The organism is Antarcticibacterium flavum, from assembly GCF_006159205.1.
In the GTDB taxonomy this organism is placed as follows: domain Bacteria; phylum Bacteroidota; class Bacteroidia; order Flavobacteriales; family Flavobacteriaceae; genus Gillisia; species Gillisia flava.
In genome coordinates this window covers 576,713-634,383 of the sequence record NZ_CP040812.1, presented here as the reverse complement: position 1 = coordinate 634,383, position 57,671 = coordinate 576,713, and the positions used below count along the sequence as shown (strand labels likewise).

36 protein-coding genes (2 of these 36 running past the window's edge) are annotated in these 57,671 nt (G+C 40.3%); 15 read left to right on the top strand and 21 right to left on the bottom strand.

The annotated features are described in order from the left end of the window. From FHG64_RS19385 to FHG64_RS19495, 3 genes are all read right to left on the bottom strand, one after another. Positions 1-319, bottom strand: the 5' portion of a protein-coding gene (locus FHG64_RS19385) for an MBL fold metallo-hydrolase (RefSeq protein ID WP_218937544.1). The gene continues 173 nt to the left of window position 1, outside the view; only the first 319 of its 492 coding nucleotides appear in the window; its start codon is at positions 317-319; its stop codon lies beyond the left edge, outside the window. 587 nt (positions 320-906) lie between these two features. Then, positions 907-2,100 carry an N-6 DNA methylase gene (locus tag FHG64_RS02770; protein ID WP_246054253.1) on the bottom strand — a complete coding sequence of 398 codons (1,194 nt, stop codon included), beginning with the start codon at positions 2,098-2,100 and terminating at the stop codon, positions 907-909. Continuing rightward, on the bottom strand, positions 2,097-2,486 hold the full coding sequence (locus FHG64_RS19495) for a type I restriction-modification system subunit M N-terminal domain-containing protein (protein ID WP_246054252.1): 390 nt from the start codon (positions 2,484-2,486) through the stop codon (positions 2,097-2,099). The genes FHG64_RS02770 and FHG64_RS19495 overlap by 4 nt, the downstream gene beginning before the upstream one ends. Positions 2,487-3,202: 716 nt before the next feature. Here FHG64_RS19495 and FHG64_RS02765 point away from each other — a divergent pair. The 7 genes from FHG64_RS02765 (at position 3,203) to FHG64_RS19095 (ending at position 19,009) form a co-directional block, all read left to right on the top strand. Beyond that, positions 3,203-3,907, top strand: coding sequence for a hypothetical protein (locus FHG64_RS02765; RefSeq protein WP_139064973.1), 705 nt, complete (start codon positions 3,203-3,205; stop codon positions 3,905-3,907). Beyond that, positions 3,862-4,392, top strand: coding sequence for a hypothetical protein (locus tag FHG64_RS02760; RefSeq protein WP_139064972.1), 531 nt, complete (start codon positions 3,862-3,864; stop codon positions 4,390-4,392). The genes FHG64_RS02765 and FHG64_RS02760 overlap by 46 nt, the downstream gene beginning before the upstream one ends. Positions 4,393-4,403: 11 nt before the next feature. Next, positions 4,404-7,850: a DUF6603 domain-containing protein gene (locus FHG64_RS02755; RefSeq protein WP_139064971.1), complete on the top strand. Its 3,447-nt coding sequence runs from the start codon at positions 4,404-4,406 to the stop codon at positions 7,848-7,850. Further along, on the top strand, positions 7,847-11,203 hold the full coding sequence (locus tag FHG64_RS02750) for a hypothetical protein (RefSeq protein ID WP_139064970.1): 3,357 nt from the start codon (positions 7,847-7,849) through the stop codon (positions 11,201-11,203). Before FHG64_RS02755 ends, FHG64_RS02750 begins: the two co-directional genes overlap by 4 nt. A 10-nt stretch (positions 11,204-11,213) precedes the next feature. Further along, positions 11,214-16,796: a hypothetical protein gene (locus tag FHG64_RS02745; RefSeq protein ID WP_139064969.1), complete on the top strand. Its 5,583-nt coding sequence runs from the start codon at positions 11,214-11,216 to the stop codon at positions 16,794-16,796. Continuing rightward, a complete protein-coding gene (locus tag FHG64_RS02740) occupies positions 16,789-18,663 on the top strand; it encodes a hypothetical protein (RefSeq protein WP_218937543.1) in 1,875 nt (624 codons plus the stop codon). Before FHG64_RS02745 ends, FHG64_RS02740 begins: the two co-directional genes overlap by 8 nt. Before the next feature lie 187 nt (positions 18,664-18,850). Then, positions 18,851-19,009, top strand: coding sequence for a hypothetical protein (locus tag FHG64_RS19095; RefSeq protein WP_168191288.1), 159 nt, complete (start codon positions 18,851-18,853; stop codon positions 19,007-19,009). A gap of 7 nt (positions 19,010-19,016) precedes the next feature. On the opposite strand, the gene FHG64_RS02735 is transcribed toward FHG64_RS19095, so the two are convergent. From FHG64_RS02735 to FHG64_RS02725, 3 genes are all read right to left on the bottom strand, one after another. Then, on the bottom strand, positions 19,017-20,102 hold the full coding sequence (locus FHG64_RS02735; protein ID WP_139064968.1) for a sensor histidine kinase: 1,086 nt from the start codon (positions 20,100-20,102) through the stop codon (positions 19,017-19,019). Positions 20,103-21,472: 1,370 nt separating this feature from the next. Next, positions 21,473-22,618 carry a hypothetical protein gene (locus FHG64_RS02730; protein ID WP_139064967.1) on the bottom strand — a complete coding sequence of 382 codons (1,146 nt, stop codon included), beginning with the start codon at positions 22,616-22,618 and terminating at the stop codon, positions 21,473-21,475. A gap of 1,362 nt (positions 22,619-23,980) precedes the next feature. Further along, positions 23,981-25,102 carry an acyltransferase family protein gene (locus FHG64_RS02725; protein ID WP_139064966.1) on the bottom strand — a complete coding sequence of 374 codons (1,122 nt, stop codon included), beginning with the start codon at positions 25,100-25,102 and terminating at the stop codon, positions 23,981-23,983. Between the two features lie 1,272 nt (positions 25,103-26,374). Here FHG64_RS02725 and FHG64_RS02720 point away from each other — a divergent pair. The 4 genes from FHG64_RS02720 (at position 26,375) to FHG64_RS02705 (ending at position 30,196) form a co-directional block, all read left to right on the top strand. Beyond that, positions 26,375-26,740, top strand: coding sequence for a nuclear transport factor 2 family protein (locus FHG64_RS02720; protein WP_139064965.1), 366 nt, complete (start codon positions 26,375-26,377; stop codon positions 26,738-26,740). A 149-nt stretch (positions 26,741-26,889) separates the two neighbouring features. After that, entirely contained in the window at positions 26,890-28,113 is a 1,224-nt protein-coding gene (locus tag FHG64_RS02715) for an IS4 family transposase (RefSeq protein ID WP_139064964.1), read from the top strand. 239 nt (positions 28,114-28,352) lie between these two features. Next, entirely contained in the window at positions 28,353-29,270 is a 918-nt protein-coding gene (locus tag FHG64_RS02710) for a VOC family protein (RefSeq protein ID WP_139064963.1), read from the top strand. A 395-nt stretch (positions 29,271-29,665) separates the two neighbouring features. Next, positions 29,666-30,196 (top strand): CHRD domain-containing protein, encoded by a 531-nt coding sequence (locus FHG64_RS02705; protein ID WP_218937542.1) that lies wholly within the window; start codon positions 29,666-29,668, stop codon positions 30,194-30,196. 557 nt (positions 30,197-30,753) lie between these two features. On the opposite strand, the gene FHG64_RS02700 is transcribed toward FHG64_RS02705, so the two are convergent. Continuing rightward, positions 30,754-32,004 carry a DUF418 domain-containing protein gene (locus tag FHG64_RS02700; protein ID WP_139064962.1) on the bottom strand — a complete coding sequence of 417 codons (1,251 nt, stop codon included), beginning with the start codon at positions 32,002-32,004 and terminating at the stop codon, positions 30,754-30,756. Positions 32,005-32,687: 683 nt separating this feature from the next. Between FHG64_RS02700 and FHG64_RS02695 the strand changes: the two genes are divergently transcribed. Further along, complete coding sequence (locus FHG64_RS02695; protein WP_139064961.1) at positions 32,688-33,842, top strand: porin; 1,155 nt, start codon at positions 32,688-32,690, stop codon at positions 33,840-33,842. Between the two features lie 279 nt (positions 33,843-34,121). Here the strand turns inward: FHG64_RS02695 and FHG64_RS02690 are convergent, their stop codons facing one another. Then, positions 34,122-35,069: a sensor histidine kinase gene (locus tag FHG64_RS02690; RefSeq protein ID WP_168191304.1), complete on the bottom strand. Its 948-nt coding sequence runs from the start codon at positions 35,067-35,069 to the stop codon at positions 34,122-34,124. A gap of 569 nt (positions 35,070-35,638) precedes the next feature. Here FHG64_RS02690 and FHG64_RS02685 point away from each other — a divergent pair. Next, the gene (locus tag FHG64_RS02685; RefSeq protein WP_139064959.1) at positions 35,639-35,977 is read left to right on the top strand and encodes a hypothetical protein; all 339 of its coding nucleotides are present in this window, start codon (positions 35,639-35,641) and stop codon (positions 35,975-35,977) included. Between the two features lie 682 nt (positions 35,978-36,659). Here FHG64_RS02685 and FHG64_RS02680 read toward each other — a convergent pair. From FHG64_RS02680 to FHG64_RS02660, 5 genes are all read right to left on the bottom strand, one after another. Further along, positions 36,660-37,643 carry a type II toxin-antitoxin system HipA family toxin gene (locus FHG64_RS02680; RefSeq protein WP_139064958.1) on the bottom strand — a complete coding sequence of 328 codons (984 nt, stop codon included), beginning with the start codon at positions 37,641-37,643 and terminating at the stop codon, positions 36,660-36,662. Between the two features lie 7 nt (positions 37,644-37,650). Then, positions 37,651-37,971, bottom strand: a complete 321-nt coding sequence (locus FHG64_RS02675; RefSeq protein WP_139064957.1) for a HipA N-terminal domain-containing protein — start codon at positions 37,969-37,971, stop codon at positions 37,651-37,653. Continuing rightward, the gene (locus FHG64_RS02670; RefSeq protein ID WP_139064956.1) at positions 37,968-38,186 is read right to left on the bottom strand and encodes a helix-turn-helix domain-containing protein; all 219 of its coding nucleotides are present in this window, start codon (positions 38,184-38,186) and stop codon (positions 37,968-37,970) included. The genes FHG64_RS02675 and FHG64_RS02670 overlap by 4 nt, the downstream gene beginning before the upstream one ends. Before the next feature lie 612 nt (positions 38,187-38,798). Next, a complete protein-coding gene (locus FHG64_RS02665) occupies positions 38,799-39,899 on the bottom strand; it encodes a sensor histidine kinase (RefSeq protein ID WP_139064955.1) in 1,101 nt (366 codons plus the stop codon). A gap of 122 nt (positions 39,900-40,021) precedes the next feature. Next, positions 40,022-41,329, bottom strand: a complete 1,308-nt coding sequence (locus tag FHG64_RS02660) for a paraquat-inducible protein A (protein WP_139064954.1) — start codon at positions 41,327-41,329, stop codon at positions 40,022-40,024. Between the two features lie 457 nt (positions 41,330-41,786). Between FHG64_RS02660 and FHG64_RS02655 the strand changes: the two genes are divergently transcribed. Continuing rightward, entirely contained in the window at positions 41,787-42,257 is a 471-nt protein-coding gene (locus tag FHG64_RS02655; protein WP_139064953.1) for a PH domain-containing protein, read from the top strand. Between the two features lie 60 nt (positions 42,258-42,317). On the opposite strand, the gene FHG64_RS02650 is transcribed toward FHG64_RS02655, so the two are convergent. Then, the gene (locus tag FHG64_RS02650) at positions 42,318-43,859 is read right to left on the bottom strand and encodes an IS1182 family transposase (RefSeq protein ID WP_218937521.1); all 1,542 of its coding nucleotides are present in this window, start codon (positions 43,857-43,859) and stop codon (positions 42,318-42,320) included. 186 nt (positions 43,860-44,045) lie between these two features. On the opposite strand from FHG64_RS02650, the gene FHG64_RS02645 reads away from it, so the two are divergent. Then, on the top strand, positions 44,046-45,671 hold the full coding sequence (locus tag FHG64_RS02645; RefSeq protein ID WP_139064952.1) for an RNA-directed DNA polymerase: 1,626 nt from the start codon (positions 44,046-44,048) through the stop codon (positions 45,669-45,671). Between the two features lie 820 nt (positions 45,672-46,491). On the opposite strand, the gene FHG64_RS02640 is transcribed toward FHG64_RS02645, so the two are convergent. The 7 genes from FHG64_RS02640 to FHG64_RS02610 form a co-directional block, all read right to left on the bottom strand. Beyond that, entirely contained in the window at positions 46,492-46,689 is a 198-nt protein-coding gene (locus FHG64_RS02640) for a hypothetical protein (protein ID WP_139064951.1), read from the bottom strand. A 37-nt stretch (positions 46,690-46,726) separates the two neighbouring features. Next, on the bottom strand, positions 46,727-51,391 hold the full coding sequence (locus FHG64_RS02635; RefSeq protein WP_139064950.1) for a DUF3320 domain-containing protein: 4,665 nt from the start codon (positions 51,389-51,391) through the stop codon (positions 46,727-46,729). Between the two features lie 132 nt (positions 51,392-51,523). Next, entirely contained in the window at positions 51,524-52,546 is a 1,023-nt protein-coding gene (locus FHG64_RS02630) for a hypothetical protein (protein ID WP_139064949.1), read from the bottom strand. A 143-nt stretch (positions 52,547-52,689) separates the two neighbouring features. Further along, positions 52,690-53,808, bottom strand: a complete 1,119-nt coding sequence (locus tag FHG64_RS02625) for a DUF4268 domain-containing protein (RefSeq protein WP_139064948.1) — start codon at positions 53,806-53,808, stop codon at positions 52,690-52,692. A gap of 156 nt (positions 53,809-53,964) precedes the next feature. Next, positions 53,965-55,437, bottom strand: a complete 1,473-nt coding sequence (locus tag FHG64_RS02620) for a hypothetical protein (protein WP_139064947.1) — start codon at positions 55,435-55,437, stop codon at positions 53,965-53,967. A 43-nt stretch (positions 55,438-55,480) separates the two neighbouring features. After that, a complete protein-coding gene (locus FHG64_RS02615) occupies positions 55,481-56,362 on the bottom strand; it encodes a TIR domain-containing protein (protein ID WP_246054250.1) in 882 nt (293 codons plus the stop codon). 170 nt (positions 56,363-56,532) lie between these two features. Then, positions 56,533-57,671: the end of an Eco57I restriction-modification methylase domain-containing protein gene (locus FHG64_RS02610; RefSeq protein ID WP_139064946.1), read on the bottom strand. Its footprint extends 1,996 nt past the window's final position; the window shows 1,139 of its 3,135 coding nt (coding positions 1,997-3,135); its start codon lies beyond the right edge, outside the window; the stop codon is at positions 56,533-56,535.

The following is a 57,671-nucleotide window of genomic DNA, read 5'->3' as shown; positions in this document are numbered from 1 at the left end:
TTCTATCTCTTTCTATGACACGCTCCATTACTTCCGCATTACTTAAATGTTTGGGCCTTCTTAAGACTTTTGGATTTAGAGCATCAAAATTGAGAATATCATCGATGTGGTCCAGATGTGGATGAGTTATTATAACATAATCCAATTGTTTTACCCCATATTTATCCCTTAGATGTAATAAAGGACTGAAGGCTTCTTTTCCTTTAGAATAATCACCTGTTCCTAAATCAATAACAATATGTCTATTATTAGGTGTTTTAATATAAGTCATATGTCCGTGTTGAACGTCCCAGAATACAACTTCGCAATGTTTTGCCATTATTTTAAATTTTATTGTTTATTTCTCGATGAAATCCTTTTTGCTATATATCCTAATTGTTTTTTATAAGAAAATATGAATAGTATTATTAGTACTATTATCAGTAATATGTAAGATAACATTTGCGAAATACCAATTCGAATAGATAGAATCTCGTATAGTTTAGCCAAAAGCAATAATGTCAGAAAAGAGATTATAGTCCTATACATATTGTTGATCTCGGAAAATAATTCAATTTTTTGATCTTTATCACTTGCAAGAATGAACTCCTGATAATCCGCCAATTTTATGAACTTTATATTTTGTAAAAATTCACTGATAATTAGAGAACCAAAACGACTAATGACCAATCCAATAAAGTAGTACAAAAAAGCACCAATGAAGAAGTCCTCTTGAACTAAATCGTAATTGGTGATTTCTCTTAAAAAAATGACAAATAATATACCTGGCAAAAGGTAATTGAATAGGTTATAAGAGGATATTTTTTCTACAATTTCTTTCATTAATTAGTACGGACTTTAAATTGCGTTCAGTGTATTTTATTCCTTTTCTTTAAAGATGTTATAATAAGGCCACTTTTTTTGTTTCTAAATTATTTTATTAAAATTAGCTTTAATCTTTTCCTTCAATTCTTCCCCTTTTTCAAACTGCTCAAGCAACTGTGCCTTTAGACCCTCCATCTTTTCCCCAAATGGAATTCCGTCATCTTCTTCGGCCTCGGTTCCAACATAAATACCCGGCGTTAATTTATAATCTTGCTTTTGTACGTCCTCCAAAGCCGTCGCTTTACAGAACCCTTCGACATCTTCGTAATTTCCTTCACGGTTTCTCCAGTTGTGGTAAGTTTCTGCAATCTTATTAATATCGTCATCGCTAAAAACCCGCAGTTTTCTGCTGGCCATTGTACCCATCTTTGAGGCATCCAGGAACAGGATCTCGTTGTTGCGTTCGCGGTGGGTGCCGTCATTTCCGTCGCGGTTCTTGCTCAGGATGAAAAGGCAGGCGGGGATCCCGGTGGTGAGGAACAGCTTATCGGGCAGGCGAACAATGGCATCTATCATAGAATTGTCTACCATATGCTGCCGCACGTTTTTCTCTCCCTTGTTGTTGGAGGTCATCGCGCCGTTTGCCATTACAATCCCGGCAGTTCCCGTGTCGCTTAAATGGTGCCAGAAAGTTTGCATCCACATATAATTGGCACTGCCATCTGTAGTGAATTCTTCCTTGGGACCAAATAACCGGGGATCACCATCTGGCAGATCTTCAGGATGCCAGTTGCTCACATTAAATGGCGGATTGGCAATGATATAGTCGGCTTTCAGGTTTGGGAACTTGTCATCAAGCAGGGAATTTCCCAGTTTAATATCAAAAGACAGGTCCCGCAGCATCAGGTTCATAAGACACAACCGTAAAGTTTGCGCGGTCATTTCCTGCCCATAGATCGCGATGTCTTTTTTGTTTCCACCGTGTTCTTTGATGAACTTCAAACTCTGCACAAACATACCGCCACTTCCACAAGCCGGGTCAAAGATGCGGCCTTTGAAAGGCTCCAATATTTCCACCAGCAGCCTTACAATACTTCCGGGCGTAAAGAACTGCCCCGCACCCGAACCTTCAGCCATTGCAAATCGGCCAATATAGTATTCATAGATACGGCCCAGGATATCGCTTTCGGGATTTTCCTTTTCAGAAAATTTAGGGTGGGAGAGGAGGTTGATGATTCCGCCGGTCTGTTTGGGTGATAATTCACTCCGCACAAAGATCCGCGGCAAAATATTCACCAGCTGGGGTTATAGCCCGTCAAAAGTTCCTGGATCACATCAAAGGCATCATCTACCTTCACCTTGATATCATCCTGCTCGGCATTATCCTTCAAATACTGCCAGGAAGCGGTTTCGGGAATTTTAAAAGTATTTCGGGAACGGTATTCATCCCGGTCCTCCAGGACGTAATTGATCTCCTCGGTATCTGTAGTGTAATAATCAGATTGAGGATCATTAAGCTGCTCCTTGAGTTCCTCTCGCACCACCTCATAGCGTTCGCTAAGGTGCTTTACGAAAACAAGGGGAAGGATGTAGTTTTTATAGTTATTCTCAGATACCGCGCCGCGTAACTCGTTCGCCGCATCCCAGAGTTCTTTTTCAAAATCAATGTCTGCTTTTGCCATTAAATGGGGGTAAAATGCTGTTTATGAAAAATCAGGTTCGTGTAGGGAAGAAACTGAGGGGGAAAGTTAGTTAATTTCATTAACATAAAGTAAGATTGATCCCATGTTTTCAAGGGTTTTTAAACACCTTCCCTCAAAGGTAAAAGATTTTTTATGAGGGCTGTTACGGGAAACCGTAAAGGGGAATGGTAAATGGCCTTTTAGTATTGTTATAATATCTAAAAAAAAAAGGAAGGAGATTAAAAAGGCTGCAACGCATACTTCTGAATTTATTACAGCAATTTGTATCCACTAAGTTGCCGGTTCAGCACTTCTGAAAATTTTTAAAATCAGTTTTTTAAAATTAATTGTTCACCTTTCAATTTTTTTGTTAACTTTATGATAATCAATTATTTCCCTACAGATTTTATGAAACAGATCAGGCGCTTGTCTGTAATAGGAGATGGGAGATAATGGTTATTTCTTCTTTTTCTTTTTAAAGAAGCAGGTGTTCAGGACTGGGTTACTTAGAACCAAGTAATATATTATTCTACCATCAAAAGATGGAATACCTGCTGGAAATCCACACCAATAGGTTTATAAAATAAAATGGCAGGGAACCGGTATAAATGACCGGAAGTGGTTCCTGTGAATGGAAGCGTGTTAAAAAAGAGCTGATTTTTCTTTTAGGTAAAAAAGTTCCGGACTGTAAAAATTTCAAAATTGAAGCACCCCTTATGGATTATCACTATACACAAGATAGGGCAGAGGACAGGGATTCTTTTACCCCTGCTTTTCGCTCGCGGCCCAATACGGAATTGATCGTAACCAAACAGGAAACACCCGGATCTTCTAAACGGGTACGGGTTATTCGTATAGACCAGCTTTTTGATTGTCTTGAGAATGATACTGACATTGCCAAACCTGCCGATACTATTTTTATGGTCTCTCACGGTGCAGCTCGGGGATGGCTGGGCCTACACCTGGCAGATGTTGACGATGACAATAAGGATGAGTCCTCAATACTATATGAAACGCTTGAAGCAGCACTCGCAAAAGGACTGGTCAAAATAGGCCCCAATACTGTAGGTCCCAATACGAAAGTGCATCTTGTTGCTTGCAATGTGGGAAGCGACAGGACGATTCCATATTTAGTAAAATTAAAAGAAGTCTTTGGCAATCAGGTTCCAGTGAGCGCTTCCAAACATCTTTACGTTTGTAGGACTATTAATTCTGCTGGACAAATTTTGTATTTAAAATACGATTTTGAGCTATTCGTCAAAGAACCTTTTAAGGGGGCAAACTCTTGGGCTGAGCTCATACAAGCCTTTATGAGCAAAAATTTTGATTTCATTTCCCTTGCTATTGTTTTACCTAGTGAGGAAATATGGAAACAATGGGTTCCAAACCCGATCCCCCTGAAAACGAGAATAGAACTATAAAACAGTGGGTGAACTTTGTTCCACCAATAAAGGATAGAAATGGCAGGGAAATCAATCGGCGTCATTTTTCTGTTGTTTTTAAATCAAAAAGGGACGGTATAGAATTTACTGTAGAAAATATAGATCATGATATGAATGACGATGCCAAAAACCTTCAGAGTGCCGAAAATTTTATTCGAAATAGTGAGAGAAACCTACCTGTACATTCTTTTCCCATTTTTAAAAGGTTAGGGTATTCCAGCCAGCAGGATATGATAGATGGATACACCTGGAAAATCACACCCAATTTTAAAAAGAAGGAAATCAAAGTAGCTTTGAGCAGGTTTGTTTATAATGTTCGGGTACCTGTTTGCGGTTTTGTCGATCCAACTAATAAAAATGCTAATGAACTGATATATAACTATTATCCTTTTGAAAATAATAGCCATGGAATCTTGCTTGAAAACCTCGACCATAACGATACAGATCTTTTTCAAACTGTTTAAATTTTTTGACCATGGCAGAAAGAGACACCTTCACGTTACTTGCAGAGGAATTCGCTTTGTTCTTTGAACCGCTAAAATTTGCGCTGGAAAGTTCCGAGGATTTTAGAGAATTTATGCGGGATCTGGGATGGGACCTGGATGTGATTCCAAATCCTATTAAAAATCTTGAGGGAAGGGTAATTGAACTGCTGGACCTTCTGGACAATATTCAGGTAGATGAGGAGAATTTAGACCAGCTGGTTGCCGCAATACAGTCTTTGGTTACAGACATTGAAAATCTTAAAAACCTAGGGGCCGGGGAGCTTCCCGGTACCGTGGATGCCACCACTTTCAAGAACGAATTTCCCTCCCAGATTATCCAGACACTTGCTGTAGATTATCTTATAGAACAACGTGGACAGATTGGGATGTTGTTAAAATCCATAGGTATTATACGTATGGAAGAAGTGGAGGAATCTGGTAAACGCCTGGCATATCTTAAAAAGGAAATTTTCCTGGAAGATATTGGAACTTTTTTCAATGACCCTGCCGCAATTTTTGCAAAAGCTTATAAATGGGGTACCGCAGAGTTTAGGGATGATTATTTCTTTAAAAACCTATACGAACTCCTGGAGAATTTTGGTTATAATGTACGGCAGGAACTGCTTCATCCCACCATGCAGGAATACCTTGCAAAGAATGCAATAAATCCCGGGGAAGTTAACCCGCTAGCACTAAAATGGTTTCTATGGGAGGATAAGATTCCACCCATAGTTACGAAGACGGGGTTTGCCTTGCAGACACTTCCTCAAACCGCGGGAGAAATGCCCGGATATTCAGTTATTCCATTTGCCAATTCTTCAATAGAAGAAGAAATAGAACTTACCGATTACATAAAACTTCTTCTGAATTTTGGTTTTGATGTCTCCCCAGGTCTTGCAGTTATGGTGCGACCATCTGGAGTAAAAATAGCAACCGGGATCTTACTCGATAATCCCGGGCTTCCACCCTCAGCCCTTCGTTTCTCTGCGGGCATCCAGTACCAAAACAGTGACGGCGAGCCCACCATACTGCTGGGTTCGCCACAGGGTAGTAAATTAGAGTTCCAAAGCACTTCGGTAAAAATAGGAGGCGCAGTAATTTCAAATGGGGAACATGAGATCTTTGTGGAAACGGACCTAAAAAATGGAAAGCTGGTTATTAAATTGGGAGGGGCAGACGGGTTTCTTCAAAATATATTGCCGGCAAGCGGTATTGAAAGTTCCTTTGACCTAACGCTGGCCTGGAGTTCTAAAAATGGGGTCTACTTTAAAGGAGGTGGTGGACTGGAAATTGAATTGCCCACCCATATTGATATTGGCCTATTAAACCTCAATGGATTGCAGATTGGGATAAACCCTTCTTCAGCAGGTATTCCAATTAATTTAAGTACCAGTATTACGGCAAATTTTGGACCTCTTGTAGCCGCTATTGAACAGATGGGCATCACGGCAAAATTCGACTTTGCCGAAAATAACCAGGGCAATCTTGGCCCTCTGGATTTTTTAATGGATTTCAAACCCCCTACAGGTGTGGGGCTCTCCATAGATGCAGGTGTGATAAAAGGAGGCGGTTTTTTGGACCTAAAGCCAGAAAAAGGAGAATACTTTGGTATAATGGAGCTCACCTTCAGCGAGATCGTTTCCCTTAAAGCCGTAGGCATTATAAATACCAAAATGCCGGATGGCTCTGATGGCTTTTCGATGCTAGTGATCATAACTGCAGGATTCGGTGCCGGCATTCAGCTCGGGTTCGGCTTTACACTTCTCGGCGTGGGCGGCCTTCTGGGTCTTAACCGAACTATGAAACTGGAGGCACTGGCCACAGGGGTACGCACCGGGGCAGTGAACGGAATTATGTTTCCCAACAACATCATCGAGAACGCCCCGCGAATCATTAGCGATCTGCAAACCTTTTTCCCCGTGCAGCAGGACCGGTTTCTCATTGGCCCCATGGCCAAACTCGCCTGGGGCACCCCGGCACTTATTACTATTTCCCTGGGGATCATTATTGAGATTCCGGGTAATATTGTCATCCTGGGAATTCTGAAGATCGTATTGCCTACAGAAGAAGCCTCGCTTATAAAACTGCAGGTCAACTTTATTGGTGCCATAGAATTTGATAAAGAGCGCCTCTGGTTCTTTGCCAGTATGTACGACTCCAGGGTTCTATTTTACACCCTGGAAGGCGAAATGGGATTACTGGTGGGCTGGGGCGCGAAGGCTAACTTTGTCTCCAGCGTGGGTGGGTTCCATCCTGCTTTTAATCCGCCGGCACTACCATTTCCAGGTCCCGTAAGAATTTCCCTTAGCATTTTAAACGAATCCTGGGGTAAAATACGGGTGATGGGATATTTCGCTGTAACCTCCAATACCGCCCAGTTTGGTGCTAAAGCTGAACTATACTTCAAACTCAGCGAATTCAAAATTGAAGGCCATATAGGTTTTGATGCCTTATTTCAGTTCTCACCATTTTATATGGTCATTCAGCTTTCGGCCTCCCTTTCAGTCAAGGTTTTTGGCGCGGGACTTTTCAGCGTACGTGTGAAGATGTCCCTAGAAGGTCCCGCTCCCTGGAATGCCCGGGGCACAGGATCGATTTCCCTGTTGTTGTTTGATATTGATGTAGATTTTGACTTTACCTGGGGGGAAGAGAAAGATACCACCTTACCACCAATTTCAATTATGCCTCTCCTTGTTGCTGAATTTGAGAAAAAGGAAAACTGGAAGGCGCTGGTTCCCAAGAACAATAATCTTTTGGTGAGCCTAAGAGAAATAGATACTGTAGCTGAACTGGTTCTGCACCCCGTTGGCAGGCTGCAGGTGAGCCAGCGTAAAATACCACTTAGCCTAACGCTTGAAAAAATGGGAAGTCAGAAGCCCGAAGATGCAAATTTCTTCAGCCTGGAAACCCAGGATAGTGAGCTGTCAAAAATTAAGACCCTGGAGGAAGATTTCGCTATCGCCCAGTTCAAGGATCTAAAAGATGCCGAAAAACTAAGCAGCCCTGCGTACCAGCCTATTGAGGGTGGAATGGAGCTTTCGGTAAGTGGAGAGCAGCTTAAAACCGGCAAAAGTGTAAAAAGACATATTAGGTATGAACTAATCACTGTAGATACTAATTATAAACGTGGAATTCCTGTTTTATTTAAAATTATAAAAAGCCTGTTTGGAGTTTTTCTTCGGGCGAATACCGTATCCCGCGCAGAAGTTTCTTTTCAAACAAAGAAGAACCTGCAGCCTTTTGATTCACAGATAAAGATCACCGATACTGGTTTCTCTGTGGCCAAAATATCGAACAATTCAATATTAGATGCAAAGGCACATTTTAGCAGCCAGGCACAGGCAAAGGAATATATGCAGGCACAGCTTCTGGTAAATCCGGAACTGGATGGGGAGCTTCATGTCCTGCCTAATAACGAAATTAATCCGGCAGCATGAGCGATACTATATCCACATACACATTTTTACCATGGCTAAGACAGGGGATTGCCAATAAAATAGGCACCGGCGGCAGCAGTGCCGGGCGTGCCACTATCCCGGTTTCTTTAAAATTAAAGGGCAAGGCATTACAGGGGGCAGACCTGGAGCACACCATCAACCGGCAAATCGCTCTTTACGGCCCCGGTGATATTATTGGGATTGATAAAAAAGCAATTGTCAAAAATGAGCCCCGCAATTGGATCACCAATTTTGAGCCTAATTACATGCCTTACATCGAATTCTACGATGAGGATTTTCCCTGGCGATATTCCCCTTTAGCGGTGGATAAAGACAGGTTACAGCCCTGGCTGGCTTTGGTTGTGCTAAAGGAAGATGAATTTGAGGAGCCAAAAAATATGCTGGACAGGCCGCTGGCGTATATAAAAGTACCCAATCCCCAGGTTTGTATGCAGCCGGCAGATCAACTCTGGGCCTGGGCCCATGTTCATGTTAATGAAGACATCCTGGAGGAAAATAAGATCGTAACCGGGGATCCATCAGACATAAAAAACGTACTTACTAAATTACAGGATCTATTGGATAACAATCCCGATATGGCTTATTCCCGTATTATGTGTCCACGCAAACTCGAACCCAATGTCTCTTATCACGCCTTTTTGATCCCCTCTTTCGAGACAGGAAGGCTGGCAGGGTTGGGATTGGATCCTTCCAAAAGTCCCGCTGCGAAAACAGACTTATGGAAGAATTATGATGATAAGCAGGATAATAACCTATTCCCCGTTTACCACCGCTGGTATTTTAAAACAGGCACGGTGGGGGATTTTGAATATCTCGTGCGTTTACTTGAGCCTAAACCGGTTGACAGCCGTGTGGGCCGCAGGCCTATGGATGTTCAAAATCCAGGTTCCAATGTGCGTGGGATCACTGACCCTGCACTTGGGGGTATTCTCCAGCTGGGTGGTGCTTTAAAGATTCCTTTTGATGCCCTGGGGGATACTGATAAGGAAGAAGTTATCAAATATGATAATTGGGATCAGGACCCTTATCCGCATCCTTTTCAGCAGGATCTCGCAGCTTTTATCAACCTGGCCGATGAATATTCAGTGAAGATATCCGCTAAGGCCAATGAAGATGCAAAAATTGGTCTTGAACCTAATTCTAATGATGAAGATAAAGATCCGCTAATTACCGCGCCCCTTTATGGCCGGTGGCATGCGCTGCAACAACGACTGCTTAAAGAAAGGGATGGCAGCGAAATGACCAATAAAAAGAATTGGGTGCACGAGCTCAACCTGGATCCCCGTTACAGAGTGCCGGCCGGTTTGGGAACCGGAGTTGTCCAGAAGAACCAGGAAAATTATATGGAGGCTGCCTGGAAACAAGTAGGGGATATCCTGGAAGCAAACCGGAAAATACGCCAGGCGCAACTGGCCAGGGAAGCCTCCTGGGTGTGGTATGATAAGCACCTGCGGCCCACATTGGAGACAAATTTGGAAAAAGCCTTTTTCATCACCCGCCCGGTGCAGGCACGGGCTATGGTAAAAACTGATAATGAGGGGCAGGGCAATCTTCAAACTGTTTACTATACCTTAAAAAAGAGTCGAATTCCCTTAGCCCTGAGTTCTGCGGCAATGCGGCGGGTGTTGCGTCCCGGCAGCCGGTTAATGAAAAATTTGCCGTTTGAAGGGAATGTGAAAATTTCCAATTTAATCGATCGTGTCAATAAAGCTGAGGTTTATCCTGCCCCGCCCAAAGTAGTACCTGAGGACCTTCCTACTATTGAGGATGTAAGGAAAGAAGGCGAAAATACTATCCCGGGCTGGGCTATTGACTGGATCAAAAAATATCCCAGGCTTAAAACGTGGCTCATCATCCTGGTGATCATTATGTTCCTTGTTATGATGTTTGCCCCCGGGGACGTTTTGCCCACTGCTTTTTATACTCTTTTATTCATATTCTCTGTCATTGCTTTAGTCCGTTACAATAAATGGAAAAAGCAAATGGACGCTACGGAAAAGGTGAAAGAGGAAAATATGAGCCCGGAATATGTAGGCGAAATGCCTAAAAGTGCTGATTTTGAGATTACTCCGGCTGATTCTACGGTTACTCCAAAATTTGGCGACACAGATAGTACCGAAGCACAAAAATTTAAAGCCGCCTTGCGGGATAATTTTGACGTCATAGAACAAAGCCGCATTTTAGGTGAGCAGCCTGAAAAGCCGAAAGTGGATCTTCATGAACTGGTACATGCTACGTTTGTAGCCATTAATCCCCTGCTTACCATTCCCCGTCTTGTGGACAGCATGGTTTTTCTTCCCCCGCGCATACGGGATAAAATGAAGGAGCAATTTGTTGAAGCTATGGCTTATCCGGAATTCGATGTTCCCATGTACAAACCTTTAAAAGATATTTCTGCCGAATTGTTTTTGCCGAACATTAATTTTATTGGGCAAAACAGCATTTCGCTGCTGGAGACAAATCAAAAATTTATAGAGGCATATATGGTAGGGCTTAACCACGAATTTGCCCGCGAGCTACTTTGGAGGGAATTTCCAACAGACCAGCGGGGAAGTTATTTCCGGCAATTCTGGGATGTATCTTCCCATTTGCCTGATAAAGGTTTTACTGAAGAAGATTGGAAAGAGAAAATGCGGGATATTCCACCATTGCACCGCTGGAGCAAATTTTCAGAACTGGGAGATCATGATCACCGGGAAGAAGGAGGTGATAAGGAAAATGAGGTGGTTCTGGTTGTTCGGGGTGAACTGCTGAAGAAATATCCCAATGCAGTGATCTATGCTCATAAAGCTGCCTGGGTAGACAATAACGGCAGCATAGATTCCCGGAAGGAACGGCAATTGGTGGAGCTTGAGGACGTTGAAAATCCGCTGAAAACAGAAATTAAAACTCCGCTCTATGAAGCAAAAGTAGATCCCGATATTACATTTTTTGGTTTTGATCTTACTGCAACAGAAGCCCAAGGTGGCACGGGTGACGAGGAGGGAGACGAGAACAGGCCCGGCTGGTTCTTTGTTATTAAGGAACGTCCCGGGGAGCCTAGATTTGGTCTGGATATAGAAGCTGCTGAAGAAGAGATAGATGCGTGGAACGGACTTTCCTGGGATCGCGTGGCCGCGGGCAGGAGTTTCCTGGAGATCAACAGCGCTATGGAGGAGATAAAAATAGGAGAAATTAGTCTGCCCTCAGAAGATGAAAAAAAGCAGCAAAATAAAGAAGATAAAAACATTAAGTGGAATAAAGACATGAATGCTGCCGAGCTGGCCTATGTACTTTACCAGGTGCCGGTAATGGTGGCCGTACATGCCTCTGAAATGCTGCCCAAACCTTAAAACTTAGGATATGCCGGAATTTAATGATATACAGAAGAAGCTCTCCCACGCGATTAAGGAGAAGGAAGCAGCGAAGCAGGACCTGATTTTAAGAAAGGAACAGTTGCTGGCCCTGGCGAGGGAAAAACTTAACCTTCAGCGGAAATACGATCTGCAGGATCGCGAAATGGTAGAGCGCAAACAAAGCCTGGATCGCCGGGAAAAGGTTTTAAAAAATTCTCTTAACGAGCGAAAAACAAATCTTAAAGAAAGATCACAACTTGTTGAGGGCCTGCTCCGTGATTTTCAACCGTTTTCAGATCCACGGGAGCAGATCTCAAAATTTAAGGATGATACTCCTTTCCTGTTAATGCCGGTACGAATTGAGACCAGATTTAAAGAGTTAAAGGACGGCCAGGAAAGTTATTACCAGCTGTGGCTGCGGGTTTATCCTGATGATTGTGCGATAGATTCCTTTGAGGAAAGGCTTTCCCTGGCAGAGGTTAAGAGTGCAAAACTATACTACCAGGGTCTTTGGCAAGCAGGCGGACGGGAGGCAATGGAGCGTGCTACATGGCGCAACCTGGTTGCAACCTACGGATCTGGCAGGGCCGGTTATATCCTGGAGAATTATGAACCGGATAATATTGCAAATAAGCCTACGGGTGCAGGAGGAGATGAACTGATATTAACTATTCCTGTGACTGAGAGCCCTTCGGAAAAGGAAACTATCATAACCTACTGGAAGGAAGCCTGGCTGGCGGGCAACAATAAAGAAGCACAGAAAGAAGCAAAATCAAATCTTATCTCCAATACCGGGGAACAAAGGGCAGCCGAAATTATAGAAAATCTAATTCCTTCAAACTTTAATGCTCCGGCTCCTGAAAATCCTTTAGATGTAAAGGTGGTTTTTATATTATTTCCAAAGGATGAAGACCTTGAATTAAAAGAGCAAAGCTGGTCACAGGCGGCACGTTCAAATGTCCTGCCAGATAGATTTGTGATAACAGCTTATACAGGCAGTGATCAAACTTCAGAAAATATTGCTTTTCAGCAAATAGGAAACCTTATACCTTCTCCTTTAGTAATGGGTCCCGATCCCTCCCTGGAAAAAGAAGAGCAACTCCAACAGGAAAACGGGGAATTGAAGGTGAATAAAGAGTTGAAATGGATGGTGGATTTTGATGAAGCCGTTAAGAAAGGTATGGGCTTTAGAATATCCATCTCAGAAGAGCAGGCTAAAAGTGGTTTTGACAGGATTGTAGTCCTGGGGTTAAAACTAAGCGCAGGGAAGGAAGAAACGACTAGTCAGTTAGAAAACCTTTTTAAAAACCATCAGCGCAGCAAGAAGGGATTTAGCATTCTGCCGCAGGGTACGCCTACAAATAATACGGAAACGGGCGATGCTGCCTATGCTTATTTCGAGGATCCCGATGTGAGCTTTGATCAGCGGAAGGCCGGGGAACAATTCACAAAAAACGATGACTGGAATGAGAAAAAGGATGGACAGTGGCTGGCGGAGTTGCTGGGGCTTGACCTGGAGTTTTTTATAAATACTTACCACGCGGGACTGCCGGATCAGGCTGAAGCAAAGGCGATGAATACCTGTCTTTTTCCCGCTACCCTGGGCTATATGATGGAGAGCCTGATGCAGGAAGTCTTTACTGATGATGACGTGGAACAAACCCGCTGGTTCTTTAACAATTTTGTTAGCGGCCGTGGGCCTGTACCTGCTATAAAAATAGGAAGGCAACCTTACGGAATCCTGCCTACCACCAATTTTTCCAAAATTAAATGGCTGGAACCGCGGAATTTCCCAAGGGTTGAGGGTATTCCCTGGATCAAAGGAAACGAAGTATTCCTTCCGAAGCTTTACAGGATCCTGGAACAAATAGATAATGACTGGTCATCGCTGTTCAAAAAAGCTGCTTATGTGGGAAAACGTGGCGATGCGCATCAGATCTTATTGGATATCGTCGGTCTAAGTCCCACCTCTGTGGAGTTCTACCAGCGCTATGCTGAAAGTAAGGAGGCTGTGATCAATCGCTTTAAGCTTTCCGGGGGGTTGGGAGTATTCATCGGGCTTATCGTTGCAGGAACCTATGAAAAAAGCGGAAAGGATTTGCTGAAAAAATTTGGTGTCGAGACAAAGGAAACGCCGGAGATCCTGGAAAAATTCTTTCTGAGAAGCCAAAATAAGCTTTTTCGTCATCTGGTGGATGAGGCGAAACTTTCGGAAACTGAACCTTTAAAACCTATAACAACCGAAAATGAAAATTACCTGCAGTGGCTTCGAAAGGCGGCCAACACATCTCATGATACCCTTAGAAAGCAGGAAGGTTTTACAGATAATAAAACCCCTTCAGCCTTATTATATTTAATGCTGAAACATTCTCTTGATCTCGGGTATATCAACACAAGCCTGATCTTAAGATTAAAGGCGAATCAAATTTCTGCTTCAGATTACAGGAACTCTAAAGCGGAGCCTAAATTTATCCATTTCCAGCAGCAGGGCAGTCCGGCCAGTGAAAGCAGATGGAAAGCCTTATATGAAGCCACACCCGAAATTACCGGGAATAACCAGCAGTTGCTGGGGGACTATATACCACAGGTGATAGAGACCGAGCTAAAATCCTCTTATCTTAAAAAGCAACTGGATGCCCTGGAAAAGCTGGAAAAGACACCCACCGCCAGGCTGGAGAGGTTATTGACCGAACATATTGACTTATGCACCTACAGGCTGGATGCCTGGAAAAATGCCTTTGCAAACTATGAACTGGCTGCGATGCGGTTTGGACGAGGGAATGATAATGGAGTTTCCGCCAAATCTGGTATATACCTTGGTGCCTATGGATGGCTGGAAGACGTGCGTCCAAAAAATAAAAAGCTGAACCCAAAAAAGTTGGAGGATGCAGAACTGGCTGAACATTTTAACCGGAATGATGAACCACCGCTGATGGCCGATGATCAAAACGGAGGCTTTATTCTTGCGCCATCTTTGAACCATGCTGTGACCGCTGCAATTTTACGAAACGCGTATATGAGTGATGACAACCCGCAGACTTACGAAATCAACCTGTCTTCAGAAAGGGTGCGCAAGGCTTTGTCACTGGTTGAAGGTATAAGGGCCGGCCAGAGCTTAACTGAATTGCTGGGTTATTACCTGGAGCGGGAGCTGCACGATCAAAAGGAGAAACTGGGGAATATTGATTATTATATCTATAAGCTTCGGAAGGCATTCCCCTTGAGGGCCGATAAAAATAAGGATACCGAAACCGAAGATTCCGATCCTATTGAGGCTATTGAAGCCAGGAATGTAGTGGATGGACTGGCACTTATTAATCAGGTAAAAACCAGTAATATAAAAAATTACCCCTTCGGTAAAGAAAACATCCTGCCGGCCAATGGAAACGAAGCACCATCAGAAGAAATTAAGATTGCCATTGATAAAGAAGTGGAGAACATCATCAACCTGAATGATGCCATTGCCGATGTTGCTATGGCAGAAAGTGTGCATCAGGTAGTATTGGGCAATTACGATCGCGCTGCTGCTACCATGGAAGCCTATAGCAAGGGGAATTTTCCTCCCCAGCCCGAGGTGGTGCAGACGCCGCGCAGTGGAGTGAACCTCACCCATAGATTAGGACTCCAGTTTGAAACCGGACTTTATCCTATAGATTCACTCCCTGGGGATCCCATCACGCCACGTGCCGATGCTGAACCGGCTTTAAATAAATGGTTGGCTAATGTTTTACCCATGGACAAGATAGGTGTAAAGGTGAGCTTTTACGACCCCAGCAGCAGCTCAATGAGAACCGACACCCTAACAGTGGAGGCCCTGAAGCTGCAGCCCCTCGACCTGCTTTTCCTGGTTAATCAAAGCGACGGGCAGGCGATGACAGCCCTGGATGATGTTATTGAAAACCATGTGCGGGATACCCTGACCCCACGTCCCGATGCAGAGATAAAAATTGAGTATACGAGCCGGTTAACTAGTAAGATCAACTTTTTTGAGCTGAATGCTCAAATTCAGCCGCTGCGCACCCTTATCCTGCAATCACGGCCGCTGGAGCCTATGGACATTGCACTGCCTAACGAAGCACACACTTCTAAAAATGATAGCATGTTTCTGGATGAAAATCGGGTGCTAAAGGCCAAAAGCCAGGTAGAAGGAAAAATGACAGAAATAGTGGATTTTAGCAGCAAGCTGGAATCCTTACTTTCTGATACAGAAGCTAACCGGGAACAGGTATTGGAGAAACTCGATATTCAGTCTAATAAATATTTAGAAATTCTAAGGATATTGGCAGCCTATGGTTTACCCCAAACGGGCACTGGGTTTATTCACGAACGGAAAAGGGTGCTTTACGCAGCTGTTATGGCCAAAGTAGACCAGCTGGTGCAACGCTGGGATGAGAAACTTACAGAATTTAATGTACTTATAGACCAATATGAAAACCCGCCGGCAACAGCTACCGAAGAAGAGCAATTGAAACTTTTAATTTCAGCAGGACGAAAAATCTATACAGGTTCATTCACCGGAATGGATGCCGTAGTCTATAAAGGGAAACTTGATTTAATTAAAAGCAATTTTATTAAATCGAAGGACGCTTTTAAAGATATACAGAATGAGAAATATTCACTAAGCGAGCTTCTTAAAGAGGTAAAAAAACATTTACCCGTTACAGATTATGATTTAGAGGAGTTTGAATTAACACCACAGGAAGATCAGGTATTACTTTTTATGGAGGAATTAGCTTCCCACGCCCAAAGCCTGGAAAAGGATTTAAAAAAACGGCTTGATAAAGCACAGGAACTTTTAAGCAAAGCAATTCTTCTTCAAGCAGGGAAAAAACGCGTGGAATTGTTGCAGGAAGCAGGAGGCCAGATTTTTGGAGAGGATTTTAAAATGATCCCTGAGTTCGAAATGCCACAGGAAAATGCTGAAGAATGGGCAAATTCACTAAGGGACGACGGGTTATTAAAACATCTGGAAGAGGTAGAGAAAATAAACTTCCCTGTGGATGACTGGTTGTACGGTATGGCGCGGGTGAGGGAAAAGGCCAAAGCCTGGGAAAGCCTTTGCATGATGAGTGAAGCTTTTACAGAGAATAGTCCAGACCTGCGGCCTGTTCAGTTGCCTTTTCGACAGGGAGATAACTGGATGGCCCTGCCTTTTCCGGAAGATCAAAATCTGGCTGAGGACAGGCTGCTTTACACAGCTCATTATGCTACTGTTTTTGATAAAAGCAAAAGACAATGCGGATTATTACTGGACGAATGGACCGAGCTTATTCCTTCAAAAACTGAAGATGTGGGAGCTACCTTTCACTATGACCGTCCAAACAGTGAACCCCCACAGGTGATGCTGCTCGCGCTGCCTACAAAGTTTACCGGCAGCTGGAATTGGGAAGATCTACTCGAGACGGTAAATGACACTCTGGACCAGGCCAAAAAACGAGCGGTGGAACCAGGAGATATTGATAAAACCAGTTATTCCAGGTTTTTACCGGCTACCGTTTCCCCGGTCACTGTGCATCCTATTACCGCGTCATTAAATTATTCTTTTAATAACCTGGTTTACCATAAATTAAATACCGATCCTCATGAATAAATATATAGCTATAGACAATTTCAAACAGGTTTTTGATGAAAAATTGCTGTCTGCAATAACCATGTGGAACCGGTTGGAAGCGAGGCCCCGGGCAGATGATTTTGACCGGGTTTTAAATGCTGAAGTGCGGGATCCCTTATGGATGCTAACGAAACAGTGGCAAATGGGTGAGTTCAAGGGTGAGGATGCCGGTTCCCCGGCATTTGCAAAAGTGCAGCTGGCCACAACGCGCATAACAAAATATCAGGCGGCAAACAACGCTGTTCAAACCTATGATGATGAGGTCCCGCTGGAGGCGAAGGTGGAACAAAAAAAGTTACAGTTTGAGCAGGCAGGTAGTAAAACATCTCTGGATATTCGCTTGCTTATGGGGAGGCAATGGCTTAAACTCATAAAAATGCATCCTAATGATTTAAGGAAAGAATATATAGAGCGATACCCTTTCGAGTTGCCCGATCCGGAAGATAAATCTCAAGCCACTACCGTGGCACATCCCGAAGCCTGGCAATTAAGCATGGCAATCGCCGGACGAAGTATGGATGGTTATACATTTTACAAATACCTGAAGGAAAACCCAGCTCATAAAGCCTCAGATACTATTGTCAATTCCGGGAATCAGGATCTCGATGAGCTGGGCGAAAAATTTGTCAAATGGTATGAGACCTTATTCCTTCAGCCGGAAGAAGAAAAGAATAACGCCTGGGATCCTTCCCGCATGGAGTATGCTTTTGAGGTATCTGCTCCGGAAGGAAATGCAAAAAAAACAATGGTGGCCGATGAATATTACCACGGGCATCTGGATTGGTATAACCTGGACGTAGCCCCCAATAACGGTGAGCTGGAAATGAATGAAACCGGCAATCTACCACAGAATGTTCAGAGCCGGGAAACCCGTTCCTTTTTTCCCGTACCTGTATACTTTGATGGAATGCCCGATACCCGCTGGTGGAAGTTTGAAGATGGCCGGGTGAACTTTGGAGATATTAAACCTGACACTACAGATGTCAACAAGCTGCTGTTTATGGAATTTGGGCTAGTATACGCCAATGACTGGTTCATCGTACCGTTAACACTTCCTGCCGGAAGTATTGCCGATATAAGAGGTCTTTCTGTGACGAACGTTTTTGGTGAAAAACTGTGGATAGAAGCCGCGGGAAAAGGGCTGGATGACGACTGGAAACGATGGAACATGTTTGCCCTTAGCCGGAAAGGGGAACAGCGGCAACCGGCCGATAATAGTTTACTTGTCCTGCCCACCGTAGAAAAGATCCAGCAGGGAAAACCGCTGGAGGAAGTATACTTTTTACGGGATGAAGTTGCCAATATGGTATGGGCAATAGAAAAAAAGGTACCGTTATCTACCGGCTCCCCTAAACCTGGTGGCGAGGCTGCCGATGAGTTGCACGGGTTTTATCAAAAAATCCTTGATAGATCTTTAGGAAATGCTAATGCAGAAGAAAATAAGCCTAATTATCAGGCTAAAATACGCTATGAGATCATGAATAGCGTACCGGAAAACTGGATTCCATTTATCCCGGTGCAGACGTCGGTGAGTGACACTGAAATCCAATTGCAAAGAGCTTCTATGCCCCGCATTCTCGAAAATGACAATCCTGAAAACATCGAAAAAGTTAAACCCCGTACCCAAATATTAAGGGATGGCCTGGACCTTTTACAAATAAAACCCTATTTCATTCACGAAGAAGAAGTACCCCGCGCGGGAATTCGGGTATTTCAAAATTTTCAACGGGCACGTTGGTACAACGGTAAAGTTGTTAACTGGTTTGGCGCCGGCAAACAAACCGGTAGGGGACAGGGCCATAGCGGTTTGGCATTTGACAGGACCGTGGATGTGAAAAAGGACTAAAATGATTGTAGCAGATTTTTAATTGCGGGACAACCAATCATTAAATCCCCGACCTGACGTAAATCAACCAATCCCCAATTAACCAATCCCCTCCACCAAAAGTTGTGACTTCATACAAGCCTTTAGTCATTTAATTAGATTATACTGCCCGCTTCGGAAAATATAACATTCGAATAAAAAGTTCACGATGAAATACACAATGAAAATAGAGGAAGTCCAGACGGTTGATGAGATCAAAGAATTCTGGACAAATGAGGATTACGTTCAATTGCTGGAAAAGTTTAATTATCCCGGTGCGGAAGATACCGGCAGCGAGAGTATCGAGAACAGGTTGAGGGTTTCATAATAGATGTTTAACTCTTAAAACATAAAGTAAAAGTAGTCCCCACATTTTTTTCGCTGCTGGCTTTAATAGTACCTCCCAGGCTGGTCATATAACTTTTTACTAAATAGAGCCCAATACCTTTACTATCGTGATGGTTGGTAAACACCTGGTGCAATTCAAATAATTTATTTCCATTTTCTTCCATATCCAATCCAATTCCATTATCTGAAAATTCAATTTCCACACCTGTCGCAGTTCTTTTGGAAACAATGCTTATTTGTGGAGGGATCCCGGGTTTGGAATATTTTATCGAATTAGTGATCAAATTAAGAAAGATACTGTGCAGATAAAATTTGTTGGTGCGAAGGGTTTCAATTTCTGAAAAGTCAATATCGAAGGTTGTTCCTGTAGTATCAATAATAGACCTAAGAGAATCTATAATATTATACAGGATCTCTTTTGAATTAACCTCCTCCAACCCCGGTTTTAAAAGTTGATTTTCCCTGAGATGGTCCACCTGCTCGTTAAGGGTAATTTTTAATTTGAGAATGGATTTCTCTAACATATCAAGGTATAACAAGGTTTCCTCATCTTCAATTTTGGTGAGGTCCAATAGATCAAAAAGAGCTATTAAATTATTTACCGGTGCGCGCAGATCGTGAGAGGTAGTGTAACTCAATTTTGTTAATCCTGAATTTACCGAGGTAAGATCCCTTATCCTGAAATGCCGATCTTCTTCAAGTTGTTTTATATGCGTAATATTTTTTGAAATAGCATATATCAATTCTTTTTCCGGTACCGGAACTGAGGTCCAGGTAAGCCAAATGATCCCGCCGGTTTTAGTGATGTAGCGGTTTTGAAAGTGAACCAAAGGAATTCCTTCTAAAATTTTTGCGCGGGTCTCTGCAGTCTTTTCCTTATCCAGGGGGTGAACAAAATGACTTATAGGGTGGCTAAAAAGTTCTTCCCGGGTATATCCCATGGCTTTTATAAATGCAGGGTTTATTTTTCGAAAGTAGCCATCAAAACCGGCTATACATAGGAAATCATGAGAAAGTGAAAAGAAAAGCTCAAGATTCAGGTCTGTTTGTTGATGAAATTTATCGATTTCCATTATAGGATTGGGGTGTAGGTAAATGTAGGAAAAATTGGCTACTTATATTAATTGAATTAACCTGAACGAGATGGCGCCAATTTGTAATCTGATTTACAATTTTTTCTTCTCTTTCGTCCTCTTTATTGGTTCTTGGTTCTTGGATCTTGGTTCTTGTCTCTTGTTTCTTGGTTCTTTTTCCAGCGATGGCGCGGATTTGTAATCCGCGACGATTCATTCTCCAGCTTCCCAAATTCACGATTCTCGAATCCCCGGTTTCCGCAGTTAGGCGGGATTGCAAGAATATTTTTCCCTCGCCAGAACCCTTCCAGCGATGGCGCGGATTTGTAATCCGCGACGAATCCTTGAAAGGAATTACGACCTATGAAATCCCGAACTAATTGAACTAGCCAATTGAATAACCTATCTCTTATTTTGAGTATCAATTCTCCAACCGTGGAATTTTGATTACGCCCTTTCAGGGCTATTTAGGACTTGTCTGGATACATCATCCCGCTTCACGGGATGCTGACAGATGGCGCCCCTTCAGGGCTTGATTCCTGGTGAGAACAAATTTCGTAAATGGTAATTTTGATCGCGCATGGTGCCTCAAACTTCCGAACCCGATGACGCGGATTTGCAATCCGCGACGATTCATTCTCCAGCTTCCCGAATTCACGATTCTCGAATCTCCATTTTCCGCAGTTATATAGGATTACGAGAATATTTTTCCCCCGTCAAAACCTTTCCGTCTTGATTGGCCGGGGATTTTGGAGGTGCGAGAATGATTGCCAAAGCCAATCAATCTACCCCCCCGATCCACTCTCGGGGCTTGAAAAAAGGGAAGGAGCTTTTAAGTTTTTACTAAACGGGATGGTGCGGATTTGCAATCTGACTTATATTTTTTCCTCTTTTTCCTCTTTTTCGTCTTTAGGTCTTGGATCTTGGATCTTGGATCTTGGTTCTTGTCTCTTGTCTCTTGGTTCTTTTTCCACCGTTGGCGCGGATTTGTAATCCGCCACGATTCATTATGAGAATATTTTTCCCCCGCCAAAACCTTTCCGTCTTGATTGGCCGGGGAGTTTAGAGGTGCGAGAATGATCGCCAAAGCCAATCAAGCCATCCCCCGACTCTCTATCGGGGCTTGAAAAAAGGGAAGGAGCTTTTAAGTTTTTACTAAACGGGATGATGCGGATTTGCAATCTGACTTATATTTTTCCTCTCTTTCGTCTTTATTAGTCTTGGATCTTGGATCTTGGTTCTTGTCTCTTGTCTCTTGGTTCTTTTTCCACCGTTGGCGCGGATTTATAATCCGCGACGATTCATTCACCAGATTTCGAATTAACGAATCTCGAATTCACGATTCTCGAATCTTTAACCCCGTGTTACTCTTACTCTTCCGGTTTCTCGTATACGGAGATGAAGTTCACGGAATCCTCACCAGATCTTTGAAAATCCCCTCCTGCAACAAAGGTGTCCTCATAATTTGTTAAAGCAATTACCCAGTCACTGAGACCGCTTCCCAGGGCATTCCAGGTTTCCCCATCCCAGATGGCGATATTGCTTGCAGGTTTCCCGTCGGCATTTTCGAAGGTACCGGCAGCGATTAGTTGATCGTTGTAAACGGTAAGTGCATAAACACTTCCATCTACTCCATCGCCCAGTGCATGCCATTGCGAACCGTCCCAGCGGGCTATCCCGTTTGCAGGTTCCCCACCGGCTGTGGTGAAGGCCCCGCCTGCGATAAGACCGTCCTCAAAAATGCCCAGCACTTCCACCGCGCCATTAAGGCCGGTGCCCAGGGCCGTCCAGTTATTGCCGTCCCAGCGGGTGATATAATTTACGGTCTGGCTTCCTGCTTTATCAAACCAGCCCCCGGCATATAGTTCATCTTTATAGACCTCCAGGTCCCATACAGCAGCATTTATGCCGGTGCCCATATTTTGCCATTGGTTTCCATCCCACCTGGCCACACGGTTGCTGTCCTCGCCACCGGTTTCTGAATAGCCGCCGGCAATTACTTCATCATTGAATATGGTAAGGGCGACTGTAGCTTCTGTTCTTCCGGCACCCATAGGTTGCCAGTCATTCCCATCCCAGCTGGCGACATATTTGGCACTCTGCCCGCCGGCGTTGTTGAACCAGCCCGCGGCGATCAAGGTGCCATTATGGTCTGCAAAGGCATATACGATATCATCCATCCCGCTTCCCATTTTACTCCAGGAAGTGCCGTCCCATTGTGCGACGAAACTCACATTTTCATCCCCGGCTTTTTCAAACCAGCCTCCTGCCACCAGGTTGTTCTCGAAGACAAGGAGGTCCATAACTGTATCATCCATTCCACCTCCCAGTGGCTGCCAGGGCATGGGATCTTCATCTGGTGTTTCTGAAGGGGTTTCAACGGGATTCTCTATTGGTGCTCCTATAGGATCTTCAGGAACCACAAGATCATCATCTGAACTGCAGGATGAAAGGAACATTGTAAGAATGAAGAGATAGAGGAATTTTTGCGGAAAGGAAAGAATAAAGCTTCTCATAACAGGTAGTTTATGTAATGAATTAATAATAATAACGGTCGTGGGCTAACTGATGTAGGGAAGTAATGTCTTGTATATATAATTTCAGGCACTGTTTTACCTTAAAATTAATAAACGACTCAATATAAGGAAGTTATTTGTCTTTTCATTGTAAGAAACGGACATGGGTATATATTTTTGTTTCCATATTAGTTTCCGCAGTAAACCGGGTGGTTGCGAGAAAATTTTTCCCCCGCCAGAACCCTTTCCGAACTAACTGAACTAGCCAATTAACTAACCTTTTTCTTATTTTGAGTGTCAATTACCCGATGGCGCGGATTTGTAATCCGCGACGATCCCTTCTCCAGCTTCCCGAATTCACGATTCTCGAATATCCGACTTCCGCAGTTATTTAGGATTACAAGAATACTTTTCCCCCGCCAGTACCCTTCCCGAACTAACTGAACTAGCCAATTAAATAACCTTTTTCTTATTTTGAGTGTCAATTATCCAACCGTGGAATTTTGATTACGCCCCTTCAGGGCTATTTAGGACTTCCCTGGATATATCATCCCGCTTCACGGGATGCTGAAAGATGGCGCCCTTTCAGGGCTTGATTCCTGGTGAGAACAAAATTTGGAAATGGTAATTTTGATTGCGCCTGGTGCCTCAAACTTCCGAACCCGATGGCGCGGCTTTGTAATCCCGATGGCGCGGATTTGTAATCTGCGACGATACATTCTCCAGCTTCCCAAATTCAGGATTCTCGAATATCCGGCTTCCGCAGTTATATAGGATTACGAGAATATTTTTCTCCCGCCAAAACCTTTCCGTCTTGATTGGCCGGGGAGTTTAGAGGTGCGAGAATGATTGCCAAAGCCAATCAATCCACCCCCCGATCCACTCTCGGGGCTAGAAAAAAGGGAAGGAGCTTTTAAGTTTTTACTAAAAGGGATGGTGCGGATTTGTAATATGATTTACTTTTTTTCCTCTCTTTCGTCCTCTTTATTGGGGCTGGGATCTTGGTTCTTGTCTCTTGTCTCTTGGTTCTTTTTCCACCATTGGCGCGGATTTGTAATCCGCGACGATCCCTTCACCAGGTTTCGAATTAATGAATCCCGAATTCACGATTTCGAATCTCCGTTTTCCGCAGTTATATAGGATTATGAGAATATTTTTCCCCCGCCAAAACCTTTCCGTCCTGATTGGCCGGGGAGTTTTTAATTACGAGAATGATTGCCAAAGCCAATCAACCCATCCCCCGCCTCCCTATCGGGGCTTGAAAAAGGGAAGGAGCTTTTAAAATTTTTTAAAAAAGCACCTAATTACTAGAATTTATGAATTACCGAATAATTCATTGGCGCAGATGTGCAATCTGTAAGATTAAGTAATATTCTTCTTCGCTGCAATTTTTTCTAATGTGGGTGTTAATGGTACCTGTCCTGGGCTTAATTTCTTTTTAAGATAGACATTTGCAGGTCGTTCCAGATAATTATAAGAATAATAACTGGCAATAAGCACTGCCAGAAAACTTATTAGCATTAGTACATATTCCTGTTCCACCAACTTAATACGCCGGTCCAACGCCAGGATATATCTCATAATAAGACCATGAAGCATGTAAAAACTGAAGCTTATCTCCCCAAGAAGGATTAATCTTTTGTGGGAAAGCAAGTAAGAAATTCTTCCTGCCTGGTGTGCCAGAATAAATATAAGTGCCATAATAGGAAGCCAGAAAAACATTGATATTCTTAGCGGGACCGGTATAAAGGAATGAAACCCAAAGAAAATAAAAAACAAAGCTATAGCACCTACTTCCAGAAGAGTTGCAGTGCGTGCATTCTCAAAATATTTCGAAAAAATTTTGGTTTCATATATCCTGTATAGTAGCATGCCCATTATAAAGTCAGAAATCCTGAATAAGGGATTTATAGCAAAAAGAAAAATGTACTGCTCTGGTTTACTTATCCACATTGCCAAAAGCATAATTCCTATAAAAATAGAAAAGTAAAATACCAGATTCTTTTTTTTATAAAGTAGATACAGTAGGCCAGGGAAAAGGAGATAATAAAAGAGTTCATTGGATATACTCCAGGAAACCGCGTTAAAACCAAAATATATATCTTCTGCAGGAATAAAACTTTGTAACAGGAAAGCATTACTTAAAAAGCCGGTGAGCCACGAAGAAGGTTCTTCTAGAATTCCGCTAATAAATATAGGCAATGAGAGCAATAAAGTAAAAAGGTGTAAAGGATAGATCCTGACTATACGTCCCACCCAAAATTTTCTTGTGCTCACCTTCTTTTTTAAAAGACGTTTTTTGTAGTTAAGGGTTAGTATAAAACCACTTAGGACAAAGAAATAGCTAACGCCTATATAACCTTTGCTTAATAAGTTATCGAAGATCTTATAAAACATTTTTTCACTCGCGGGCATCCAGTCCAGGTGACTTAAAAATACCATAAAAGCAAAGATAAACCTAAGGGAGGTAAGAGGCTTAATCATTAATTCTCCAGGTTCTAACAGATGGTAGTTGCTTAATTCGGATCAAAGTATTTGCTTAAGAGAATTAACAGCAAAAAGAGCTGCAATTTTAAAAAAACACTTTGTAGGGAAAGTGAGGTGTGAAAGGCTCAAAATTAAAAAATATTTTAAATTTTTTAGGAAAATATTAAATTTTATGCTAATGTGTTCCATATAAATCATATAGAAATATAAATGTGTGCATTTTGCCTGCAGAATTGAGAAATTTTTAAAATTTCTCTTGCGGTAGAATCCCCAGTTCGAGAAGAATTATTTAAAGGTAGGAGAGAAGAAAGTCGTTGGATACTCTTCGCGGGTTCACCAGGTTTTCGATAGAATTTTTCCTGTAGGGATAGCGAAAGGGAAAATTAATCCCCGATTAGCAGCAGGATAGATCGAATTGAAGGAGGTGTTTCCTGAATAAATATGAGATCCGACTTACTTTTGGTATCAATTATCCAACCGTGGAATTTTGATTACGCCCCTTCAGGGCTATTTAGGACTTGTCTGGATATATCATCCCGCTTCACGGGATGCTGACAGATGGCGCCCTTTCAGGGCTTGATTCCTGTTGAGAACAAAATTTGGAAATGGTAATTTTGATCGCGCATGGTGCCTCAAGTTTATAGATCCGATGGCGCGGATTTACTATCCGCAAAACAGTGATAAAATTCACCAAGTATTGAATACAGAATTGGATCTGCGGCGAGGGAAAATTTTCGTAAAAGGGAATTTTGATAGCGCCTGTGACCTCCAGCTCATGAACCTAACCATTCAAAAATAGCCCTGAAGGGGCGAAATAGATTAGCGATGGGTGAAGCCCATCGTTTCGGGAAATCAGATTTTAAAAAGCCCTGAAGGGGCGCAATCAAAGCCGGATCTTCTACTCCTGCGGCCAATAATCAACAACCAGTACCTTCCAGGAAACAAGAAACAAGAAACAAGAAACAAGAATCTAGAACCAAGAGACAAGAACCAAGAGACAAGACTAAGAGAGAGTGAATAGGAGTATGGAGACAATTACACGAACTGAAAACCGAACAGGAAACAGGAAACAGGAATCAAGAACCAGTATGGAGACAAAAACATGAACTGCCGAAAACCGCACCCAAACAGAAAACAGAAAACAGTAAACGGTAAACAGAAAACCGAAAACCGAAAACTGTCGCAATCACCCCTTAAAGCTGTCGGTGTAACCCCTTATTTTTCAGCATAAATCTAAGTAACTTTATCTGTATTTAAAATTCCTGGATTATGAAAAATAAAGAAGAATTCATCAGAAGATTTAATGAGGCCTTTTCAAATAATGATCTGGATCTTATCCTCGGCCATATGAGCGACGATATTGAATGGGTATTTATTGGGGAAAAGACCATGAAAGGCAAAAAAGCTGTGGAGGAATTTATGGAACCAATGAAAAACATAGAGACCCTGGAGATGGAGCTGCAGCAAATTATTATACAGGATGGGGTTGCAGCAGCAAACGGCAGGATGAAGATCAAAGAACCTACAGGTGAAATAAAGAGCTTTGGGTTTGCCGATTTCTACGAGTTTACAGGACAGGAGGCCCTAAAGATCAAGAAAATGACTTCCTATGTGAGTGGGATCAAGGAAGATTAAAATCCCATTGGTGTCGCGGGAAGAATCAAGAATCAAGAGCCACTGGCGTCCGGTAAACCAAATTAAATCCTACCTTAATACCATGGAAAAAGGGAGTCCTCGTTTTCGACCACAGACTCCCTTTAAAGGTTCCACTTAAAGCGGACATTATGGACAAAATTACAAGAAATTCTGGAATGCCAGTTCTCGGACAGCTGTTATCTTTTATTCCCCGAAGCAATTTTAACCGTTTAGTTGGCCAATTAGGTACAGATCGCTATACCAAACGATTTACATCCTGGGATCACCTGGTCTGTATGTTGTTTGCGGTTATTGAGAATGTTGGCGGACTACGTGAGTTATGCTCTGGTTTAGCAGCACATAATCAAAGTTTAAAACATTTAGGAATGAGTTCTATGCCATGCAGAAGCACCGTGAGTGATGCTAATATGCGCCGGTGTTCTGAGTTGTTTGAAAAAACCTTTATAAGCATATATAAGCAGCACTATCGTTTTTTCTCGGACAGCAATATACCTAAAAATGAAAAATGGCTCTCCAGGCTGTTTTTGGTTGACTCTACCACTGTTACGTTATTCAAGAATATAATGAAGGCCTGTGGTAACGCTATGGCCAATGGGAGGCGTAAAGGAGGTGTCAAAATACATACAGGAATGTGGCTAAAAGAACAGGTTCCTTCCTTAATAATGATTACTAAGGCAGCGGAAAATGATAAAAATTTTATGCCCCGATTTAAAAAACTTCCTGCACAGACTATTGTAGTTTTTGATAAGGCATACTTAAATTTTGGTTTATTTATTCATTGGAGTAAAAACGATGTCAGTTTTGTAAGCCGACTGCACAAAAGATGCAAAGTAACTTGGGGGAATTATAACCTCTTAACTAAGGAGGATGAGCAATATGGCATATTGGGAGACTGTAGAGCAGAATTAGGGCATAGCCAACAAAAACAAAAAGTAAAATGCCGCATTATAAAGTTTTATGATAACAAAGAGCAACGGGAAATTGAATTTATTACCAATGATATGCAGCTGGCTGCCTGCACTATTGCAGAAATATACAAGCAGCGATGGCAAATTGAACTTTTATTTAAAAGACTCAAGCAAAACCTCAAGATCACCAGCTTTATTGGCGATAATGAGAATGCAATACGTATTCAAATCTGGTGTGCACTTATAGCAGATTTACTGGTCCAAATAGCTCGAAAAGGGTCGCGACGTTGTAGATTATCTTATTCGGTGATTTGCGGGCTATTTAGACTTCATTTAATGAATTATGTGAGAGTTACAGACTTACTTTTAAAATCAGCAGATCCTAACATTTATCCTAAAAATATACAGCTTGCCCCTAACCTTTTTGACATAGGACCCCCATAGATTGAAAATAAAAATCGAAGTGAGGTAGAATCAAGGCTTATAAAGATTAAATCAGGAAATACTATTTTTACCGGACGCCAGTGAATCAAGAGCCAAGAAACAAGAGCCAAGAGCCAGGAAACAAGAAACAAGAGACAAGAGACCTTGGTAGATTACTGGTTATCAAAATTTCAATTTAGAATGTTCCATTGGTGAGATGGGATATTTTTGATGGACAAAGACTAAAAATTTCAGAAAAAATGGAAAAGATAAATCAAAAGATCATTCCTCATCTCTGGTTTGATTCAGATGCTGAAGAAGCGGTTGAATTCTATACTTCCCTTTTTAAAAATTCGGCTATACAAACTATTACCAGGTATCCCGGGGTGGGGCAGGAGATCCATCAAAAGGAGGAGGGAAGCGTGATGAACATAGATTTTGTGCTGGAAGGTTATCAATTCCTGGCATTGAATGGAGGCCCACACTTTAAATTCAATCCGTCGATCTCATTCTTTGTGATTTGCGATAAGGATGAAATAGATCACCTGTGGGAGAACCTGTATGCCGGCGGGAAGGCCCTTTTGCCACTGGCCGCCTACGACTGGAGCCCCAGGTATGGCTGGTTGCAGGACCGGTACGGCCTCAACTGGCAGCTCATGACAGAGGACAGCGGGCAGGAGGTTTCCCAAAAGATATGCCCCCTGCTGTTCTTCACCGGCAAGAGTCATGGGAAGGCAGAGCAGGCTATTCACTTCTACACCTCGGTCTTTAAAGATTCCGAAATTGAGGGGATACTTAAGTATGAGGAGCAGGATAAAAATGAGTATGCCGTTGGCACCGTAAAACATGCACAATTCCAGCTGCTGAAGGAAACCTTTATGGCGATGGACAGCGGGATGGAGAATGACTTTCCTTTCAATGAGGCGATATCATTTATTGTGCAGTGCAGGGATCAACAGGAGATTGACTATTACTGGGAACAGCTTACCGAAGGTGGCGATCCCCAGGCGCAACAATGCGGCTGGCTGAAGGATAAGTTTGGTGTTTCCTGGCAAGTGGTGCCGGAAGGTATGGATGCTTTGCTGAATGATCCCGACCAGGAAAAAGCAAACCTGGCTATGAAGAAAATGCTGAAAATGAAGAAAATTGATATGAACGCCTTGAAAGAAAATTTATGATTACACGGAAATTTATGATTACACGGATTCTAGCGGATTACACTGAAAGGTTTTCCTGAACCCGATGGCGTAGACTTTTAATCCAATGGCGCGGATTTGTAATCCTCCATTTTCTATCTTTTGTCTCTTGTTTCTTGGTTCTTGTTTCTTTTCCAGATGGCGCGGATTTCCAATCCAACCTTCATTTTCTATCTCTTATCTCTTGTCTCTTGTCTCTTGTCTCTTGTCTCCTGGTTCTTGTTTCTTTTCCAGATGGCGCAGATTTGCAATCCGCGACTACCCACTTCCCTTCCGGTAACATTATTTTTTGGGAAAACATTAATACTTTCTCACAAACCGCAGTGGGTTTAAAATACGTAAGTAGTATGATTATTAACCCATTAAATATCAATATTATGAAAAACTACATGTTTTATCTCGCCGCTTTTCTATTTGTTTTTACCTCCTGTGAAAAGGAACCGATGGAACCGGAAGTAATGAATGCACAATTTCAAATGGAAGAGGACCTTCAAAAAGCTCACATTAAAAATGTCCAAAGTTTCAAGGCTCATCTTACCGGGGAGCAGGAGGTACCTAATCCGGTTGATACAGAGGCCACAGGCCAAACAATTTTTAAGCTGAGCAAAGATGGCAGCAGCCTGTCCTACAAATTGATTGTAGCCAATATTGAGATGGTAGCGGCTGCCCACATCCATATTGGAGCACGTGGTACCAATGGGGGAGTGGCTGTAACCCTTTACAACCAACCCACGGAAGGCAGAACCAGCGGAGTCCTGGCCGAAGGGGTGATTACAGATGATATGGTAACCGGTTATACCCTGGCTGAACTTGTTGATATTATGCTGGCTGAAGGTGCTTATGTAAATGTCCACACTTCTCAAAACCCCGGAGGAGAAATCCGCGGGCAGATATCTGCAAATAATTAATCCTTTTGTTTTAGTGAAAACAGGTCTTATCCTAAAGGGTAAGGCCTGTTTTTTGTTTTTATTCCTGGTCCTTTGTTACTTTTTTAGAATTTGGTGTTTGATAGTTGAAATTTCTAAAGGCCACGAATGCACGAATATTTAAAGGGGGGAATTGGAGAGTGGAGAGTGGAAAGTGGAAAGCGGAAAGTGGAGAATGGATAGCGGAAAGGGCACACCACTTTTACCGCCCGCTTTCATCGCTTTTACTTTGAGGATATTTGAAGTCACGCAGTGCCCACCCCGTCTTTCAGGCACCCCTCCGCAGGAGGCGAACCTACATAACATAACTCCGTGCAACTTCTTTTTAAAACTCCGTTTAAACTCTGTTTTTAAGCTACAATTAACCTCAAATTAAAGAGGGAAGTGGAGAGTGGAGAGTGGGGAGTGGAAAATCAGCAGCGCTGAGCCTATTTTTCCTCTCTTCTGTCTTGTCTCTTGTTTCTTGATTCTTGTTTCTTTTTACCAGATGGCGCGGATTTGTAATCCGCGACGATTCCAACCAGCCCCCAATTAACCATTTAACCATTACTCACCTCCTCAACCATCACAGCTTCCTTCTTCTTAGGCTTCCTCCTGTTGGGTTTGAACTTAAAATAGGTAAGGCTTCTCCAAAGCCATTCGACCGGGCCCTGTTTAAAATGCCGTAGCCACAGCTGGCTGAATTTGAGTTGCAGGTGAAAAATAAGGATGGCAACAAGAATATTGATAGCGGGAGAGGTTTGGTCAAAGAGACCCAGGCCAAACTGGTAGAAAATGAGCAGTCCGAAAACCGTTTGCAGCAGGTAATTGGTAAGTGCCATTCTTCCCATTACTCCCAGGGGCGAGAGGAAATTTTGAAAGACCTTCTTCCTATATAACAGGCTTACCCCGGTTATGAAAAATATGGTAAGGCTGGCATTATAGATACTGAAAAGTAATCCCGCCGGCCATTGCAGGGGAGGGGCTATTTCCAGTTGCGGCAGGGTGACGAGTTCGAACAGGTACATAAGCAAGCCGGCAGTAAGCAGGATCAAAACAATGTTTAGGCTAATTTTATTCCACTTTTGAAAATTCTTCAGATTTTTCTCAATGTTGCGGAATAGTCTTCTTCTCCCGGCATAAAGTCCCAGGAGAAAGTAACCCAGGGTCATTAGGAATCTTCCGCTTTCCAGCTGATATTGCATTTTTGCAGCCCAGGAGAGGGTATTTTCCGTAACCACCGTTTGAAGATCGCCAGATTTTATCAACATATAATAGTCGGTGGCCTGGGATGCCATTGGGAACTCGACTTTAGCAGCAGGGACCTGAAAGAGCTCATAGATATGTGTAGGCAGGTTGATGATAAAAAACAAGGAGATTAGTGCAAGCAATTTTGTGGGCAACCGCCTGAAGAACAGCAGGAGCATCCCTAAAACAGCATAAACCGCCAGGATATCCCCTCTCCAGAGACTGTGATGCGCCAGGCCAATGAGAAGTAGCAGGAACATACGCCACAGGTAGGTCGTATTGAAATTTCCCTCGTCTTTTCTCTTGTGGAAATAAAGATAAAAACCCAGCCCAAACAGGAATGAAAAAACAGAAAAGAACTTACCGAAAACAAATGCTCCAAAGATCGCAAAGGCCACATTGTCTGGTAAACTATCATATTTAAAATACACCCCGGGGGGCAAAGCCGCGCCGGTATACCAGAAAACCATATGGGCATAAAGGATCCCGGCAAGTGCAAACCCCCGCAAGATGTCCAGTATCTCAATCCTTTTTCCTTTTCCTGTAGTGATCTCCCTCCCCATAGCTTCTAAAAATAAATATTCTCACCAAATCTGCCCATAGGCTTAAGAAGATATTAGGAACTATAAAAAAGAACAAATTCCAGGTACCAAATTCCAAATTCCCGGCAACAAAATGGACAAGACCCAAGAGACAAGAATCAAGAAACAAGAGTAGGGGGGAGAGAAAATAGAATAGAGAGAAGAGAGAAGAGAAAAAAGGGTACCCAACTTTTACCGCCCGCTTTGTTCGCTTTTACTTTGAGGATATTTGAAGTCACGCAGTGCCCACCCCGCCTTTCAGTCACCCCTCCGCAGGAGGGGAACCCACATAACTCCGTGTAACTCCTTTAATAAACTCCTTTTAAACTATGTGTTTAAGCTACAATTAACCTTAAAGTAAAGAGGATTAACCTCGTCAAAAAATCGAACCCACAACCCATAACTGACAACATTTTTTCAAACCCCAAACCCCAAACACTGCCGGCAACTAACGACTAAAGACTAACGACTAACGACTATCTTAATTCCCAAAACACCAACCTTGTCTTTGAATAACTTTTAAAGAAAAACCGGGATGCAGCCGGTGTCGGTGAAATTTTCAGTAAATTTATAAGCATGCTTCAGTGAAAATCATTTTTTGTTGAAGAGAGATTAGTGGCTGTTTTGCCCTCTATTCCGCATTAATTTAAATCATAAAGTAGTTTATGATCAGGTCTTTTGTTTTAGTTGTACTGCTGTTCTTCCCTCTCCTGTTCTTTCCGCAGGTAAATGACTCCCTGAGGGAACCGATCTTTCCCGTGGAAAAGATGAAGCTTCTCGAGAACATAAACTTCACCTTCGATATGCGTATGGGTTTCCAGGCCTACACTTTTAGGGGCGGGGATAATTATTACAACGGCATACAATTCCAGAATGGATTTACAGCCCTGGGAATTTCAGGGAAATTGCACGAGAGGGTGAATTTTACGTTCAGGAACCGTTTTAATAAGAACAGCGAGGTGCAAACCCTGGACAGGTTGGGTAATGATATAGAACTGGCCTACATCGATCTTGAAGTAAGCCCTACGGTAAATGTGCTCCTGGGGAAGATGATCGCCTTCTATGGAGGCTATGAATACGAGTTTAGTCCGCTGTATGTGCTGGAATATAATGATGTTTACAATAACGTCCTGGCATTTGTAACGGGTGCGGGAATTACTTATCAGGTTTTTGAAAACCATAAATTCGGGTTGCAGGTGTTGAACTCGCGCACCATGCATTATGATGACCTGTACGGGGATATAGTTGCTGAAAATATTCAGGAACCCGATTGGCCGGTAGCTTTTGTGGGCAACTGGCGCGGTAATTTTTTCGGCGGAAAGTTGCAGACCATTTACAGCCTTAGCCATTCCAATGAAGTCAAGAGAAGAGGTACCACTTTTTTTACCCTGGGCCACAAATACCAGGACAGGGATTTTACCCTTATGTACGATTTCCATTACAGCTTTGAGCAGGTAGATACCAAGAGAGTGATGACAGCTCTTCTTGGCGATGGCTCGATAGCAGAAAACGTGCTTTATATTGAGAATTGGTTACGGGCAGAGTATAGTTTTAGTCCCAGATTCCAGGGCCTGCTCACCCTTATGACCAGCAGCGCCTATCTTGAAGTGGAGGATAGCCAGAAGCATATGAGAAGAAGCTATGGGATGATCCCCACGATCTATTACAGCCCCTTTAAAAATTTTAATTTCAAATTCTTCCTCGCTTACATAGGCCGTTATTTTGATCATTCCAACTATGCCATTGAAAATTTCGCTGCGTCCAATTATAATAAGAATGAGGTGAGAATAGGTTTTATTGCCCCATTTTTGTTATTCTAACCTTCCACCGCCCTGGATTTTTGAAGGTTAATTATAAGATGTCTATCCAATCAACACTGTCCGGTAAAAGAGTCTGGACTGCCTCCGCTTCTGGAATACAAAACCTGGACTAAAATATAGGTGTATGGAAAACAACACTTTCCCCAATTTTCAAAAGCGTGAATTTTCCTAAACTATTTTGAATTCAAAACCATCCCCTGGTAAAGATTGATATGGTCTTTGACTGTATATAGCAAGGCTTAAAATACATTCGCCTATCTTTAATGGGACAGCATTTGATTAACGGCTTTCGGGGTCCTGGAATTGCCTTTTCACTTTATTGGTCTCTTTTTGTACAAGACTGGTATCCAGCTTAATTATAAAAACCGCGCCCTTATTTTTTGTTGTTTGCACCTCCAGTACTCCACCGTGGGCTTTTATGATATCATGAGTGATGCTAAGCCCCAGGCCTGTTCCTTCGGTTCCCTTTTTTGTGGTGAAGAAGGGGTCCAGGATCTTGTCCTTAATACCATCGGGGATGCCGGGGCCATTATCGGCTATAGCTATTTCAATGGTTTTGTCCCGGCGTTTGGTATGAATATCCAGTACGGGTTTATAGTTCTTATCAATTTTGACCTTTTCACGCATGGCATCAAAGGCATTTTTTGTCAAATTGATAAGTACGCGGCTAAACTCTTCGCTAACAAGTTCCACCTTTCCTATTTCCTGGTCAAGGTCAAAGTTTACTTTGACATCAATAGGATCCTTACCTGCCCTCATACCGTGGTATGCCAGGTTTACATACTCTTTTATCAAAGTATTTACATTGGTAAGTTCCATCTTTCCAGATCCACCGCGGGAATGTTCCAGCATGGATGAAACGATAGTATTGGCGCGGGTACCGTGTTGATGTATCTTGATAAGGTTCGACTGTATATCAACCAAAAGTTCCTGTAGGTTCTCTGAATGTTCATTTTGCCCTAAATTACCTACCTCCTCCAGGGCTTCATCAATAAGCTCCATAGAAACATCAGAGAAATTGTTGACGAAATTCAGCGGATTTTTAATTTCATGTGCAATACCGGCAGTAAGTTGTCCAAGGCTGGCGAGCTTTTCCTGCTGCACCAGTTGCCCCTGGGCAGCTTTAAGCCTTTCGTGGGCCACCTCAAGGTTGTGGTAAGCCTTTTCTATTTCTTTGGCTTGTTGTAGTTCTCTTTCCCGGGTTTTTTTTCTCTCTCTTTCAAGCAATCGCTTTCGTTGATAATTGTCAACAGAAAAAATACCGCCAATGAAAAACAAAGTGTAGAAACCATTTAATAAATGTGTTGGGGGAATAGGGAAAAGTCAATCCTATTTACCGGGATGGCGAGGATTTGCAATCCGCGACGATTCACACTAATGAATCAGGAATTAAAGTCTCCCAACATAACGACTCCCGACTCCCCGGTTTCCGCAGTTATTACAGGTGGCGAGTATATTTCTTCCTCGCCCAAACCCTACCGTCTTGATTGGCCGGTAATTTTAAGGTGCTAGTAATATTGTCGTTGTGAATCCAGCCACACCCCGATCCACTATCGGGGCTTAAAAAAAGGGAAGGAGCTTTTAAAATTTGCTGGCGCAGAAGGAGAGAGATTTAAAAAAATAATTAAAGAAAGATTCTCCAGGAAGATCAAAAAAAGAATTACCTTAACTGTTGCTAATCAAAAGCTTATATCGATTAAGCGTTAAAACGGAAAAGTTGTATTCCGTCTTTTTCTTTCCCCGGAATCGAACATTCTTCGGATTACTTAAATACTAATTTTTAAAACTTAGAAACTATGAGTGTACTTATGATTCCAATTCTGGCGGGTGAAGTTGAAAACTGGAAAAAAATGTCGCAGGAAATCAGCGGCTCCAAAAAGAAAGAATTTGAAGACTTCAACAAGAGGTATGAGCTTACCCGGCACGATGCCTGGCTAGCAGAAAGCGATTCAGGGGATTTAGCTGTAGTTATGCATGAGGGCCCGGGTGAAGAGCAATTCATGAAAAAGCTTGCTGGATCAAACCACGTTTTCGATACCTGGTTCAGAAGCAAGATTTCCGCAATTCATGGCGTTGACTTTTCACAGGAGTCAAATTCAAAACCTCTTCAACAATATATTGGATCCCAACATTAACAGAAGAGTAGTTTTTCAGGCCGAAAACTATCGGCCAAAGAGTTCGCAGCTAATTCAGATTTGCGGAAATTTTTCTCCGCCAAAACCCTTCCGGTCCTGGTAGGCCGTGGAGGTTTGAGTTGTGAGTAATATCGTCGTAGCCAATCAAGCCACCCCCCGACTAACTATCGGGGCTTGACAAAAGGGAAGGAGCTTTTAAAAACTTGTAAGCCTAATATTGCGCTGGCGCGGATTTGCAATCCGCAATGACCTAATACGAGATTCACGCATTAACGAACTAACGAACCTCGCATTCGCGAATTAACCGATGGCACGGATTTGTAATCTGCGACGATTCACACAGCAGATTATCGAATTACTGAACTAACGAACTAACGACACCCCAGTCAACGACTCCCTTATTAACTACTTAACCAATTCCTCTATTTCCCAATACATTTTTTGACTTTCCCCAATACATGCGGTGTGACAAACGAAGGTACAAGAAGGTACATTAAATTGACAGGGGAATTCATGTTTTAAAATCGCCAAAAATTTCATGGTATTCTCGCTAATTCTCTCCCATCATACTGGTTAAATTTTTTTTCTGCTTTAAGGTTTTTTTTATCGCTCCAGGTGAAGCCTTGAACTATTTAGAAGGAAGAAGAACAAGCAATTTGTGGCCACCAATTAACAGATTGATTTACGAATTAATTTTTTGCAGTTGCTTCAAACGATAATGGTAATCCTGGATATAATTTCGCTGGGTAGATTTCTCCAAAAAGGAAGCATTGCTCAACTCGACGATTTCTTCCGAACTTTCCAGCATGCTCGCCATAATTTGATTAAACTGCTTTGGTTTGATTTCCACCTTTTCTGCCAAAATTTTAAATTGTCCGGCAATAGTGGTTTGTGCCATGTGTTTGGGCAACAAGCCCTCCTCCAGGGCGAAATTGCTATCATCTACATGAATTCGAGTATTGAGTAAATCATAAGCTGGGCTTAACCGGTGATCCCCCATAGGTGTTTCAAGAATAGCGAAATTTTTTAAATGAGCGTCACCGTTGGAAAACAGATAATTAAACACCAAAAGTTTAAATAATTTGGGCGTTTCAATACGATAAGCCGGAAGGAACTTTTTCATCAGTTCAAATAATTCGAGGTAATTTCCTTCATATTTATAATGTTCGCCATGGGTTTGAGGCGTTTTACCGGCAAGGGTGGCAAAATCTTCTTTGGCTTTTTTCGAGCCATCTGGTTTTACATCAAACCGTTTGGTAATGTAGGCGGGAGCTTCATTTTGGAAAAAGATGAGTGCATTTTCTGCAGTTTCAATATTGAATATTTGGCGAGCAATCTGCATGGTTAAATGCTCATTAGCGGGCATTTGATCGCGTTTCCTACCAAAATGTGGAATAGGTTTCAATATATGAGTGCCTTGCTCTCCTTCTTTGATGAGACGTAGCTTGTTTTTCTCCAGAAGTACTGAGAATTTTTCCTGTACTCCGGATATTGAAATACGCTGTTGATTGTCTTCAAAAAGTTTATCTGTTTGTTGGTTGGAGTTCGGTGCTTCATATGGTAACACATGAGAAACCTTACGACTATCAAAAACATGTTTTAAGCAGGTTCTGCTATATGTACTGAATCCTTCTGCCAATGTTCCTGGACAATGATTTACTTTCATTTAAATTTTATTTTTTTTTAACTGTAACAGCTCCTACCGTGTCATATCGGGCCGTAGCCATAAGAATCCCAAAGTAGTCATCGATGTCCAGTCGATTTGCCTTACATACACTTAGTCGATTGGTTCCTTCCGGAAGCATATTGTAAAAAAAAGGGAATAGGTATTCAGCGTGATATTCCGGTTGGGATCGGGGTAGGGTAAGACTAATAGATGGATTTGCCGGATCAGCCAGCCAGGCTTCCAGATACCGGAAGGTAAAACTTCCGTCGTCATGCTGTTCTAATATACCTGCTTCCTCTCCTTTATAGAATATAGTAGCTTGTCTCATTCAGAACTTACGTTTTTAATTTGCAAGGTGATTTCCATTCCCAGGATATCTGTAATTTTCTGTAGTGAGTGGAGTGTGGGATTAGCCTGCCCGGTCTCTATCTTGTATAGAGTATTAATTCCAATATCAGCCATATCGGCTAATTGACGCTGAGTGATGCGCAAGTGATCCCTGCGCTGTTGAATCATCTGGCCAATTTTCTGTGTTGCTCCCATTTATTAAATCTTTAGCTCTTAATCCACATTCTATTGTGAATTAAGAGAACGAATTTATGAATGGTGGTAAAATTACATATAAATCCACACTTTAGTGTGAAATTAAAGATATTATTATCTTTGTCGGGAGAAAGTTTGTGAAAATCCACAATATAATGTGAATTCAAAGAAAGTTTTTTAAATCAGAAGGTATTAGCTGTTTATCAGATTTACGAATTAGACAAATTTCTACTACCTCAATACATCTTTTAACTTTTCCCAGTATATGCGGTGTGACAAACGAAGGTACAAGAAGGTACATTAAAATGGCAGGACAATTCACCTTTTATTTTTAATAAGATTTATCGAAAAGAGTTCACCTGTTTTCTCTCTTTTTAGTTTCAACTTTACCTTCATAATTAAAACTTATCTCACCAGGTGAATATCAAAAATCCAGAAAGAACTATATTCTAGTGAATGATAAAATTCGATGAAAAACTATGGATATATACATTATTTCTGGAAAATTTTTTGAATTTTCAGCTTTCTAGAAAACTAATTGTTGATTTTAGTGAACCCTTACTGATCTGAGATGTTGTGATTGTTGGAGGTCCTATAAAAGTTCACGTCTCTTTATTTACAGGGAAAAAAAACCGAAAAAGTAGCGCCTTTTCCCAGTTGGCTTTTCACCTCAATACTTCCGCCGTTATTTATCAACATACGTTTGATGATATAAAGACCCATTCCTGTACCCTCAATTTTGTAGGACACCCTGGTAGATTTTTGAAAGATTGCATCCTGATGCTCCTCTGCGATTCCCATTCCGTTATCTTTTACCTTCAAAAGTACATGACCATCTTTTTTAGCCGTAGAAACAACGATCTTTAAGGCTTCTCCGGCTTTCTTATATTTTATGGAATTCCGCAGCAGGTTATACAAGATACTTCTCAGATTATTTCTTGAGAAGATAATGTCTGAAGTCTGAAAATCGGTAGATATAGAAATACCTTTATTAAAGATTTCCGGTTTTAAAGAAACGATCACGTCCTGGGCTATGTTCTCAATATTTACCCTTGCCGGTTCTGCGTTCAGTTCGGGTTGATCCTCATTCTCTGCTATAAAATCTTTTAGCAGGTCCCTCATGGCATTTGAGCTGGATTTAAGCGTAGCTATATACTTTTTGAACTGAGGCGTGTTCTGTTTTTCATAAGCATTTATCAATGCATCAGAAAGCAGCACAATGGCCGAAAGCGGCTGCCGTATGTCGTGGGAAAGAGCGTCTATAAGTGTATGGTATTCAGAATTTAATTTTTCAAGTTCTCCTATAGCCTTTATTCTCTTCGTGATATCCACAAAAGTCATGATTACTCCATCGTTCCTGTTCTCCTCAAAAACTCTATAGGGAAGAATATTCATTTGGAACCATTTCCCGTCTGTTGTCTGGACTTCCTTCTCCAGGATCTCCCCCGTTTGGATCACTTCTTCTATGTTCTCAATTAGAGTTGGAAAACGGAAATTTTCTTTCACGTCATGAATATCTCTGTCTATGTCCTCATCTGTGAGAGAGAACTGCTTCATCGCAGGAGGGGTGAATTTCTTCAGAATAAGATTTCCATCGATGAAAAGCTGCGGAATTATAGTATTGGCAAAATAATTCTCGAGATCCTGATTTTTCTTATAATTATCTTCTGAATCATTTTTATCAATGACTCCAGATATACGACTAAATATCATACTTCGAATTTGTTAAAGGTAGCAATTAATAATGATATAATCAGCTTGCTACGGAAGCAATAAAATTAGTTTGAGTTTCCGGACTGAAATATTTTATGCTGATGATTAAACTTAAACAAACATCATTTTTCCTGCTTAATGATCTTTTTTTCTGTAGTTGTTATCCTTTTAAGTATAGTTGAAAGTATTAAACTGAACAGTACAAAACCAATGAAAATCATAAAACCCGGTTGTAAGGAGGTTTTGTTAGTGGAAATACTCACCAGGGAATCAGTTTCCATATTAAGATTTGAAAGTTGGTTATCAAGTATTCCCTGGAAACCTATATAAGCCATAAAAACAGCGATCACGTAAACATCGGCCATACTCCATTTTCCCGATTTAAAAGCAAAGAATTTCAGGACCTTGTTCTTTCGTGCTTTATCATTTCCTGCCAGATAAATTTGTGTAGCCAGTAACTTGGCTACAGGAAATACAATACTAAAGACAAGAATAAGAAACCCTACGAAGTACGAGTCTATCTTGCCGGTGTTTAAGAGTATTCCTATTACCTCCAGGATGCTCTTGCTTTGAAAGAAGATCACCTGATCATTGAAGGTGATACTTTCTCCAATTAGTGAAAAATTAACCTGTTGAAATCGAGCATCAATTTCGATCATGGGTGCAGTAAGGCCCGAAAACAAAACCACCAGAGATACCAGGACCGAAATAATGAAAAGCGGAGTGTGTACAGCTTTTTGATTTCTCAACAGCCACCACAGGAGAAGAAATACGCCAATAATCCCCAATAAAATATAGGTGTGAAAATAAGTCTCAGCCTCCAGATCAAATATTTTTTCAGGAATTTTTTTATTGAATTCAATAAGGTCTTCCACCTCATACTTATCCAAAAGCGCTTTTATTCTTAGGGTTGCTATTTGGGAATCATCATAGGTAAGGTCGCTGTATTCCTGTAATTTGCTCTTAATTACATATTTTAGAGCCTCCTTGTTTTCCGGCTTCTGAATTTCATTGACAATTGTCTGGGCGAACATGGGAACAAGAGCTCTTATTTTATCTTCGGGCACAAGGGTCTTTACTGCAAATTTTCGAAGTTTGGCCTTAATTCCTTTCTGTTTTTGATCCAGAATATCTGCTCCCTTGTCGATTCCCGCCGTAAGTATGTTTTCAACCTGGTGAACCAGGGTGTCCTCCTGAGCCTCCGTGAATTCAAATTCATCAATCCGGTTTAGAACCATTGTAGTAAGATGGTCCCGCCAGATGTTAACAGACATTATTCCATGGGTGATACTGTTAAGCTCACTGTAATCCCTTTTAATATCGGCTACTTCTGAAGAGTACTTATAGACCGAATAGCTGCTCCATCCCGCGAGTAGTAATAAAGCACCAGCGAGAAGAATCAAAACAAATTGTTGTAAGGTCCTGGACATGGAAGTTGAAATTTATTAAAGGTAGTCTTTAGGATTGAGTAGCCCGCTTTTGCAACTTACCTATTAACAAAATGAAATGAAAGGGAGTCTAAGGGATTTCTTAAGTCTATTATTCTTTCTATAATCTAATAGAAATTCCGGATAAAAATTTTTTGATCTATGTTTGCTGGTACAAAGGATCAATTATAAATTCAATTGCATTCCAAAATTTTACATTGTGGAATTGTCCCACAATACATTATTTTACTTTCCCCTATACATGCGGGGTAACATTTGAAGGTACAAGAAGGTACATTAAATTGACAAGGGATTTAGCTATGAATTCTTTCTAAATTTTTCAGTAATAAATTCACCAGTTAGTTCGCTTTTCCTGCTGTTATCCTGTGGCTATACCTTTTAAAATCTTACATTCGTTTTTGATATAACGAGTTGGCAACAAGCTAAAGAATATTCGAAGATGAAATTTAAAAGTAGAAAAGATTTATTTTTCCAACTATTGAGCTTCGGACTTAGTGGATTATTCTGCGGGATTATTGTGTTTAGAGCATTTTCAAACGGCTATGAATTTGTTTGGACGGATATTTTAATGCTATTAGTTGTCGGGTTTTTAATGTGGTTGAATTTTGGAACCGAATACGAACTTACACAAACGGAATTAAAATATAAAAGCGGACCAGTACGTGGAAAAATAAAGCTTGAACGGATAGTAGAAATAATAGAAGGAAAAACTCTCTGGTCAGGATTAAAACCTGCAACTGCAAGAAATGGCTTGATAATAAAGTATGATAAATACGACGAAATCTATATTAGCCCAAAAACCAACAATACATTCCTGACTAAAATCCTGGAATTAAATAAGGATATAAAAATAACTTCTGGTCGCAAAAAGCCAGTTGCCAACAATGGTAACCGTTGCACAAGCCTCTAATTCTGCAAAATCAATTTGAAATAAGCCTTTTTCAGGAACTTTAGGCTTCAATTCAGAATCTTAATAACTCAAATGAAGTTGTCTTACAGGTAAGTTTATAAGCTCCTGGAGGAGGTTTTTAAAAGGCGAAAGCGAAGCAAGCTGTCCTGCTCCCGATTTTACCCGTTTTGTTGTGAATTTCAGATATTTTTTGAGGTTATATGCAATGGCGGCCAGGTGCATACATTTGTTTGCCTGGCGAATTCCGATGGTGTTTATTTTCCGTAGGCCCATAAATTCCTTGAGAGTTCCGAAGACAGGCTCCACCGTGCTTTGGCGTTTGCCTTTCATATAACGGCCGCGCCTGCTTTTTATTCGTTCAATATTCCTGTCATACTCCTCGCGATATGCGGTAATGTTGATCCTTTTTTCGTGGCTTTTCCCGATGCAGGCGGTTTTTATGGGACAGCCTTTACAATCTGCTCTTGTAGTAAAATAATTATCCTTTAGGTTTCCGTTTTCCATTTTCTGATTACGGTGAGTTACCTTTTTCCCATGGGGACATAGCCAGTAATTCCCTTCTTTGAAATATTGGAATCCTTCAGGCCCGCCCTTGTAGGTTCCGTGTGGAGGAATGTAAGTGGTGAGACCTTTGTTTTCGAAATATGCATAATTTTCACCGCTGCTGTAACCGGCATCTGCCAGTACATTTTCCCAGATGAGGCCTTCCCGGCGAAGACGTCTGTTTAATCTCCCGGCGGTGTCCTGAAGGTATTTAGTGTCTTTTTTATCTGCGTGGTAGGCTTGTACATCTGTTATCACATTTGTCCTGGTATCAACGGCGATGTTGCACAGATAATTCAGTTTCCTGGCCTTACCGGGTTTGACACTAATCCGCGCATCGGGATCTGTAGGGCTGTAATGGGTTTTGTTACTGGTGTATTTACTGCCTTTGTTTTTTGCGCCGGGTTTCATATCCTGGTCTTCGCTCCATCTTTTGTTTCGGCTCTTGATTTCCTGTAGTTCAGATTTACTGGCCGTTATACTTTGTTGTTCTTTAGGAGCTTTGTTCCCTTTGGCCTTTCGGTCACTGCTGCTTTGCACACGCAGCTTTGAGAGATGCTCCTCGAGATCTTCTGCCGGGACTTTAAGCTCCAGGCTATCCATAGAAGCATTGGCTTTTACGGGAGCTGAATCTATAGCCTGTGTATGGCCGCTTACAAGTCCTGCTTCAATGCATAATTTCAATACCCGGGTAAAGACCTCTTCAAAAATATCATCGGGAAAAAGTTTACGGGTACGGCTTATGGTGCTGTGCCAGGGAAGTTCCTCATCGACATCATATCCCAAAAAATAAAGGATGTCCAGTCGCATGGCGCAGTGGTCCATCACGCCACGATCTGTAGTGATATTCTCAAGATATCCCACCAGGCAGATCTTGAAATACACCACGGGGTCGATACTTTTTTGTCCGCTCCCGCCGTAGAATTTTTGAGTAAGCGGATAGAGGAAATCCAGGTTAAGGGCTTCCTTTAATCTGCGATAAAAATTTTCTTTGGGAATTCGGTCACTCAACCTAAACGAAGTGAAGAGTTTTTCCTGATAGTCTTTTTTGCCTTGCATTCCATGAAATTACCTAATTTCAGTAACTTGTGCAACAGGCACAATGTATAAAAACAATGCTATCTTTAGTGCTTAATCGAAACTCCGTGCTTGTTTGCTGCGTCTGATTTTCCTGCGGAAAATCATCGCTGGCAAGCCCGCACTGATTTTTATACGGGACGTTGCCCACAATTTTAAAGAAAATTAATGACTCATAAAGAATTACTTGAAAAAGGATATCTCCCTAAAGAACTCCCTCCTCCATTCGAAAGCAAAACATTTTCACAAAAAGTAGACGAAATCACAGCAGAATGGGATACGTATTTTAGTTCGTTGAGTAGAAGCCAAAAATTAGGATTTTTGGAATCAAAATGGAGTAATTTCTCAATTCCAAAAGTACAATTATCAAGAAGAATAGTAAATATTCCTAATCCTTTGCACCATTCAAAGCTATGTAAAACAATAGCTGATAATTGGGCTGAAATCGAAGAGATATTTAAAAAGTCTCAAATTTCCTCCAGTACTCCTGCGCCTGATAAGCAGAAACTTAGAACACTAATTCCTCAACATAGCTTTGGAGAATTTAAAAGAAGAAGATTAGGTAAATCTTTTGATAACTTATATGAAGTTAAAACAGACGTTTCAAGGTTCTATGGAACAATTTATACTCACTCAATACCGTGGTTAATACACACGAAAGCAACTGCAAAAGCAAATAGAAATGACTTTTCTCTTCTGGGAAATGCTATTGATAAAGATCTAAGAAATCTAAATTCGGGACAAACTATTGGGATTCCTGTAGGACCTGACACTTCTTTAGTGGTAGCAGAAATAATAACATCTCTAATAGATGAACTTCTTCAAAGTAAATTAAAAAAGATTAAATCGTTTCGCTTTATTGATGACTATTTTCTTTACTGCGACAGCTATTCTGATGCCGAGAACGCATTTAAATTTTTACAATCTACTTTAACTGAATACCAGCTGGACATAAATGAAGAAAAGACTAGCATATCTAAAGCTCCATTTGCTTTTGATAGTAAATGGTCTATAGAATTAGGATCATTTAATTTTAGAAAAAGAGCCGATTCCCAACTAACAGATATTGAAAGGTTCGTTAGTCTATCTCTTATGCATTCCGCTCAAAATCCAAAAGATTCGGTTTTACTTTTTACGATACAAGTTTTAAAATATTTACCATTATTTGATGAAAATTGGGATTTATATGAATCCTTAATTTTAAAAATAGGCATAACAGAACCAAGAACATTGCCAGTAGTAACTGAAATACTTTCTTCAAATAGAAGTAGAATTTCTAAGAAAAAAATAAGGAGTATTGTCAAGAAAATAATTAAAATACATTTACCTAAAGGTCATAACTATGAAATAGCTTGGGCACTATGGATGTGTATAGAATTTGACTTAAAAATTAAAGATAAAGTAGCGGAGAAAATCTTTGCATCAAACGATAAAATATCCATTCTAATTGGACTAGACTTAAAAAGCAGAGGATTAATTAATGGTACAGTTTCCATTTCTGACCTTGATGATGACTTAATGAATGAGGATTTAATGGATGAGAATTGGTTATTCATATACGAAAGCATAAAAAAAGGCTGGTTATCTCCAATGATTGATCCAGTGGCAGACAACAAATATTTCGAAATTTTAAAGACTAAGGGGGTTTATTTCTACAATGAAAACGCTAGAGTAAAAACATTTCAGATCAAAAACCCGAAAACTGAAATTGATGATTCTACTAAAAAGCCAAAAGAGGTAGAAGCAAAAAGAGTTATTTCTGTTGGAGGTGGCGGCGGAGGAGGCGCATACTAAAACTGTGGGCAACAACGGTTAACACAAATACGGCAGACCAGTCAAAAATGGCATTTTTGAGTACCTCTAAAAATAGAAGATAAAAGACCAATTGCGTACCCCAACTCGCACTTACGTTAACCGGGACGTTGTGAGCTATTACAAAAAAATAAAAAAGTCAAAAAAGGTTAAATGAAGAGAACAACAAAACGAGTTGCAACTTCCGTGTTTTTCATAATACTTATTCTTTTCTGTGTATCAGTATATAATTTTATTTCCAATAAGAAAATTCTAAAATCAGCTGAACTTGCAAGAGCGTTTGTGACTGACACTATTCCTTTCGATTATGCGCCATCTGGCCATATGCTGATAAAGGTTAAAATCAACGGAAGCGACAAATCTTATCCCAATTCGAAATTCCGTGCTCACTTGCAACGCTTGATTGTCCTGCGGACAATCAAGCTCACAAGCTCGCACTGTTTTTATACGGGACATTGTGCACAGCTAAATGAAACCAAAAGAGTATCCTGAAATATTATACAAATATCGTTCTTGGAGTAACGAATATCACCGAAAAATAATTACGGAAAACCAATTATATTTATTCTGATAAACAAGAATCTAGTTTTTCCGTTGAACAATTTCCTAAAGGTTGGGCTGGGAAGAAAAAACTCTATCGAGCAATAGACGAGAAAGTAAATCTGATTATATATGATTTAACTAAATCGGTGGAGAGAGAACCAAATGATGATTGGTGAATTTCCGTTCATGACGGTCTGGATCCATTATTTTAAATAATATTCTGTTGCGTCATTTTTAAACTCTCAAGAACTTGATCCTCCTATTGGTTTAGACCTAAAATGATATCATCTAACTTTTCACAAATATCCTGTGCGTTATAGACCGAGGACGTGTTATTTTCGATTGCTTGAAGAATATCGTCCAGTCTTGAACATATATCTGATGCATCATAAACTGGCGAGGTATTAATTTCAATAATTCCCAACCTGGAATCAATAGATTCTAATAAACTTATCATGGTATCTGCTTGATCTTCATTCATAAGTGACAAAATTTTATGATAGTATTAATCGTTCCTGTTCCATTTTAATTTTCCTCATTTTCATCAGTTTTTTTATTTCCGTTTTCACGACTTTACTGGCTTTTTGAGTGGCACGACCAAACCCCATTTTTGATAAAGCTTCAGATATGGCTTCTTCTTGGGAAATAGAAAAAGCTTTTTCTATTGTTTCCAAAAGCGCCAGCCGAATTTCTTCAGGAGGTACATTTTCAATATTCTTCAGAGAGTTGTGTAAGTTACTTCTGTCCCTTAACTCTACTTTTTTGGTTTCATCTTCATAAAGAAACTCAGATTCCATATAGAATCTTTTTCTATCATGCCCTAAGGTGGCTGAAATGAAAATATGTTCATATATTCTATTTCCCACTCGTCCTTTTCCTAAAGCGTCAGCAATTCTCCGCGCGGCATCCGTAAGATGTAAAGGACCTTCAATCTTCAAGATTTGAAAAATTAAGCCCGAAATAGTGGAATAGGGGAGATCTAATAATTCCCTGCTGGTATCTATTTTAATTTGACCATTGGCCAGGATATATGGCTTAACTTCTAAAACATCTTCTTCTTTATCAAGACGTTGAATTACAACTTCTACTCTCTTCGTTTTTTCCAGAATGGGGTGGATTTCTTGATGTTCTTGCGAAGTTTTAACGGCATTTTCAATCGCATCTTTAAGAAGGACTATTTGTTTTTGCTGAGTCCTAAACCAGTCTGTACTCCAAATGCGATGGAAAACCCAACCCATTCCTTCTAACACAGATTGCCGTAATCGGTCTCTGTCCCGGGCGCTTACAGAACTATGGTAACTCGCACCATCACATTCTACTGCCAATATGTATTTTCCGGGCTTATCAGGGTCTTTAACTGCAATGTCAATGAAGAATCCGGCGGAGCCTACTTGAGGCTCTATTTCATACCCCATCTTTCTTATTACTGTGATTACCTGATCCTCGAAAGGGGAGTCCGTATCTTTACCTGTTTCAAATCTATTCTCAAGATGTCCATTTTCTGCATATTGAAGAAAGCTTTTCAGGGCTTTTACTCCTACAGGTGAATTATTGGAGGTGTTTAAGTCGCCGGCAGTAAAATTAGAAAATACTTCCATGGCTAACCTTGCTCTTGTAATTAGAACATTCAATCTCCTTTCACCTCCCTCTCGATTTACCGGTCCAAAACTTGTAGCTAACCTTCTTTCTGCAGTTAATCCGTAGCCAATACTGATATAGATAACATCACGCTCATCCCCCTGAACATTTTCCAGGTTCTTTACAAAGAATGCTTCAAGTTGATCTGAGGAGAAAAAGTCCTCACAACTGAGGTCTTCTCTTCTCATACGTTCCAGTTCTAATAAAATGCAATCTCTTTGGGCCGTAGAAAATGCCACCACACCTAAAGTCAAATTAGGTTTTGTCCTGGCGTGTTCCATGACAGCTGCGGCTACAACTCTTGCTTCGCCGGGATTGGTTCGTGAAGTTCCTCTCTCATAAATTGTTTCCGGAACATAATTAAATTGCAATCCCGTTGCAAATTCATTTGTTCCCGGATTTGGGAAAACCATTAATTTCCCCTCATAAAATTCTTGATTAGAAACATTAATTAAAGAATCATGGCGACTTCTGTAATGCCATTTCAACATACTTTCATACGCTCCCTGAGCAAGGAACATTCCCAATATACTTTCTATATCTCCTGTCAATGAATCATCATCACCTTCAAACTGCTTACTGAAAAAATCTGTTGGAGGCATCTGCTTTGAATCACCCACCACAACTATTTGTTTCCCCCTGAGAATAGGAATGAGGGCGTCCACAACTCTTACCTGACTGGCTTCGTCAAAGATTACCAGATCAAACTCAATAGATCCCGGAGAAAGAAACGATGCGACTGACATAGGGCTCATCATGAAGACCGGTTTAATCTGCTGGACAGCATTACCGGCTTGTAGTAACAATTGCCTGATTGGCATATGTCTGCGCTTTTTGTTTATCTCTCTTCTGATTATAGCCATTTCTCCACCAGAGTAAACATGGGGCAGGCTTTCGTAATGATTTTTCACAAGGGTTTCCTGGGAATAATGAGCTAAAGCATGATCAAGTTTCCTGAAGTCTCTAATATCTTTCGTGTGGCCTGCTCTATCAAAATATTTTATTGAATCATGAGTCTCATATGCGTGGTTAACCAGGGATTTATACCAACTATACGAAAACAAGGTGAGGATAAGATTAGGAGGAAAGCTCCAGGATCTACACAAGGCAACGACTCCTGCTAACTCTTTCTTATTCATCTTTTCACTCAGGGCATTAAATCTGGCTATTGAAAAAATGTCATCTGACCTAGTAATCATTCTAGAAAGAAGATCTGATAATTCTCCAATATCTTGGGTTAATAAATTTTGCGAATCATAATCTATTAATTGCTCAAGTTTTTTGAAATACCCCTGCAGTTTCGTTGAAGAGGCTTCCAACTTTTTATTTTTTTCTATTAATTTCTCGAACGACTCAATTTTATCTAAGTTGGAGAGGAACATACTTTCAAACTCCCCTTCTTTCGCTTTGGTATAATAATGAAATAGCCAGGCATAAATATTTTCTAATTCTTTCCAATTACTATCTGCACCTTTCCATTTATCTAAATAAAGTTTGGTTCCTATAGCTCCATTCAGGTTCAGTTTCTTTTTTGTTTCTTGATAATCTATAATATCATCAATAACCTCTTGCACCTCTAGATTGGAAGGCAGGGGCTCTTTTAGAAGCGCTTTAAAAGACCTTTTTGCGTTGTTATATTGCGGAGAAACAAAACGATACCATTTGGTTCCAATATTAATATAGGTTTTCCTTAACTCCAGCATATCCTGCTCGAAAGCCGCGCCCAAAAGAATACCTTCATACTTCTTTACATAAGAGGCTGTTTTCTTGCCATAGGCAAGAATAGTTTCAATTTCTTCACTCTGAGAAAGCCAGATCGAAGATAAATACTCGACGTCCAGCAGCTGCGGCATTGTTTCAGTATACTTGATGGTGTTGATTAATTTCTGAACATCAATAACTGTAGTAGGTTGAGAAACATTTAATTCTACTACTTGTGCTAAATCCTTCTGAAATTCGGACAGAACAGTTAAAAGCTCGACAAGGAGTTTCCCCAGAGGTTCCTTTTCTGCAGGGGAAAAACTCTCAACTTTTGCATTTAAAAAAGGATTTCGGTCAACAGGGCCATTTTCTTCCAGATGCGCGATCATATTTTTGAGGAGCACCACAGCACTAGAAAATTCTTTTTTGGACCATTTTTCCAAATCGGGAATAGATAACTCAGGCGCCTCGTATCCTTCCAATTCGTGCTTTGCCTCCAGAAGAAGTCCTACGGCTTTTACAAAATTGATCTCTGAATTTAGGATTGGACTGCCAACAGCTAAAGCATAGTTGTCAAGATTATTTTTTAGGTCCTTATACCGTTTTATTTGAATCTCCCTGTCTGATACATTTGGCTTACCTAAGTCTAAGGTTCTGCCTAATTCTTGCAACACATTCTTTTTATTGCTCTTATAACTGTGAAGTTCCAGAACAGCATCCCCAAGATGACAGTTGTCCAACCTTCTCTTTACCACTTCAAGCGCCACCATTTTCTCGGAAACAAAAAGAATTTTTTTGTTATCCGCCAGGCTTTCAGCAATGATATTGGTAATGGTTTGGGATTTTCCTGTTCCGGGAGGACCTTGAATAACAAGATTTTTTCCATTTTTAATTTTAATAACAGCTTCAGTCTGACTAGAATCGGCATCAGCTATAAAGTGAAAGTTCTCCAGATTCTGAAGCTCCCTTTCAATATCTTCTATAATTAGATCATCTCCTTCTACACCATCCAAAGTTTGAAAACCATCCCCAAAGAGGGACTGGATTATCGGGTGGTCAGCAGGTTGTTTTTCCTCCGGCCAATTTTTTGCATCCAGATCCTGGTACATCTGGAATTTTCCAAACTGAAAAAAACCTAAATGGATTTCGTTTTCATTGATTCTCCACCTTTCTTCCTTTTTAATGGCTTTTCTAACTTTCTGAAAGTAGGTTGGCAAATCTGTTTCTTCCGTAAAATCCGGGAGGTCAATTTGAAACTCAGTGTCAAGTTTAGCTTTAAGTATAAGATTAGTATCCAGATCTACGCCGGTATATTGAAGTTTATACCTTTCCCTGGCACCGATTCGCTTTAATGCAACGGGTATTAATACTAAAGGGGCATTACGCTCTAAATCTGAATTCTTATCTTCATACCAGGTTAGAAAACCTATTGCCAGATATAAAATATCAATTCCTTGTTCCTGGTTATAAGCTTCAGCCTCTGTGTTAATCTTGAGAAGCTTTTTATCAAGTTGATCTTCTGTAAGCTTCGTTTGTAGCCTGGGAGTTCCTGTACGCCTCCTTGGAACTTCTTCGTCAAATAATTCAGGAAGGCGGTCCGTATGTTTTGCCGGATTGGCTTTTTCTTCCTTAGGAATAGGCAAAAATGAAAGTTTCTTCTGGTTCTCAATGAGGGTAGTAAAAATTTCAGTTGATAATGCATCATGTACTGTAAGGCTTACGGCACGTGGGACAAAATTTAACAACGAATTACCGCGGATACCCAGATCCAGTAATTCCTGCCGACTTTTTTCTAAGGCTGCTGCAATTTTGTCTCTCATTTTAATAGTATTAAATTTCTACATCCTCTAAAATCTGAATCCCGTGAGTGGTATGGCTAAAAGAAGGAGATTATTGGTCTCATCTAGCCACATCAAATCTCCCGCAGCGGGCAAATAAATTTTGTATTTCAATTAATTTCTTATCTCAGTTATCCCCCTAAGCTTAAAATTCCCATCCCATTTGGTAATCATCTTTAAATCGTAAACGGTGTAATCGTCTGTGATTTTTTCTTTCGACCTATAGATCATTTCATAAGTCACGTGATATCCTCCTGCTTCTTCCGGAATAACAGTAAATGATTCCCAATCAATGTCTGAAGAAGAATAGGGGTATTTCCCCCTATGAGTCCGGGCATTTCTGTAGATCTCTTCCCTTGCAGGATTTTTTGCTCCATACCAGCTTGTTACCTGCGGACTTAAGAACTCTGGCAACTTTTCTATTTGATTGCTGTTCATGGAGTGGTAATAATCTGCAACAACTTCTTTTAGTTGTTCCTCGGGAGATTTTACAGAAGTTTCGTTGGAAAAAGAAAAACTGTAAATGGTCATGATTATCGCCAACAATCCCACAGCTGCAAGTCCAAATAAAGCTTTTGAATTGTATTTCTTGATACCTTTTATATTTTCCGCCCTCTTTTTCTCTTCTTGAGGTTGTTCTTTCTGGAAATTTTCCTGCTGTGAGGAATTCGATTGCGGCTTAAGTTTCAGCCGGTGATTAGGATAAGTTACTTTGTCTATTTCAAAATTTCTCAAATAATACGTAAATAGGTACCTATACTTACAGTCTTCAAGCTTGAGAAAACTCAGTTTTGAAGGATTAGAAGGTGGTCCCCAATACCCAATTATAACAAAAACCGGAATATTTTGGTTCAATTTTTTAAAGCGTAATTCTTGCTTTGGTTTTAAACCTTCAACCTTATTGTTTATAGCAGAAGATCGGTATTTCGCCTCTACATAAAATTCCTTTCCTGTTTCTAAACATCGAAAATGAAAGTCTGGATTACTGGCACTTTCGGGATATCTTTTTTCGTTATCCTCTTTAGAACTCGTCCTATGAATCAGGGCATAACGGTCTTTAGTAAAGATATTATTCTCTACAAAGTCTTCAAATTCTTTTCCGATACCGTGAGAATCCTTCTTGTAATTTTGTTGCATGAAGTCTTAAATTAATTTTTGAGTCATTAGATAGTCAGATTTGCCAGGCTGGGCAGCGATAAATGTTACATAGCATGGTGTCTGAAGTTATACTTTTCTACAAAACCTGTAATTTGGGAAGGTTCGATGTTGCTTCAGGTTTTTTACCTATTCTTTACATATTGATTTAATTTCCTAATAGGTTCTTTGAAGGTATTTTCCATTCTTACAGAAGAGTCCACTAGAAATTCATTAATTGTTGGCCAATCAGTTTCTTCAAAGTAGCTCAAACCATCTAATTGATCTTTAATCCGACAGGTAACATTTTCATCCATTCTTTCCCAAGTTAATGAACCACCGAAATCTTTTTCAATTTCATCCTTCATTTGATATATGAAATCAAACAGTTCTTTGTTTTCTTCTTTACTTCCACGATTAAAGATTATTTCACATCTACAATAGTTACTACTCACTACTAAATTCAAACTAACTCCACTCATGCCAATTCCTTTTCCAATCCAGCTCTCTTTGGAAGGTGAATTATTGGAAAAAAGACTGTTTTTTGAATTACTAAAGTTTATGAAATTTTCCCAAAATTTTAATCTAACGTGGTGCCTGTTTTTCAATGTTTCCTGTACTTCAATTTCTTCCTGAGCTTTGGTTGAAATACTGATGGCAAAATCTTCTGTTTCCTTTGTAGGTAAAATCTGCTCTAAATTTAAAAATAGTTGTTCATTAAACGCGAATGGAGTGACCTTAAAACACTGAAGACGGATTTTAAAGTTCAATAACCATAATACAGATGATGTAACTTCTTTTCTGAAATTTGCTGCTACAAGAATTAATCGCTGGGAATTTAAGCCCTGATTTAATACGATTTCGCTTATATCTTTACCTTCAAAGAAATCACATAGTCTATCTTGTGCAATTGCAGAACTGCCTAAAAAATCCTGATATATTTTTAATATATCTTGTTTGGTTAAGCTTGCGCAATACGAAGCATATTTTATAGCTTGCCAGGTAACATCTTTTCCGGAATCATCTAACTTATTCTCAATTACGACAATGTTTCCAAGCTTGTCCAAGGCCAATAGATCGAGCCTTTCATTTGTTTCTGTAAAACCACAAAATTCTTTTTGAATTATTAACAATTCTTCCCCAAGTGAAGATGGATTATTAGCAATCCATTCTTGTAGATGATCTCTTTCTCTAAATCTTAATTCAGAAAAGGTTTTCTGTTTAAGTTTGGTGATTCGGTTTCTTTCTTTGTCAATTAAGTACATATATTTTTCAAATATTGGTGGTACAGGTAATGATTATCCTAAGTTCGTGCAGTAGATGCGGACTTGTGGAGCTCAATCATTTTCCTGATTTCTAAACTTACACTTTTTCAACAACAACCGGTGGGGTGCTAATTCTCGGTTTGTTGGAAATTCTCTTTATTTCACATTTGAAGCAGATGGTTTTCTTCCAGCATCTATCAGAATTATATTTTCCGCCTTATCTAGATTAAGTTCCTTTAACGTTTTTTGAACTTTGTTGTATTCAGTTACATCGAAATAGAGAATAGCTTTTATCGATTTTTTAGTGTTATTTGCCTTTTCGTATACCTCGACTTGCTTGGCCAAATTTTGTTTTAATTTAGAATTTGATGCTAATTTAAATTCAATCAGAGTTTTATCTTTTGATCCACTGGAAATAGCATAGTCTACAGGACCTCTACCATTATTTACTTCTCTGTTCACATCAAGATCTGATGCGAACCACGTTAACCTGTAAATTAGTTGTAAATCTTCTTCTCTTTTAATTGGTTGATGATCAACGTAAAATAACCTGTAACCATCATTGTCCTCAATGAAAGATTTTAAAAATAATAATCTCTTCAATGAACCTTCATATGAACTTTCTGGACTAATCGTATAAAAATCAGAATCCTCCATTAAATGCTCAACGAACTTGCTCAGTTGATGAATAAATATTGATTCAACTTGATCTACTTTTTGCCTAGAAATGTTCTTCGCCCCTGCTTTATTTTCTTCTTTTAGCTTTACATAGTATTTTATTATTTCAGGGAATTTTTTAATTGTATAATGAACAGCCTGGGAAATTTCCTTTTGTGTATTCTTTTTATTTTTAGGGGGCGCTGGTAATGATTTTTTAAAGTAATTAAAAATTTCGTGTCTTAATTGGTCGTTAGGTATACTACCACAAATTCTATCAAAATCTCCTCTTAAATCATTGCTATTAATCCAGTTATCATCTTTTGTCAATAGATCTTTAGGAGTTAACAATACATAGTCTCCGAAGAGAACAGGAAGCTCAAATTCTTTGGGCATCCATCGTTCTAAATCATAATTGAAATAAACTTTACTTACATTAACCTTTTTCAGAAATTTTGCGTCAATAAATTTTTGAGCAAACTTTTCTGTGTATTCGAGTAAATATTCTTTTATCAAGTTTGTAGTAAAATCGCTAATATTATCTTTTCCAACTCCTATTTCAAAAAGACCTGCCTTTTCTAAATGTGAGGATTGTGTTACAACTTCTTTTCCCAAATCATCAAAAACAATATGAATAGAGGATGACAATGCTTCACCAAATTTTTTTCCTAAACCGCTTCCTCCATTACCTACTTTACTATAACCAAACCAATTTTGCTTTACCTCCGGGAATAGATACCAGGATTTAACTTGTGAGAATTCGTTTATGCCAAGCTCCGCTTTCTGTTTTAGAAAAGTCAAATATTTCAATATTCCACCATGTAATTTTATGTACTCCTCTTTTTTACTTCCAAATAGTAAAAATGGATCAATGAATAAAGGTAAATCATTAATAAGGGAAATATTGAAAGCACCATAATCTTCAATTATAGAAGGATTTATTTCAAAAAAGTCAGAAAAGTATATCTTCATTTTGAAATAGTATTAAAAATTGCCGTTACCGTGTTGAGCATAATTATAACTTGTTCATGTCAATTTTATAACCAGATTTTTTAAGTTCTCTAGCAACAGAATAAGACCAAGCATCACCATTATCCATATCAACATATACCACACCTGAAATATCATTAGGAATCTCGACTTCACCTTTGACTAATGCGCAAACATTTGAGCGCCCAATTTTTCCAATTAAAAAACCATGTTCAAAAATTACATTTTGTCTAGCACGAGATTTCAGTACAGGTTCTTTAGAATTTTTTCCTCCAATATCACAAGGTGTATATAATATAATTCCAAATCCAACATCAGAATATTCTTCAATTTTTTCAATTATTGTTTTGCTCGAGCTTGCCTGTTCATGCAGAATAATTGCTTTTAAGCCCAATTTTTCAACAAATCTTGCGGCTTTAGACTTGGCTGCCTCATCATGACCATGAACAATAAAAACCCTGGTTTTATCAAGATTACTCTCAATTGACTGTTCATTAGCTTTGTCTTCTATATTAGATTTTAGTAATGGTATTTTTTGAAGTAATTTTTCTAAACTTTTAACCTTTGTACGGATATTTGATTTGAAGTTTTCTACTTCATTTTGGGGAATTGGTCGAGCACCTTTTGTTATAGTTCTCATCCCAGCAAACATACCAGCTTCACTATAACTTTTTCTATACTCATTATACTCCACACTAAAGGATTGCTTTAATAATTCTAAATTATAATCATGCCAGTGAGAAAAATCATCTTTTAAATCAGTAAATTCTTTACTGGTAGTGATTTTTGTAAGTATTAATTCTTTGCCCTGAACAATTCTTTCTTCTAATTCTTCTTTAAAATTTTCATGAGATTTGATTAGATAAGTTGAATCCAGTTTTTGATTGGGTAATTTTTTTTTCGTCATATATTTATTAATTGTGCTATTGGATTTTAAAATATTTTTTATTGTTTCAATTCCTTTTTTTATACAGGATAAAGAACCTTCTCAATCCATACTTTCCTTAACAATAAAAGTCTATTTATTCGCTCTTATTGTTTAAGAATTCATGAATTGTCTATTATCTTTTACATTTCCTATTTACTCTCTACTATCTCAATCTCCTCCTCAGTCAACCCATACAGCTCATAAACCACCTTATCAATTTCAGCATCTGTCTTCTCGATCTCCCGTTGCAGTTCCACAGCTTTTTTCTTGTTCTCTTCAAACAGCTCCATCCATTCAAATTCATCCTTTTTGGTGAGTTCCGGGATGGGGGAGAGGCCTTTCTTGGCGCGGACTTTGTTGCCGGCCTTGATCGCCTTGTTTAGTTCTTTAATGAACTCGCCGAATTCCAAGTCGTACCATGATTGGAGTTTCCTCGTTGTTTTATAAATATTATAACGCCTGGTAAAAAAATTGAGCAGGTTTTGAATTAATTTGTTCAGTTTTTCCTGTTCAAATAATAACTTTTCCACCTTTGCAGTCGAAAAATTATCTGTATTACCATCGAATATCGGCATTGATTTTATAATGCTCGGTTTTACTTCTGCAAATATTTTCCCCACCTGCGGGCATTTCGCTTTGTACACATAATCGAATAATCTGGAGTTGAAAAGAGCTAACAAATAATTTAAGTTAAGTTTGCTTGTAATAACAAATAAGGAGTTTTGAGGATAATGTTGTTCAAAATCCAATACTGCGCGTAAATCGTGACTTGTTCTCCTTAACAATATTTTCTTTTCTTTAATTTTCTCCTCATTCGAACTGTACATTAACCATTTCCCATATTTAATATATGCATCATTATTAAATACTAAGGAGTACCTATTCACATCTGTTCCGGTAACAAGAGGAAACCAATCGTCTCCCAATTTCTCGGTAGAATGATAAATTCTATTATTTACCATTTCCCGAGTTTGAGGAGGAATTCCGTGCCCAACTTGATAAGGCTTAATGCCGAAAATAATTTCACCAACGGCATCAAAAGGCTTAGAAACTGTCTCAAGTTTCTTAATTAAGTTATGAGCTTCAATTTTTAATTCTAAAACTATTCTATGAAGTTCATCGTTTATCCAGATTTCTTTGGGTAAAATTTGATCGGATATAAGTTTGTTATTTCTAATTTTTTGGGCAGAAACTTCCCCTTTTAGATTCACTTGGTTTCTTAGAAGAATGGTGGAACTTTCGACAATTGCATCTTCAAAAACATCATCACCGTGATCAATGATTTGTA

What these genes read in the sequence shown, in the direction of transcription:
- FHG64_RS19495 (WP_246054252.1), bottom strand. Translation starts at nt 2,486, where the DNA reads ATGGCAAAAGCAGACATTGATTTTGAAAAAGAACTCTGGGATGCGGCG.
- FHG64_RS02765 (WP_139064973.1), top strand. Translation starts at nt 3,203, where the DNA reads ATGGATTATCACTATACACAAGATAGGGCAGAGGACAGGGATTCTTTT.
- FHG64_RS02760 (WP_139064972.1), top strand. Translation starts at nt 3,862, where the DNA reads ATGGGTTCCAAACCCGATCCCCCTGAAAACGAGAATAGAACTATAAAA.
- FHG64_RS02755 (WP_139064971.1), top strand. Translation starts at nt 4,404, where the DNA reads ATGGCAGAAAGAGACACCTTCACGTTACTTGCAGAGGAATTCGCTTTG.
- FHG64_RS02750 (WP_139064970.1), top strand. Translation starts at nt 7,847, where the DNA reads ATGAGCGATACTATATCCACATACACATTTTTACCATGGCTAAGACAG.
- FHG64_RS02745 (WP_139064969.1), top strand. Translation starts at nt 11,214, where the DNA reads ATGCCGGAATTTAATGATATACAGAAGAAGCTCTCCCACGCGATTAAG.
- FHG64_RS02740 (WP_218937543.1), top strand. Translation starts at nt 16,789, where the DNA reads ATGAATAAATATATAGCTATAGACAATTTCAAACAGGTTTTTGATGAA.
- FHG64_RS19095 (WP_168191288.1), top strand. Translation starts at nt 18,851, where the DNA reads ATGAAATACACAATGAAAATAGAGGAAGTCCAGACGGTTGATGAGATC.
- FHG64_RS02735 (WP_139064968.1), bottom strand. Translation starts at nt 20,102, where the DNA reads ATGGAAATCGATAAATTTCATCAACAAACAGACCTGAATCTTGAGCTT.
- FHG64_RS02730 (WP_139064967.1), bottom strand. Translation starts at nt 22,618, where the DNA reads ATGAGAAGCTTTATTCTTTCCTTTCCGCAAAAATTCCTCTATCTCTTC.
- FHG64_RS02725 (WP_139064966.1), bottom strand. Translation starts at nt 25,102, where the DNA reads ATGATTAAGCCTCTTACCTCCCTTAGGTTTATCTTTGCTTTTATGGTA.
- FHG64_RS02720 (WP_139064965.1), top strand. Translation starts at nt 26,375, where the DNA reads ATGAAAAATAAAGAAGAATTCATCAGAAGATTTAATGAGGCCTTTTCA.
- FHG64_RS02715 (WP_139064964.1), top strand. Translation starts at nt 26,890, where the DNA reads ATGGACAAAATTACAAGAAATTCTGGAATGCCAGTTCTCGGACAGCTG.
- FHG64_RS02710 (WP_139064963.1), top strand. Translation starts at nt 28,353, where the DNA reads ATGGAAAAGATAAATCAAAAGATCATTCCTCATCTCTGGTTTGATTCA.
- FHG64_RS02705 (WP_218937542.1), top strand. Translation starts at nt 29,666, where the DNA reads ATGAAAAACTACATGTTTTATCTCGCCGCTTTTCTATTTGTTTTTACC.
- FHG64_RS02700 (WP_139064962.1), bottom strand. Translation starts at nt 32,004, where the DNA reads ATGGGGAGGGAGATCACTACAGGAAAAGGAAAAAGGATTGAGATACTG.
- FHG64_RS02695 (WP_139064961.1), top strand. Translation starts at nt 32,688, where the DNA reads ATGATCAGGTCTTTTGTTTTAGTTGTACTGCTGTTCTTCCCTCTCCTG.
- FHG64_RS02685 (WP_139064959.1), top strand. Translation starts at nt 35,639, where the DNA reads ATGAGTGTACTTATGATTCCAATTCTGGCGGGTGAAGTTGAAAACTGG.
- FHG64_RS02680 (WP_139064958.1), bottom strand. Translation starts at nt 37,643, where the DNA reads ATGAAAGTAAATCATTGTCCAGGAACATTGGCAGAAGGATTCAGTACA.
- FHG64_RS02675 (WP_139064957.1), bottom strand. Translation starts at nt 37,971, where the DNA reads ATGAGACAAGCTACTATATTCTATAAAGGAGAGGAAGCAGGTATATTA.
- FHG64_RS02670 (WP_139064956.1), bottom strand. Translation starts at nt 38,186, where the DNA reads ATGGGAGCAACACAGAAAATTGGCCAGATGATTCAACAGCGCAGGGAT.
- FHG64_RS02665 (WP_139064955.1), bottom strand. Translation starts at nt 39,899, where the DNA reads ATGATATTTAGTCGTATATCTGGAGTCATTGATAAAAATGATTCAGAA.
- FHG64_RS02660 (WP_139064954.1), bottom strand. Translation starts at nt 41,329, where the DNA reads ATGTCCAGGACCTTACAACAATTTGTTTTGATTCTTCTCGCTGGTGCT.
- FHG64_RS02655 (WP_139064953.1), top strand. Translation starts at nt 41,787, where the DNA reads ATGAAATTTAAAAGTAGAAAAGATTTATTTTTCCAACTATTGAGCTTC.
- FHG64_RS02650 (WP_218937521.1), bottom strand. Translation starts at nt 43,859, where the DNA reads ATGCAAGGCAAAAAAGACTATCAGGAAAAACTCTTCACTTCGTTTAGG.
- FHG64_RS02645 (WP_139064952.1), top strand. Translation starts at nt 44,046, where the DNA reads ATGACTCATAAAGAATTACTTGAAAAAGGATATCTCCCTAAAGAACTC.
- FHG64_RS02640 (WP_139064951.1), bottom strand. Translation starts at nt 46,689, where the DNA reads ATGATAAGTTTATTAGAATCTATTGATTCCAGGTTGGGAATTATTGAA.
- FHG64_RS02635 (WP_139064950.1), bottom strand. Translation starts at nt 51,391, where the DNA reads ATGAGAGACAAAATTGCAGCAGCCTTAGAAAAAAGTCGGCAGGAATTA.
- FHG64_RS02630 (WP_139064949.1), bottom strand. Translation starts at nt 52,546, where the DNA reads ATGCAACAAAATTACAAGAAGGATTCTCACGGTATCGGAAAAGAATTT.
- FHG64_RS02625 (WP_139064948.1), bottom strand. Translation starts at nt 53,808, where the DNA reads ATGTACTTAATTGACAAAGAAAGAAACCGAATCACCAAACTTAAACAG.
- FHG64_RS02620 (WP_139064947.1), bottom strand. Translation starts at nt 55,437, where the DNA reads ATGAAGATATACTTTTCTGACTTTTTTGAAATAAATCCTTCTATAATT.
- FHG64_RS02615 (WP_246054250.1), bottom strand. Translation starts at nt 56,362, where the DNA reads ATGACGAAAAAAAAATTACCCAATCAAAAACTGGATTCAACTTATCTA.